At 70.5% G+C, this 55,649-nt stretch carries 52 protein-coding genes; 27 read left to right on the forward strand and 25 right to left on the reverse strand.

Features of this window, described 5'->3' with window-relative positions:
- The first annotated feature begins 447 nt into the window (after positions 1-447).
- Positions 448-2,145: a methyl-accepting chemotaxis protein gene (locus tag TSO352_RS01550; RefSeq protein ID WP_247871837.1), complete on the forward strand. Its 1,698-nt coding sequence runs from the start codon at positions 448-450 to the stop codon at positions 2,143-2,145.
- 2 nt (positions 2,146-2,147) lie between these two features.
- Here TSO352_RS01550 and TSO352_RS01555 read toward each other — a convergent pair whose 3' ends face one another.
- The 4 genes from TSO352_RS01555 to TSO352_RS01570 all read right to left on the reverse strand — a co-directional run bounded on the left by TSO352_RS01555 (position 2,148) and on the right by TSO352_RS01570 (position 8,183).
- Positions 2,148-3,344: a DNA polymerase IV gene (locus tag TSO352_RS01555; RefSeq protein WP_109105641.1), complete on the reverse strand. Its 1,197-nt coding sequence runs from the start codon at positions 3,342-3,344 to the stop codon at positions 2,148-2,150.
- A gap of 118 nt (positions 3,345-3,462) precedes the next feature.
- Positions 3,463-3,783: a hypothetical protein gene (locus TSO352_RS01560; protein ID WP_109105642.1), complete on the reverse strand. Its 321-nt coding sequence runs from the start codon at positions 3,781-3,783 to the stop codon at positions 3,463-3,465.
- Between the two features lie 46 nt (positions 3,784-3,829).
- Positions 3,830-4,495 carry a response regulator transcription factor gene (locus TSO352_RS01565; protein ID WP_109105643.1) on the reverse strand — a complete coding sequence of 222 codons (666 nt, stop codon included), beginning with the start codon at positions 4,493-4,495 and terminating at the stop codon, positions 3,830-3,832.
- 61 nt (positions 4,496-4,556) lie between these two features.
- The gene (locus TSO352_RS01570) at positions 4,557-8,183 is read right to left on the reverse strand and encodes a PAS domain-containing hybrid sensor histidine kinase/response regulator (protein WP_109105644.1); all 3,627 of its coding nucleotides are present in this window, start codon (positions 8,181-8,183) and stop codon (positions 4,557-4,559) included.
- A gap of 474 nt (positions 8,184-8,657) precedes the next feature.
- On the opposite strand from TSO352_RS01570, the gene TSO352_RS01575 reads away from it, so the two are divergent.
- Positions 8,658-8,906, forward strand: a complete 249-nt coding sequence (locus TSO352_RS01575; protein ID WP_109105645.1) for a hypothetical protein — start codon at positions 8,658-8,660, stop codon at positions 8,904-8,906.
- Positions 8,907-8,998: 92 nt separating this feature from the next.
- Here the strand turns inward: TSO352_RS01575 and TSO352_RS01580 are convergent, their stop codons facing one another.
- The 3 genes from TSO352_RS01580 to TSO352_RS33085 form a co-directional block, all read right to left on the reverse strand.
- Positions 8,999-9,289: a hypothetical protein gene (locus tag TSO352_RS01580; protein WP_109105646.1), complete on the reverse strand. Its 291-nt coding sequence runs from the start codon at positions 9,287-9,289 to the stop codon at positions 8,999-9,001.
- Positions 9,290-9,362: 73 nt separating this feature from the next.
- A complete protein-coding gene (locus TSO352_RS01585) occupies positions 9,363-9,611 on the reverse strand; it encodes a hypothetical protein (protein WP_109105647.1) in 249 nt (82 codons plus the stop codon).
- Between the two features lie 345 nt (positions 9,612-9,956).
- Complete coding sequence (locus TSO352_RS33085; RefSeq protein WP_211100383.1) at positions 9,957-10,529, reverse strand: hypothetical protein; 573 nt, start codon at positions 10,527-10,529, stop codon at positions 9,957-9,959.
- Positions 10,530-10,807: 278 nt separating this feature from the next.
- Here TSO352_RS33085 and TSO352_RS01595 point away from each other — a divergent pair, with 278 nt between their 5' ends.
- The 3 genes from TSO352_RS01595 (at position 10,808) to TSO352_RS01605 (ending at position 12,926) form a co-directional block, all read left to right on the forward strand.
- Positions 10,808-11,452, forward strand: coding sequence for a DUF47 family protein (locus TSO352_RS01595; RefSeq protein WP_109105648.1), 645 nt, complete (start codon positions 10,808-10,810; stop codon positions 11,450-11,452).
- Between the two features lie 10 nt (positions 11,453-11,462).
- Positions 11,463-12,476, forward strand: coding sequence for an inorganic phosphate transporter (locus TSO352_RS01600; RefSeq protein ID WP_109105649.1), 1,014 nt, complete (start codon positions 11,463-11,465; stop codon positions 12,474-12,476).
- Positions 12,477-12,587: 111 nt separating this feature from the next.
- Entirely contained in the window at positions 12,588-12,926 is a 339-nt protein-coding gene (locus TSO352_RS01605; RefSeq protein WP_109105650.1) for a hypothetical protein, read from the forward strand.
- Between the two features lie 45 nt (positions 12,927-12,971).
- Here TSO352_RS01605 and TSO352_RS01610 read toward each other — a convergent pair whose 3' ends face one another.
- Positions 12,972-15,701, reverse strand: a complete 2,730-nt coding sequence (locus TSO352_RS01610; RefSeq protein ID WP_247871838.1) for a response regulator — start codon at positions 15,699-15,701, stop codon at positions 12,972-12,974.
- Positions 15,702-15,918: 217 nt separating this feature from the next.
- Here TSO352_RS01610 and TSO352_RS01615 point away from each other — a divergent pair, with 217 nt between their 5' ends.
- Positions 15,919-16,773, forward strand: coding sequence for a DMT family transporter (locus TSO352_RS01615; RefSeq protein ID WP_109105651.1), 855 nt, complete (start codon positions 15,919-15,921; stop codon positions 16,771-16,773).
- Here the strand turns inward: TSO352_RS01615 and TSO352_RS01620 are convergent.
- A complete protein-coding gene (locus tag TSO352_RS01620; RefSeq protein ID WP_109106616.1) occupies positions 16,733-17,674 on the reverse strand; it encodes a LysR family transcriptional regulator in 942 nt (313 codons plus the stop codon). The two genes, TSO352_RS01615 and TSO352_RS01620, sit on opposite strands and share 41 nt — an antisense overlap.
- 134 nt (positions 17,675-17,808) lie before the next feature.
- Between TSO352_RS01620 and TSO352_RS01625 the strand changes: the two genes are divergently transcribed.
- Together TSO352_RS01625 and TSO352_RS01630 are read left to right on the forward strand one after the other, a co-directional pair.
- A complete protein-coding gene (locus TSO352_RS01625; RefSeq protein WP_109105652.1) occupies positions 17,809-18,822 on the forward strand; it encodes a LysR family transcriptional regulator in 1,014 nt (337 codons plus the stop codon).
- Positions 18,823-18,944: 122 nt separating this feature from the next.
- Positions 18,945-20,036: a Glu/Leu/Phe/Val dehydrogenase dimerization domain-containing protein gene (locus tag TSO352_RS01630; protein ID WP_109105653.1), complete on the forward strand. Its 1,092-nt coding sequence runs from the start codon at positions 18,945-18,947 to the stop codon at positions 20,034-20,036.
- Between the two features lie 15 nt (positions 20,037-20,051).
- Here TSO352_RS01630 and TSO352_RS01635 read toward each other — a convergent pair whose 3' ends face one another.
- The 4 genes from TSO352_RS01635 to argH all read right to left on the reverse strand — a co-directional run bounded on the left by TSO352_RS01635 (position 20,052) and on the right by argH (position 24,845).
- On the reverse strand, positions 20,052-21,809 hold the full coding sequence (locus TSO352_RS01635) for an ATP-binding protein (RefSeq protein ID WP_247871839.1): 1,758 nt from the start codon (positions 21,807-21,809) through the stop codon (positions 20,052-20,054).
- A 101-nt stretch (positions 21,810-21,910) separates the two neighbouring features.
- On the reverse strand, positions 21,911-23,170 hold the full coding sequence (gene lysA, locus TSO352_RS01640) for a diaminopimelate decarboxylase (protein ID WP_109105655.1): 1,260 nt from the start codon (positions 23,168-23,170) through the stop codon (positions 21,911-21,913).
- Between the two features lie 35 nt (positions 23,171-23,205).
- The gene (locus tag TSO352_RS01645) at positions 23,206-23,424 is read right to left on the reverse strand and encodes a hypothetical protein (RefSeq protein ID WP_247871840.1); all 219 of its coding nucleotides are present in this window, start codon (positions 23,422-23,424) and stop codon (positions 23,206-23,208) included.
- Positions 23,421-24,845: an argininosuccinate lyase gene (gene argH, locus TSO352_RS01650; RefSeq protein ID WP_109105656.1), complete on the reverse strand. Its 1,425-nt coding sequence runs from the start codon at positions 24,843-24,845 to the stop codon at positions 23,421-23,423. The genes TSO352_RS01645 and argH overlap by 4 nt, the downstream gene beginning before the upstream one ends.
- A gap of 84 nt (positions 24,846-24,929) precedes the next feature.
- On the opposite strand from argH, the gene TSO352_RS01655 reads away from it, so the two are divergent.
- Entirely contained in the window at positions 24,930-25,535 is a 606-nt protein-coding gene (locus TSO352_RS01655; RefSeq protein ID WP_247871841.1) for a TlpA disulfide reductase family protein, read from the forward strand.
- Between the two features lie 98 nt (positions 25,536-25,633).
- Complete coding sequence (locus TSO352_RS01660) at positions 25,634-26,392, forward strand: cyclic nucleotide-binding domain-containing protein (RefSeq protein WP_109105658.1); 759 nt, start codon at positions 25,634-25,636, stop codon at positions 26,390-26,392.
- 12 nt (positions 26,393-26,404) lie between these two features.
- On the opposite strand, the gene TSO352_RS01665 is transcribed toward TSO352_RS01660, so the two are convergent.
- From TSO352_RS01665 to hyi, 3 genes are all read right to left on the reverse strand, one after another.
- Positions 26,405-27,679, reverse strand: a complete 1,275-nt coding sequence (locus TSO352_RS01665) for a glycerate kinase (RefSeq protein WP_109105659.1) — start codon at positions 27,677-27,679, stop codon at positions 26,405-26,407.
- A 235-nt stretch (positions 27,680-27,914) separates the two neighbouring features.
- Positions 27,915-28,799, reverse strand: coding sequence for a 2-hydroxy-3-oxopropionate reductase (gene glxR, locus TSO352_RS01670; protein ID WP_109105660.1), 885 nt, complete (start codon positions 28,797-28,799; stop codon positions 27,915-27,917).
- A 35-nt stretch (positions 28,800-28,834) separates the two neighbouring features.
- Complete coding sequence (gene hyi, locus TSO352_RS01675; RefSeq protein ID WP_109105661.1) at positions 28,835-29,629, reverse strand: hydroxypyruvate isomerase; 795 nt, start codon at positions 29,627-29,629, stop codon at positions 28,835-28,837.
- Between the two features lie 288 nt (positions 29,630-29,917).
- Between hyi and TSO352_RS01680 the strand changes: the two genes are divergently transcribed.
- On the forward strand, positions 29,918-31,981 hold the full coding sequence (locus TSO352_RS01680) for an NADPH-dependent 2,4-dienoyl-CoA reductase (protein WP_109105662.1): 2,064 nt from the start codon (positions 29,918-29,920) through the stop codon (positions 31,979-31,981).
- A gap of 34 nt (positions 31,982-32,015) precedes the next feature.
- Here TSO352_RS01680 and TSO352_RS01685 read toward each other — a convergent pair whose 3' ends face one another.
- Complete coding sequence (locus TSO352_RS01685) at positions 32,016-32,441, reverse strand: Lrp/AsnC family transcriptional regulator (protein ID WP_109106618.1); 426 nt, start codon at positions 32,439-32,441, stop codon at positions 32,016-32,018.
- A gap of 95 nt (positions 32,442-32,536) precedes the next feature.
- Positions 32,537-33,745, reverse strand: coding sequence for a glycosyltransferase family 9 protein (locus TSO352_RS01690; protein ID WP_247871842.1), 1,209 nt, complete (start codon positions 33,743-33,745; stop codon positions 32,537-32,539).
- A gap of 210 nt (positions 33,746-33,955) precedes the next feature.
- Between TSO352_RS01690 and TSO352_RS01695 the strand changes: the two genes are divergently transcribed.
- The 6 genes from TSO352_RS01695 (at position 33,956) to TSO352_RS33090 (ending at position 38,774) form a co-directional block, all read left to right on the forward strand.
- A complete protein-coding gene (locus TSO352_RS01695; protein ID WP_109105663.1) occupies positions 33,956-35,758 on the forward strand; it encodes a DUF2491 family protein in 1,803 nt (600 codons plus the stop codon).
- 34 nt (positions 35,759-35,792) lie between these two features.
- Positions 35,793-36,218, forward strand: a complete 426-nt coding sequence (locus TSO352_RS01700) for a DUF350 domain-containing protein (RefSeq protein WP_109105664.1) — start codon at positions 35,793-35,795, stop codon at positions 36,216-36,218.
- Positions 36,219-36,356: 138 nt separating this feature from the next.
- On the forward strand, positions 36,357-37,127 hold the full coding sequence (locus TSO352_RS01705) for a hypothetical protein (RefSeq protein WP_109105665.1): 771 nt from the start codon (positions 36,357-36,359) through the stop codon (positions 37,125-37,127).
- Between the two features lie 220 nt (positions 37,128-37,347).
- A complete protein-coding gene (locus TSO352_RS01710) occupies positions 37,348-37,542 on the forward strand; it encodes a transposase domain-containing protein (protein WP_109105666.1) in 195 nt (64 codons plus the stop codon).
- A gap of 439 nt (positions 37,543-37,981) precedes the next feature.
- Complete coding sequence (locus TSO352_RS01715) at positions 37,982-38,470, forward strand: heme-binding protein (protein WP_109105667.1); 489 nt, start codon at positions 37,982-37,984, stop codon at positions 38,468-38,470.
- A gap of 166 nt (positions 38,471-38,636) precedes the next feature.
- On the forward strand, positions 38,637-38,774 hold the full coding sequence (locus TSO352_RS33090; protein ID WP_158284505.1) for a hypothetical protein: 138 nt from the start codon (positions 38,637-38,639) through the stop codon (positions 38,772-38,774).
- A 24-nt stretch (positions 38,775-38,798) separates the two neighbouring features.
- Here TSO352_RS33090 and TSO352_RS01720 read toward each other — a convergent pair whose 3' ends face one another.
- Together TSO352_RS01720 and TSO352_RS01725 are read right to left on the reverse strand one after the other, a co-directional pair.
- Positions 38,799-40,217 (reverse strand): replication initiation protein, encoded by a 1,419-nt coding sequence (locus TSO352_RS01720; protein WP_109105668.1) that lies wholly within the window; start codon positions 40,215-40,217, stop codon positions 38,799-38,801.
- A 672-nt stretch (positions 40,218-40,889) separates the two neighbouring features.
- The gene (locus TSO352_RS01725) at positions 40,890-41,642 is read right to left on the reverse strand and encodes a TSUP family transporter (RefSeq protein ID WP_109105669.1); all 753 of its coding nucleotides are present in this window, start codon (positions 41,640-41,642) and stop codon (positions 40,890-40,892) included.
- Positions 41,643-41,761: 119 nt separating this feature from the next.
- On the opposite strand from TSO352_RS01725, the gene TSO352_RS01730 reads away from it, so the two are divergent.
- From TSO352_RS01730 to TSO352_RS01740, 3 genes are all read left to right on the forward strand, one after another.
- Positions 41,762-42,637, forward strand: a complete 876-nt coding sequence (locus TSO352_RS01730; RefSeq protein ID WP_109105670.1) for a LysR substrate-binding domain-containing protein — start codon at positions 41,762-41,764, stop codon at positions 42,635-42,637.
- 140 nt (positions 42,638-42,777) lie between these two features.
- Positions 42,778-43,986, forward strand: coding sequence for an MFS transporter (locus TSO352_RS01735; RefSeq protein WP_109105671.1), 1,209 nt, complete (start codon positions 42,778-42,780; stop codon positions 43,984-43,986).
- A gap of 41 nt (positions 43,987-44,027) precedes the next feature.
- On the forward strand, positions 44,028-44,984 hold the full coding sequence (locus TSO352_RS01740) for an aldo/keto reductase (RefSeq protein ID WP_109105672.1): 957 nt from the start codon (positions 44,028-44,030) through the stop codon (positions 44,982-44,984).
- 63 nt (positions 44,985-45,047) lie between these two features.
- On the opposite strand, the gene TSO352_RS01745 is transcribed toward TSO352_RS01740, so the two are convergent.
- From TSO352_RS01745 to TSO352_RS01755, 3 genes are all read right to left on the reverse strand, one after another.
- Positions 45,048-46,367 (reverse strand): chloride channel protein, encoded by a 1,320-nt coding sequence (locus TSO352_RS01745; RefSeq protein ID WP_247871843.1) that lies wholly within the window; start codon positions 46,365-46,367, stop codon positions 45,048-45,050.
- Between the two features lie 259 nt (positions 46,368-46,626).
- On the reverse strand, positions 46,627-46,848 hold the full coding sequence (locus tag TSO352_RS33380) for a hypothetical protein (RefSeq protein WP_199231457.1): 222 nt from the start codon (positions 46,846-46,848) through the stop codon (positions 46,627-46,629).
- A 329-nt stretch (positions 46,849-47,177) separates the two neighbouring features.
- Positions 47,178-49,469 carry a carbohydrate-binding domain-containing protein gene (locus TSO352_RS01755; RefSeq protein WP_109105674.1) on the reverse strand — a complete coding sequence of 764 codons (2,292 nt, stop codon included), beginning with the start codon at positions 49,467-49,469 and terminating at the stop codon, positions 47,178-47,180.
- Positions 49,470-49,903: 434 nt separating this feature from the next.
- On the opposite strand from TSO352_RS01755, the gene TSO352_RS01760 reads away from it, so the two are divergent.
- A complete protein-coding gene (locus TSO352_RS01760) occupies positions 49,904-50,389 on the forward strand; it encodes a thioesterase family protein (protein ID WP_109105675.1) in 486 nt (161 codons plus the stop codon).
- Between the two features lie 117 nt (positions 50,390-50,506).
- A complete protein-coding gene (locus tag TSO352_RS01765) occupies positions 50,507-50,932 on the forward strand; it encodes a VOC family protein (protein ID WP_109105676.1) in 426 nt (141 codons plus the stop codon).
- A gap of 133 nt (positions 50,933-51,065) precedes the next feature.
- Here the strand turns inward: TSO352_RS01765 and TSO352_RS01770 are convergent, their stop codons facing one another.
- Positions 51,066-51,848: a lysophospholipid acyltransferase family protein gene (locus TSO352_RS01770; protein WP_109105677.1), complete on the reverse strand. Its 783-nt coding sequence runs from the start codon at positions 51,846-51,848 to the stop codon at positions 51,066-51,068.
- Between the two features lie 163 nt (positions 51,849-52,011).
- On the opposite strand from TSO352_RS01770, the gene ftsE reads away from it, so the two are divergent.
- The 4 genes from ftsE (at position 52,012) to TSO352_RS01790 (ending at position 54,529) form a co-directional block, all read left to right on the forward strand.
- Entirely contained in the window at positions 52,012-52,722 is a 711-nt protein-coding gene (gene ftsE / locus TSO352_RS01775) for a cell division ATP-binding protein FtsE (RefSeq protein ID WP_109105678.1), read from the forward strand.
- A 4-nt stretch (positions 52,723-52,726) separates the two neighbouring features.
- Positions 52,727-53,620, forward strand: a complete 894-nt coding sequence (locus TSO352_RS01780) for a hypothetical protein (protein WP_109105679.1) — start codon at positions 52,727-52,729, stop codon at positions 53,618-53,620.
- Entirely contained in the window at positions 53,617-54,264 is a 648-nt protein-coding gene (locus TSO352_RS01785; protein ID WP_348770533.1) for a YdcF family protein, read from the forward strand. Before TSO352_RS01780 ends, TSO352_RS01785 begins: the two co-directional genes overlap by 4 nt.
- 100 nt (positions 54,265-54,364) lie before the next feature.
- Positions 54,365-54,529 carry a hemin uptake protein HemP gene (locus TSO352_RS01790; RefSeq protein ID WP_109105680.1) on the forward strand — a complete coding sequence of 55 codons (165 nt, stop codon included), beginning with the start codon at positions 54,365-54,367 and terminating at the stop codon, positions 54,527-54,529.
- A gap of 108 nt (positions 54,530-54,637) precedes the next feature.
- Here TSO352_RS01790 and TSO352_RS01795 read toward each other — a convergent pair whose 3' ends face one another.
- Complete coding sequence (locus TSO352_RS01795) at positions 54,638-54,838, reverse strand: cation transporter (RefSeq protein WP_109105681.1); 201 nt, start codon at positions 54,836-54,838, stop codon at positions 54,638-54,640.
- A 374-nt stretch (positions 54,839-55,212) separates the two neighbouring features.
- Between TSO352_RS01795 and TSO352_RS01800 the strand changes: the two genes are divergently transcribed.
- A complete protein-coding gene (locus TSO352_RS01800; RefSeq protein WP_109105682.1) occupies positions 55,213-55,647 on the forward strand; it encodes an SRPBCC family protein in 435 nt (144 codons plus the stop codon).
- Positions 55,648-55,649: the final 2 nt, after the last annotated feature.

Genomic DNA, 55,649 nt, shown 5'->3' on the forward strand with positions numbered 1-55,649 from the left:
CGGCCGGTCCGCTCGGCTGGAAGGAGCGCAGCCCGGCCCGCGGCTGAGGTTGCAGAGGTGGGCCGGCGGCACGGAATCTTTGGGCATCCACCAAAAATTTACCATCTGCGTGAAAGACAAGATGAGGCCGCCAGCCCACAAGGCGGCGGCCTCGTCCGAACATCCCGGCTCGGCGCAAGGCCAAGCCGTTGGCCAATCGCCTGCGAATACTGTGCAGGACCTTTGGATCGGGCATAGAGGCGCCGCCTCTTCCGAAAGTCAGAGAAGAACAGCGTGGCGCTTCCGGCACCCGACTGTTACGATACATACATTCAATGCCCAACATATGACAAACGCAGCGAATACCGGTCGATTTCCGGCGACGCCCGATCACGCCTTGGCGCTCCGTCTGCCTTGGCGGCCGGCGCGTGCGCCCGGTCCGAACATCCGCGGGGAAAGGGCAAGAGCATGGCAGTGGGCGAAATGACGGCGGGCGACAAGACGGCCACCTCCCGGCCGCGCCGGTTCTGGAGCGTCGGGCGCAAGGTGACGGCGGCCTTCGTGGCGGCCATCGTCGGCGGCTTCATCGTCATCATGGGGCTGCAGGCCAAGATGCAGTACGACGACGCGGTGCGGCTGGCCACGCACGACGCCCGCGTCAAGACCGACATGCTGGCCAACGCCACCAAGACCAGCTTCATCGCCAGCGACGGCGCCTCCATCGAGACCGAGTTCATGCCGCTGGCCAACAGCCCCGAGGTCCAGCTCGCCTCCCTGCGGGCGGCGACCGCGGCCGACACCCTGGCCAACTTCTCCAACCCGCGTTTCGCTCCCTACGACCTGAAGGCCGACAAGGACCTGATCGAGGCGGTGCTGGCCGGCAAGGGGGCGCAGACCCGCTCGACCACCGGCCACATCGTGGTGACGGTGCCGGTGGTGACCGGCAAGAGCAACCGGCTGGTCGGCGCCCTCCAGGTCGCCTGGAGCCTCGACCAGCAGATCGACGCCATCGCCACCCAGATGCGCAACCAGATCGCCATCTGCCTGATCGCCCTGGTGGTGCAGATCGTCCTGCTGAACCTGATGCTGGGCCGCATCGTCATCCGGCCGCTGCGCGCCATGGCGGCGGCGATGGCGGCGCTGGCCGGCGGCAACACCGCGGTCGAGGTGCCCGGCACCGACCGCAGCGACGAGATCGGCGCGATGGCCGGCTCCGTCACCGTCTTCCGCGACCACGCCCGCGCCATCGAGCGCCTGCACGCCGCCCAGGCCGAGGCCGACGCCAAGGCGGAGCAGGCCAAACGCGCCGCGCTGCTGGAACTGGCCGACCGTTTCCAGGGCACGGTGATCCGGCTGGTCGAGGGGATCGCGGCGTCCGCCGCCGGCATGGCCGACAGCGCCGACCGCATGGCGGTGGTGGTGGGCGAGGCGTCGAGCCAGACCCGCAACGTCGCCCGCGAATCCGACGACATCCAGGCCAACGTCCGCTCCGCCGCGGCGGCGGCGACCGAACTCGCCGGCTCGATCGGCGGGATTTCGGAGCAGGTCGGCCACTCCGCCCGCATCGCCGGCGAGGCGGTGTCGCACACCGACCGCACCAACGCCACCGTGCAGGGCCTGATCGCCAACGCCGAACGGATCGGCCAGGTGGTCGGGCTGATCCACGCCATCGCCAAGCAGACCAACCTGCTGGCGCTGAACGCCACCATCGAGGCGGCGCGGGCCGGCGAGGCCGGCAAGGGCTTCGCCGTGGTGGCGACCGAGGTGAAGGGGCTGGCCGACCAGACCGCCAAGGCGACCGACGAAATCGCGGCGCAGGTCAACGCCATGCAGAGCGTGACGCGCGAGGCCGCCGACGCCATCGGCGCCATCGGCACGACGATCACCGAGATCGACGGCATCGCCGGCACCATCACCAACTCGGTGCAGGAGCAGAATTCGGCGACGCAGGAGATCGCGCGGGCGGTGGAGATGGCGGCGCTGGGCACCCAGGGCGTGTCGACCACCATCACCGCGCTGGCCCACACCGCGGAAAGCGCCGGCGCCACCGCGGTCGGCGTGCAGGACGCCGCCCGCGGCCTGTCGGCCCAGACCCGCAGTCTCGCCGCCGAGGTCGACCGCTTCCTGGCCGAGGTCCGCACCCAGGCGAACGGCATCGCCGCGTAACGTTACGGCGTCTTGCCGGGCAGGGGACCGAACAGGTCCAGTTCGGGGTCGGGCGCGGTTTCCGGGTGGGTCAGGTCGGTGCAGCCGATGCCGATCAGGCGGAAGGCGCGGCCGTCGACCTCGCGTTCCAGCAGCGCCATGCCGGCGGCCAGGATGGCGTCGGCCGAGCGGGTCGGCTCCACCCGGCGGGAGCGGGTGAGCTGCTGGAAATCCTTGGTCTTCAGCTTCAGCACCACGCTGCGGCCCAGCAGCCCTTCGCGCTCCAGCCGGCGGGCGACCTTGTCGGCCAGCGGTCGCAGCTCCTGCGCCAGGGCGGGCAGGGTGGTGACGTCCCAGTCGAAGGTCTCCTCCGACGAGATGCTCTTGCTGACCGATTCCGGCTGCACCCGGCGGCTGTCCTCGCCGCGGGCGTAGTTGAACAGCACCCGGCCCATGGCGCCGTAGCGCTTGACCAGCCAATGCTCGTCCTTGTCCTGGAGGTCGCCGACGCGGGTGATGCCGTCGGCGAACAGCTTGCGCTCCAGCGCCGGGCCGACGCCCCACAGGACGGTGACCCGCTTGGGCGCCAGGAAGGCCGTCGCATCCCGCCGCCCCAGCACCGAGAAGCCGCGCGGCTTGTCGAGGTCCGAGGCGATCTTCGCCAGCAGCTTGTTGTAGCTGAGCCCGATGGAGGCGGTGATCCGCAGCTCCCGCTCGAAGCGGCGGACGATCTCCACCAGCGCCTGGGCCGGGCTGATGCTGAGCCGGTCCTCCACGCCGGTGAGGTCGAGGTAGGCCTCGTCGATGCTGATCGGCTCGACCAGCGGGGTGAAGGCCTCCATGATCGCCCGGGCCTGGTGGCCGACCTCCTTATATTTGGCGATGTTGGGGCGGATGATGGTGGCATCGGGGCAGCGGTCCAGCGCCTCGCGGATCGTCATGGCGGAGCGCACCCCCGACATCCGCGCGACATAGCAGCAGGCCGCCACCACGCCGCGATGGTCGTCGCCGCCGACGATCACCGGCCGGCTCGCCAGCTCCGGCCGGTCGCGCTTCTCCACCGTGGCGTAGAAGCTGTCGCAGTCGATGTGCCCGATGGACAGCGCGTGCAGCTCCGCATGGCGGAACAGCCGCCGGCTGTCGCATTTCGGGCAGCGCGTCACCTCGCCCGGCAAGGCGGCGGCGCAGTCGCGGCAGACGCTGTCCAGGGGCGCGGTCATGATGGCCGCAGCTTAGCAAAGGCGCGGGTGAACCGCCAGCCTATGCGTACAAAGGAAGAACGGAGCTGGAGCGCCGGCGGGCGTGTTGCAAGGGTTCAGAGCCTTCCAACCGGTCCGGTCAGCGCGACGGCGACTTTGCCCGGTCGCTGGCGGCAATGCGCGAGGCGAGGGCCTGCAAACCGCCCAGCAGCAGCTTCACCATCGCCCAGTGGTAGAGCGCGGATCCGGCCAGGACCGCCAGCAGGGTGCTCCACCCGTCGATCCAGCCGGCGAGCAGTGCCACGATGACGGAGGCAGCGGCCGAGACCATCAGCGCCACCAGGATCACCAGCCCGTTGGCACCGTTGATTCGGCCGAGGATCGCCGCCCGCTCCATCGCCGCGGCACCGAGCAGGACGACCAGCGACAGGGTCAGGGACAGGCTGAGCAGCAGGACCATGGAGGCACTCGGGTTACGGTCAGGGTCAGTGACAAGGAGGCGGACATCACCGCAGCGCGTCGCCATCCACCGCCAGCCGGCCCGCCACCACGGCGGCCTGGGTGCGGCTGATCACGTTGAGTTTGCGCAGGATGCTGGAGACGTGGACCTTCACCGTCTGTTCGGACACGTTCAGGTCGCCGGCGATCTGCTTGTTCAGCTTGCCGTCGACGATCATGGTCAGGATGCGCAGCTGCTGCGGCGACAGCGAGGCGAAGCGGCGGGCGGCCTCCGCCTCCTCGGCCTCGACCGAGGCGGCCGACAGCGGCGGCGCCCAGGTCTCGCCGCACAGGATGGCGCGGATGGCGTCGGCCATCGCCGCCATCGACAGCGACTTCGGGATGTAGCCCGACGCGCCGTAGGCCAGCGCCCGGCGGATGGTGTCGGAATCCTGGAGCGCCGACAGGATGGCGACCGGCACGGTCGGGTGGTGGGCCAGCATCAGGAACAGGCCGGCGAAGCCGTGGGTGCCCGGCATGTTGAGGTCGAGCAGCACGAGGTCGACGTCGTCCGGCCGCTCCCCCACCGCGGTCATCACCGCGTCCAGATCGGGGCACTCGATGACGCGGACGCCCGGCATCGCCTTGCCCAGCGCGTCGCGCAGCGCCGCCTGCACCAGGGGATGGTCGTCCCCGATGACGATGGTCGTCCCTTCGGACCTGTCCTCTGCCATGGCTCCCCCGCGCCTCCCCCGCGCTTGGCGGCCGCCCGGCTTTTGTCCGGTTCCAGCCCCCTTACCGTTCGGCCACCGCCGCCGTCTGCAACGCCGCCCCGTTCAGGAAACGGCGCAGCGAGGCCGGCTTGACCGGCTTGTAGAGCACGCCGCAGCCGCAACGCTCCGCCTCGGCCCGCACCGCTTCGGAACGGTCGGCGGTCAGCAGCAGTCCCTTGACCGGACGGTCCCACAATTCCCGCAACCGCTCCAGAACCGCAAGCCCCGTCTGCCCGCCGCCGACGTGATAATCGACACAGACCACATCGGGAAGCGTCCCGTCGAAGGGGGCGAGCGCCTCCAGCGCCCCGGTCACGTCCGACGCCGTCGCCACCCGGCAGCCCCATTGGCCGAGCAGGGCGCGCAGCCCGGCCAGGATCGGTTCCTCGTTGTCGATGCACAGCACCAGCAACCCGGCGGCCAGCGCGCCGGCCGGTACCGGAGCGGGGCCGTCGGGCGGCAGGGCGCGGCGGTCGGACAGCGGCACCTCCACGGCGAAGCCGGTGCCGCGGCCGACGGTGGAACGCAGCGTGACCGGATGGCCGAGCAGCCGGGCGATGCGGTCGACGATGGCCAGCCCCAGCCCCAGCCCCTTGTCCTCCGCCCTGGCCGCCGCCCTGGCCGCCGCGTTGCCGGCGGCGCCGCTGGTTTCGGTCCCCAGCCGGCGGAACTCCTCGAACACCTCGTGGCGCTTGGCCTCGGGAATGCCGGGGCCGGTGTCCCACACCTCGATGCGCAGCCGGTCGCGCTGGCCGGGAGCGGTGGCCGGGGCGCGGCGGCAGCCCAGCAGCACCCGCCCCTGCGGCGTGTAGCGGATGGCGTTGGACAGGAAGTTCTGCAGCACGCGGCGCAGCAGTTGCGGATCCGACCGCACCACCGCGCCGCAGCCGACCACCTTCAGCGTCAGCCCGCGTTCCTGCGCCAGGGCGGAGAACTCCACCCCCAGCCCGCGCAGCAGCTCGTCGATGGCGAAGGCGCGGACCTGCACCCGCACATTGCCGGCGTCGAGCGAGGAGATGTCGAGCAGCCCGCCCAGCAGCATCTCGGTCGAGCGCAGCGAGGCGGCGGCGTTGTCGATCATCCCGCGTTCGGCCGCCCGCTGCTCGGCCGCCCGTTGCTCCGAGGCCGGCAGCGGCCCGTGCAGGCTTTCCTCCAGCGCCGAGACGAACAGGCGGGCGGCGTTCAGCGGTTGCAGCAGGTCGTGGCTGGCGGCGGCGAGGAAGCGGGTCTTGCTGGCGTTGGCCGTCTCGGCCTCGGCCTTGGCCTGTTGCAGGGCGTCGGTGCGGTCCTGCACCCGCTGCTCCAGGCTTTCGTTGGCCTCGCGCAGCGCCTCGGCGGCGCGGTAACGCTCGGTCACGTCGGTGTAGGTGGAGACGTAGCCGCCTTCCGGCAGCGGGTTGGCGACGATCTCCAGCACGGTGCCATCGGGCCGCCGCCGTTCGTAGCGGTAGGGCCATTGCAGGCTGGCGGTGTCGCGGTTGGTCAGCAGCGCCTTCATGTCGTGGACGCTGTACTCGCCGCGCTGGCTGTTGAAACGGATCAGGTCGGCGAAGGGCACGCCGACCCGCACCATGTCGGGCGGCAGGTCGAGCAGTTCCAGATAGCGGTGGTTCCAGGCGGCGATCCGGTGATCGGCGTCGATCACGCAGATGCCCTGGCCGATGTTCTCCAGCGTCGCCTGCAGCAGCTTGCGGTTGAAGCGCAGCGCCTCCGACGCCTCGTCCAGCATCGCCATGGCGTCGCCGCGCGACAGCGAACGGCCCTGCAGCGAGGCCGCCATCACCACCCGGGCGGACGCCGCGCCGATCGCCCCGGCGATCAGCGTCTCGGTGAAGCGCACGGCGTCGAGGTCGGCCGGTCCGGCCTCGCCCTTCCGACCCGCGGCGTGGCGATGAAAGCCGCCGCGGGCGGCGTAGGCGTCGAAGGCGGCGTTGCCGCGCTCGGCCCCGACGAAGCGGATGGCGAGTGTCCGCAGGTCGGCCAGCTTCGACGGCGCCAGGGGGGTGTCGTCCTCCTCCTCGTCGCCGGCGGCGCTGGTGTAGGCGATGGCCTGGGTCCGCTCCACCGCGCTCGGCCGGGCGAGCAGCGAGCCGGCGACGAAGGCGGCCAGATTGGCCAGCAGGCTCCACAGGCTGGCGTGGGAGATCGGGTCGAGCCCGCCGATCCCGAACAGCGCCTGAGGCCGCAGCCAGCCGATGCCCCAAGGGCCGGCGTCCAGGAACGCGGCGGACACCGGGATGATGCCGCTCATCGACGGCACCAGCAGCGTGTAGACCCACAGCAGGAACCCGGCGCCCAGCCCGGCCAGCGCCCCCACCCGGTTGGCGCGCGGCCAGTAGAGCGCGCCGAAGAAGGCCGGCCCGAACTGCGCCACCGCGACGAAGGACAGCAGGCCGATCACCGTCAGCGGATAGTCGCGGTCGACCAGCCGGTGCATGACGTAGGCCAGCAGCAGGACGCCCAGCACCGACAGCCGCCGCACCAGCAGCAGCGTGCCGACCATGTCGCGGCGGCCGACGCGGGCGGCGAAGCGTGGGCGGCTCAGCAGCAGCGGCATCACCACGTCGTTGCACAGCATGGTGCTGAGCGACACCGCCGCGACGATCACCATGCCGGTCGCCGCCGACAGGCCGCCGATGAAGGCCAGCAGGCTGAAGCCGCTCGCCCCCGCCGCGATCGGCAGGGTGATCATGAAGGTGTCGGGGTTGACGCTGCTCTCGCCGAAGGTGACCAGCCCGGCCACCGCGATCGGGATCATCAGCGCGCTGAGCGCCATCAGGTAGGCCGGGTACATCCAGGCGGCGGCGCGGACGTGGCGGGGGTTGTCGTTCTCCACCGTCACGACGTGGAACATCTGCGGCAGGCACAGGAAGGCGATGATGGCGATCGAGGTGTTCGACCACCAGGTGGGGTCGCGGAAGTCCGGCGTCAGCAGCGGCCCGGCCTGCGGGCGGGCGATCAGGTCGGCGTAGCCGTCGAACATGCCCCAGACGATGAAGGCGGCCACCGCCAGGAAGACGGTCAGCTTCACCAGGCTTTCGAAGGCGATGGCCAGCATCAGGCCGCGGTGATGCTCGCTGGCGTTGATGTGGCGGACGCCGAACAGGATGGTGAAGACCGCCATCGACAGCGCGACCGCGAAGGCGGTGTCGCCCCAGATCGGCGGCGGCACCGCGGCCGGACCCGCCGGCGACGCGGCGGTCAGCACGTCGAAGCTGGCGGCGACCGCCTTCAACTGCAAGGCGATGTAGGGCAGCACCCCGACCAGCGCGGTCAGCGTCACCAGCGCCGCCACCGCCTGGCTCTTGCCGTAGCGGGCGCCGATGAAGTCGGCGATGGAGGTGACGTTCTGCGCCTTGGTGATGGCGATGGCCTTGGCGAAGACCGGCCGGGCCGCCAGCAGCAGGATGATCGGCCCCAGATAGATCGGCAGGAAATCGAATCCGCTGGCCGACGCCCGCCCGACCGAGCCGTAGAAGCTCCAGCTCGTGTTGTAGATGCACAGGGTCAGCGCGTAGAGGATGCCGGCCGACCGCGAGGTCGCCGGCACCAGCGTCCCGCCCTCGGTGCGGCGGTCGCCCCACCAGGCGATGGCGAACAGCACCCCCAGATAGGCCGCCGACACGGCCAGCACCAGCCAACTCTGCACGACGGTCAGAACCTCAAGCGGCGGGGAGATGAAGCGGTAGGGACATGCCGGGCCGAGCCTAATCCATCGGCCGCGCCGGCAACAACGGCCGGCCTAGCGATTGCCCAATAATTGTTCAATCCGGAACCAAGGTAGGGGGCGCCCGTCCTCCGTTGCCGGGACTACCCTGCCGGGCACCGGGTCCGGCCGTCCCAGTCGCCGCTGTTGCGGCGGCCGGCACTCCGGGGATTGCCGAAGCGGCCGTTTCCGTCTCCTCCCTCGTACGGGGACGGCCGCCTTCGCGCCGGACGGGCCTCTCTTCCCAAGGCCCGACTCCGGTGCGGTGGGCGGGAACAAACGGGGGGCCTCCGTCGATTTTAATGGGAAAGCGTCGCGCACGGGCCAATCTGTGGCATGATGGTCCATCATGAGGAGTCCGGCCGTCGCTGCCGGGTCCAGTGCGTGGCCTGAAACGGAAGACGGACGCCCAAGAGAATGCTGATCGACGCGTATTTGGGGTTCCGGGTTGGGGACGTGGTCCTCGACCGCGCGGAACTTGCGGCCGGCACCGCCACCATCAAGGAAATCCACGTCGTTCCCTGCGACTGGGCGCACGGGCTGACCGGCATCGCCGTGATGGAAAACGGCGCCGAGCGGTTCATTGTCCAGTTGAAGAAAGTGCGCCCGACGGAAGAGGCCGAAACCGAAAGCAACGTCCGCCCGCTGCGTCACCGGGCCCGCTGAACCGGGCACCCGGAATCGATTGGGGTGTGCAACACGGCCCGCCGCTGGCGACAGCGGCGGGCCGTGTTCGATTTCTTGCGGAAAACGCCCGATCAGTGGCGGAGCGCGACGCGCCCGCCGTTCAGCCGCGCGTCGTCGACGCGGGCGATGGCCGGCAGCCCGCGCAGGAACGCGGCCCCGGTGTCGGTCGCCTCGAACAGGACATGACCCTGGCGGTCCTGGCCGCGGAAGCGGGCCTCGGTCGCCATGCCGGCGTTGCGGACGGCGGCCGACAGCTCGGACACGGCCTGCCAGACGCGGGCGCGGTGTTGGGCAGGGCAGGAGCAGCCGGTCGCATCCGCGACGGCCAGCGTTACGGTGAAGGAATGAAGCTCGATCGCCATGGCGGCACCACGGAACTTGGGATTGCGGGAGGAAGAAAGCCCCGGATCGCTCCGGCCCCTGGGATCGAGGAACTCAGTCGTATTTGGGAAGCTTCGACAGGACAATGTCGCTGATGAGACCGCGCAGCTGGCTGACCGGGAGATCTTCGACCGGGGTGCGGGTGGCGCGGGCGTAGGTCTCGCAGACGTGCCAGACATGGTCGGGTTCGACCAGGATGAGGCGGGCGAGATCGTGATCATCGGCGTTCGCCCGACCGGGGAGCGCCTTCTCGCAGGCCAGAGCGGTATTCACCATGTCGCTGGCCAGACTGTTCAGATTCATGGATGGCACCTTCCCATGTCCGGGAATTGGTTGGGAACACAAACAGATTAGACCTTGGGACCGGTCGCCGCAACGGCGCCTATGACGTTCGTCTGTGACAAAACGAACGCTATGGCAATTCCGCCGCACTCCGGCCTTTCAAACCCGCGGCGCCGTGGGTGCGGCGTGTCTCGGGTGGCCTCTTCCGGGATCAACATAGGAGCGGCCATTCTATTCCGCCTGTGACCGTTTCGCGGGGCAGACGCGGCAAATTTCGGACACCCCCCGCCCGCATCGCCTCTTGCGCCCGAACCGGTTTTGCCCATCGGCGTTCAGGGTCTGGCCCGCTTCAGGTCTTGGCCCGCTTCAGGTCTTGATCGTGCCGTCCGGGGCGGAGCCCGACGGCGCCGGGGCGGGGGTGCTTGGGGTTGGGGCCGGAGTCGGCATCAGGCGCCAGTCGTCCAGCGCGCGCTTCAGGGCGTCCAGCCCGGCGCCCGCGGTGCCGCGCGCGTTCTCCACCGCCGCGGTGATGGCGGCGCACAGCTCGGCCCGGCGCTCCGGCGAGTTGCGGCTGTCCTCCACCGCCTTGCCCAGATCGTCGGTGGTGCCGCCGGAACCGGCCTGGGGCTGCACCGCCTTCGGGTCGACCCCCAGCAGCGGCAGCAGATACTCCCGCCCCTTTTCACGGGCGAGCGCCACCGCACGGTCGCCGAACCGCTCGGCCGTCGCCATGCCGGCGTCCCAGGTGCTGAGCGCCGCCGACACCGTGGGGCTGCAGACCGGCGCCGGCGCGGCGGAGGGAGGGGGAGAGGAGGGAGGGGTGGCGGTCTGGGCCAGGGCGGCGGGCGGCACGGCTGTGGACAGGGCGGCGGCCAGCAGCAGGCCCAGGACGGTAGCGGTCGGCAAACGGCGGCGAGGGGCGGGGGATGGACACGTCATCGGGAGAACCTGCGGTCGGAAGGGAGCCTGCCGGTCATTTGGGGTGAGCGCAGACGCCTTTCCATTCTACCGCGGACGGCGGGTCGGACCGCTGCGAAAAATGCCGCCATCCGGCCGCCAACCCGGCCCCGCGTCCCGCACGTGTGGCGATTTTGTTACCGGATGACTGTTTTATGACCTTGGCACGACAAGCCATCGCTGCGCCGCGCCGCGAAGCGTGATAAGAGCAGCCCGGAATCACCCGGTCCTACCACCCAGTCCAGACGAGACCCCGCCCCATGCTGTTGCGCGCATTCCGTTCGCTGATGCCGAAGGAGGAACGCTTCGTCCACCAGTTCGTCGAGCAGGCCCGTCACATCGTGGCCGCCGCGGTGGCGCTGGAAGCGGTGATGGATTCCGGACCGGACGACCGGGCGCAGAAGATCGCCGCGCTGAAGCGGGTGGAGAAGGACGCCGACCGCGTCGCCAAGGACGCCGGGCGCGACCTTCACCGCGCCTTCATCACGCCCTTCGACCGCTCCGACATCCTGTCGCTGATCAACGCGCTGGACGACGCCATCGACCTGATGGACGAGGTGCCGCGCCACGCCGGCCTCTATGGCGTGGAGAGCTTCGACGAGCCGATGCGCCGCTTCGTCGTGCTGATCCGGCAGCAGGCCGACCTGCTGGTGGAGCTGATGCCGCTGCTGGGCGCCATCGCCCGCAACGCCGACCGCATCGAGCAGCTCTGCGGCCGCCTGTCCGACCTGGAGGACGAGGCCGACGACGTGCTGCGCAACGCGCTCCAGTCGCTGATCGCCGAGAAGCCGGACATGATCGCCTTCCTCGGCCGGCGCGAGCTGTACGAGATGCTGGAGGCGGTGACCGACCGTTGCGACGACGTCGGCGACCTGGTCGCGGGCATCACGCTCGACCAGGTCTGAGGCGGCGGCGATGGAGGCCCTGCAACTCGGCCTGCCGGCGATCATCCTGATCATCCTGGTGGCGCTCGCCTTCGACTTCATCAATGGCCTGCACGACGCGGCGAACTCCATCGCCACGGTGGTGTCGACCCGCGTGCTGTCGCCCAAGCTGGCGGTCCTGTGGGCGGCCTTCTTCAACTTCATCGCCTTCCTGTTCTTCGGCCTGCACGTGGCCACCACCATCGGCACCGGGCTGATCGACCCGGCGGTGATGGACCCGGCGGTGATCCTGGCGGCGCTGACCGGCGCCATCGGCTGGAACCTGATCACCTGGTGGCTGGGGCTGCCGTCGTCGTCGTCGCACGCGCTGGTCGGCGGCATCGCCGGGGCCGGCATCGCCAAGGCGGGCTTCGGCGCCATCGTCGGCAGCGGCTTCACCAAGACCGCCGTCGCCATCGTGCTGTCGCCCGGCATCGGCCTGCTGCTGGCGCTGTTGCTGATGCTGGTGCTGTCCTGGATCCTGCGCGGCGCCGCACCCTTCGCGGTCGACCGGCAGTTCCGCCACTGGCAGCTGTTCTCCGCCGCGCTCTACAGCCTGGGCCATGGCGGCAACGACGCGCAGAAGACGATGGGCATCATCGCCGTGCTGCTGTTCAGCCAGGGCATGATCGGCGAGACCTTCCACGTCCCGTTCTGGGTCATCATCGCCTGCCAGGTGGCGATGGGGCTGGGGACGATGATGGGCGGCTGGCGCATCGTCCGCACCATGGGCTCGCGCATCACCGACCTGAAGCCCTACCAGGGCTTCTGCGCCGAAACGGCCGGGGCGATGACGCTGTTCGGCGCGACGTGGCTGGGCATCCCGGTGTCGACCACCCACACCATCACCGGCGCCATCGTCGGAGTCGGCTCCGCCCGCCGCACCTCGGCGGTGCGCTGGGGGCTGGCGGGCCGAATCGTCTGGGCCTGGGTGCTGACGATTCCCGCCTCCGGCATCGTCGCCTGGCTGTCCTATCTGGTGGTCGCGGCCCTGCTCCGTCCCTGAGGGGGCCCTGGGAACACGACGCGAACGGATAAACCCTTCGGGCCGCAGCGTGGCCTTGACCCGGCGGGGCCGGAACGGCAGGATCGGTGCTGTGGAGACAGGACACCGGTCATGCCGCATATCGAACGCACCGATCAAGGCGAGCAGTATGTGATTCCCGGCACCGAACGCCGGACGGCTCCCGGCTTGCCCTACGCGGCGGAAGCCGACGGCCAGTTGACCCTGCATTTCTACGCTCCGCCCGACAAGACCGAACGCCGCAACCGCCCGACTCCGGTGCGCGCCCTGGCCAACGGGACCGTCCTGGCCGGCGGCACGACCGCGGCCGGCGCGGCCGCCCTCGACGGCGCCGCCACGGGCACGGCCGCTCCGGCGGCGGTGGAACCCTCCGGCCATGGCCTGTTCGGCCGCCGTCTCGCCCATTTCCCCCAGGTGTTCGACCAGCCCTGAGGTCGAACCGGCCCGACGCCGGCCAACGACCAACGCGCCATCCGGTCAGCCCGACGGCGACGACGCCCGGTTCAGGCTGGCGGCCAGGGCGCGCGCGACCTGCCGCAGCAGGACGTCGCGGTCATAGGGCTTGCCGATGTGCCCGTCCATGCCGGCGTCGCGGCACTGGCGCCGCTCGTGGTCGGACGAGCCGGCGGTCAGCGCCAGGATCGGGATGCCGCCGCGCGGCTCCGGCATCGACCGGATGATGCGGCTGGCCTCCAACCCGTCCATCCCCGGCATCTGGACGTCCATCAGCACGAGGTCGTAGTCGCCGGTCCGCACCGCCTCCACCGCCGCGGCCCCGTCGGCGACCAGATCGATGCGGTAACCGCTGTCGCGGAACACCGCCGCCAGCAGCTCGCGGTTGATCGCCAGATCCTCGGCGATCAGCAGCCGCGCCGCGCCGGTCACGGCCGGCGCGGCGGGCGGCGGAACGGGCGTCGCCGGGGCGGGGATGGCCGGAACCGCCGAAACCGGCGGAACGGCGGCGAGGCGGCCGGCGATGCGCGCCAACTGCGCCCGCAACTCGTCGATCGAGAAGGGCTTGGCGACCATCGTCACGTCGGAGCCGAAGGCGGCGGTGTCGGCGACGGCGTGGGCGGCGAAGCCCGACGCCAGCAGGACGGGAAGGCCGGGGCGCATGCGCGCGGCCTGCCGCGCCAGCTCGGTGCCGTCCATGCCCGGCGGCATCACCACGTCGCTCAGCAGCAGGTCCAGCGGCTCAGGACCGTCCAGCACCACCAGCGCCTCGTTGGCGTTGGCCGCCTCGGTGATGCGATGCCCCCAGCCGCGCAGCAGGTTGGCGACCATGTCGCGGACGGTCGGGTCGTCGTCCACCAGCAGGATGGACAGCGGGCCCGCCACCCCGTTGACCGGCGTGATCGCCGGCGCAGTGCCCGGTCCATGGCCCGGCCCGGGCGGCGGCACCGCGTCGATCCGCGCCGGCGGCGGGGTGGGGCCGGACAGCAGCCGTTCCCGCGGCAGGCGCACCGTCACCGTGGTGCCGACGCCCAGCGTGCTGCGCAGCGACAGGGTGCCGCCATGCAGCTCCACCAGCCGCTTGGTCAACGGCAACCCCAGGCCGGTGCCGTCCGCCTGCCGATGGGCGGCGATTTCGACGCGGGCGAAGGGCTCCAGCACCCGGTCGATGTCCTCGCTGGGGATGCCCAGCCCGGTGTCGGTGACGCGGATCGTCGGCACGCCCTCGTCGAGCGTGGCCGACAGGGTGACCGACCCGCCGGCCGGCGTGTATTTCACCCCGTTGGCGATCAGGTTCAGCAGGATCTGGCGCAGGCGCCGGTCGTCGCCGCGCAGGTGCCGCACCGCCGGCGCCACCGCCGCCGCCAGCGTCACGCCCGCCCGCTCCGCCCGCGGCGTCAGCATGCGCAGGGCGAAGTCGGCCGCCGTCTCCAGGTCGCAGCGCTCCTCCTCGATCCGCAGGGCGCCGGCGTCCGCCCGGGCGTGGTCGAGGATCTCGTTGATCAGTTCCAGCACATGCTGGCCGCTGTCGCGCACGTTGGCGGCGTATTGCCGGTAGGACGGGACGCCGACCGGCCCCTCCGCCTCGCGCGCGATCAGGTCGGCGAAGCCGATCACCGCGTTCAGCGGCGTGCGCAGCTCATGGCTCAGGCTGGCGAGGAACTCGCCCTTGGCACGGTTGGCGGTCTCGGCGGCCCGCTGGGCGGCTTCCGCCATGCCGCGGGCGTGGTCCAGCGCGGCGGCCATCCGGGCGCTTTCGTCGCGTTCGGCGCTGGTGCGCTCGACGGTGGTGCGCGCCTCGGCCAGCTCGACCTGCGCCTTGCGCTCGCGGTCGAGGTAGCGCCAGCCCCAGCCCAGCGCCGCCAGCACCGCCAGCAGCCCGGCCGCCGCCTCCAGCACGGTGTGGAGCGTGCGGGTGCGCCATGCCGCCATCGCCTCGTCCTGGCCGATGCCGGTCAGCACCACCAGCCCGTAATCGCGGACGGTCCGGTAGGCGGCGATCCGCGTCACCCCGTCCAGCAACGACGGCGACAGGTACTGCCCCTCCGGCGCCTCGCGCAGCTTGGTCTGGAACAGCACGCCGCCGCTGACCGAGCGGCCGACCGAGGCCTCGGTGGCGGGACGGCGGGCGATGACCTCGCCGTCGGGGCGGTAGACGCCGATCAGCGGGTCGAACTCGAACCCCAGCAGCTCGTAGAAGTTGGTCAGGTGGTCGAGCCGGATCGCCGCCGCCACCACGCCGACGAAGCGCCCCTCGTCGTCGTGCAGCGGGCGGGACACCGAGAACACCAGCGGCTGCAGGCCCGGCCGGCCGGCCAGCCCGCCGCCGATGTACATCCGCGCGCCGTTGTGCAGCGCCTGGAAGCTCTCGCGGTCGGCGATCCTCATCACACGGTTGGGAAAGCTGGCCGATTCCAGCACGCTGCGCCCGTCGGCGTCGAACACCCACAGCGCTTCGGCCCCCTCGACATGGGCAGCGTATTCGCGCAGGCGGGTCCAGTGCTTCAGGTCGCGCACCCGCGCGGTGCCGCCGGCCTCCGCCACCATCGACGCGGTCTGGTCGAGCGCCACGTCGGCGGCGTGGATGGTGCGGTGGACATGGTCGTCCACCAGCCGGGCCATGTCGCGAACCATGGCATAGTGCCGCTGCTCGCTGTCCTGACGGTCGTGATAGATCCGATGCGCGGCGTTCCCGGCCATCGCCGCCAGGACGACCACCACCACCAGAGCGCCCCGCACGAAGCGTCCCACCACTCCCCCACTCGCGAACGATGACCGACCCGGATGTCCCGATGCTTCACAGCCAAACTATCATGGAAGCCGCGACACCGGTGGGCGAATCCATCGCCATTCCTCTCAGGGTTTCACCGGATGGTGTCCGGCAGGAGAGGCATGCAATCCAACCGCTTGCCAGCCGGCGCCGGCCGGTGGACACAGTCGACCCGATGATGGACGGCGGAGACTGTGCGGCATGCCAACCGATGCCCTGATCGCCGTGCTGTTCGGCGCCGCGCTGCATGCGGGATGGAACACCGCGATCAAGACCGGGGCGGACACCCGGCTGGACATGGCCCTGGTGACGGGCGGCTCGGCCGCCATCGCCCTGGCGCTGCTGCCCGTCCTGCCGGCCCCCGACGCGGCCAGCGTGCCCTACCTGCTGCTGTCCTTCGCCTTGCAGAGCGTCTACTACCGCCTGCTGGCGGCGGCCTACCGCACCGGCGACCTGAGCCACGCCTATCCGCTGATGCGCGGCACCGCCCCGCTGCTGGTCGCGGCGGCCAGCGGCGTCCTGCTGGGGGAGGCGCTGTCGGCCACCGCCTGGACCGGCATCCTGCTGGTCTGCGGCGGGGTTCTGGCCATCACGCTCGGCCGCGGCAGGGCCACGCGGCGGGGCGCTAACGGCCTCGCGACCACCGGCTTTTCCTTGGCGAACGCCGCGGTGATCGCCTCCTACACGGTGGTGGACGGGCTGGGTGTCCGGCTGTCCGGCCAGCCGGCGGCCTACACGCTGTGGCTCTTCCTGCTGACCGGGCTGCCCCTGCTGGCGGCGGCGCTGTGGCGGCAGCCGCGCCGGCTGGCGGCCTACGCGCGGACGCGCTGGTGGGTGGTGCTGGGGGGCGGGGCCTGCTCGGTCGGCTCCTACGGGCTGGCGCTGTGGGCGATGACGCGGGCGCCGGTCGCCTCCGCCGCCGCGCTCCGCGAAACCTCGATCCTGTTCGCCCTGCTGCTGTCGCGCCTGGTCCTGAAGGAGCGGGTCGGCCCGCTGCGTCTGGCCGCCGGCAGCGTCATTGCGCTGGGCGCGGTGGCGATGCGGCTGCCGGGCTGACCCCGGCCCCACGCATTTCCGCCGCCAGCAGGTTCAGGAACAGGGCGACGATCGGCTCCTCCCGCGCTTCGGGGGCGGTCGCCGCCTGGAACAGCGCCTTCACCCCGAACAGGTCGGGGCGGATCGGCCGCAACCGGCCGGCGGCGGTGTCGGCCGCGGCGTAATGGTCGGGCAGGTAGCCCAGATAGGCGCCGGACAGGATCAGCCTCGCCGTCGATTCCATGTCGCTGACCACCGCGCGCGGGGCGGCGATGGCGAACAGCTTCATGTCGCGCATGCCCCAATAGCTGCGGGCGACGATGCGGTGTTCACGCGCCAGCTCCACCGTGATGTCGGCGTCGTCGGTGTCGAACAGCGGGTGCCGCCGGCCGCAATAGAGGTTCTGCCGCTCCGTGTGCAAATCGGTGTAGTCGAGGCCGAGCGCGATGCGCGGAAAGCTGCCGATGGCGATCTGCAACTGGCGGGACACCACGTCGCGCAGCAGCTCGCTGGGCGGCCGGGTGGTGATGGAGACGACCACCTCCGGCGCCTCCTGGGCGAAGCGGGCGAAGACCGCCTCCAGCGGCAGGTTGGGGTCGGTGATGGTGTTGTCGACCACCCCCAGCGTCAGCGTGCCCGACAACCGGTTGCGCAACGCCCGCGCCCGCTGCTCGAAACGGTCGAGCGCCTGGAACAGGTGGCGCGCCTCCTCGTAGACCGCGTTGCCCTCGGTCGTCAGGGCGAAGCCGCCGCGCCCACGCCGGCACAGCGTCAGCCCCAGCCGGCTTTCCAGCGTCGCCATATGACTGGAGATGGTCGGCAGCGACAGGTTCAATTCGCCCTGCGCCGCGGCGAAGCCGCCCGACTCGGCGATGGTCAGGAAGATGCGCAGCAGGCGCAGGTCGGTGGTGTCCACATGCATGGCCGCAGTGTGGGCCAGCGGCCGGAGCCGACGCAAGCGGACCGGCGCTTTTCCGCGCCCGCCTTTTCCACGCCCGCGCCCCGCCGTCCGCGCTATCCTGGCGTCCGATCAGGGTTGACGGGAGCGTGATCCCCATGGCGGACAGGACCGAAAAAGCCGCCCACGGCGGCCCCCCGGGCGGCTTCCACGGCCGCATCAGCGACATCGACCTGCGGCTGCTGCGCGTCTTCCGCGCGGTGGTGGCGAACGGCGGCTTCGCCGCGGCGCAGGTCGAGCTGAACATCGGCCGCTCGACCATCAGCAAGCACATGGCCGACCTGGAGGAGCGGCTGGGGCTGACGCTGTGCCGCCGCGGCCGCGCCGGGTTCGAGCTGACCGAGCATGGCGCCGCCCTCCACGCCCACGCCGAGCGGCTGCTGACCTCGCTGGACGAGTTCCGCACCCAGGTCAGCGCGCTCCACACCGATCTGGTGGGCGAACTGCGCATCGGCCTGATGGACCACATGGTCAGCGACCCGGCCAGCCCGGTGCAGCCGGCGCTGACCCGGCTGGCCACCCGCGCGCCCGGCGTGACGCTCAGCCTGTCGATCCTGGCGCCCGACGCGGTGGAGGCGGCGCTGCTCGACAACCGCCTGCAGGTCGGCGTCCTGCCGGAGCGCGAGCGGCGCCCGCCCGGCCTGGTCCATCGCCCGCTCTACCGCGAGGATTGCTGCCTCTATTGCGGCCCCGGCCACCCGCTGTTCGACCACGCCGCCGACACCCCGGTCCACACCCTGCTGGAGCACGACTACGCCTCGCTGAGCTGGTCGGAGAGCCAGCATCTGGCCGGCCTGTTCGGCACCGGCTGGGCGCCGGTGTCGGTCACCGCCACCGCCCGCCAGATCGAGGCGATCGCCTTCCTGCTGCTGACCGGCCGCTATCTCGGCTTCCTGCCCCGCCATGTCGGGCGGCCCTGGGAGCGCGACGGCCGGCTGCGCCCGGTGCGGCCCGACCGCACCACCATCTCCACCGGGATGCTGGTCGCCACCCACGCCACCCGGCCGGAGTCCGCGGTGCTGCGCGCCTTCCTCGACGAACTCGCCGCCGCCGCCCCGCCACCAGCCCGATCGCCGGATGCCTCGGGGAAAGTTGCATCCGCGTTCACCTGAATGCCGACAGACCAACGTTTTTCCGCGATCCCATTCACCATACCCTGATCTTGACCACAACAACCATCCGCCTCACGGATCACTTCCGGACAGGCGGCCAAGCGGGTACGGGAGCAGGGACGATGAGCATCTTCGGCGCGGTCGATTTCCGGGAGCACGAGCAGGTCGTCTTCGTGAACGAGCCCTCCGTCGGGCTGAAGGCGATCATCGCCATCCACAACACCAGCCGCGGTCCGGCCTTCGGCGGCTGCCGCATGTACCCCTACGCCAGCGAGGAGGACGCGGTGCGCGACGTGCTGCGCCTGTCGCGCGGCATGACCTACAAGGCGGCGATCACCCGTCTGCCCTACGGCGGCGGCAAGTCGGTCATCATCGGCGACCCCGCCCGCGACAAGACCGCCGACCTGCTGCGCGCCATGGGCCGCGCCGTCGCCACGCTGCAAGGCCGCTACATCATGGCCGACGACGTCGGCACCACCGTCCGCGACATGGAGGTGGTGCGCACCGTCACCCCCTACGCCGCCGGCCTGCCCGACGCTGCGGGCGAGCCCTGCCCCGCCACCGCCTACGGCGTGTTCCAGGGCATCCTGGCGGTCGCCGCGCACCGCTTCGGCCGCCAGACCGGCAACGAAGGTCCCGGCAGCACCGGTCTCGATGGCAACGATCTGGAGGGACTGACGGTGGCGGTGCAGGGGCTGGGCAGCGTCGGCATCCGGCTGTGCCGCTACCTGCACGCCGCCGGCGCCCGCCTGACCGTGGCCGACCTGAACGCCGCCCGCGTCGAGGAGGCCGCCGACCGCTTCGGCGCCCGCCCGGTCCCGGCCGACGAAATCCTGTTCGCCGACGTCGACGTCCTGTCGCCCAACGCGATGGGCGCCGTGTTCGACGACGCCAGCATCGCCGGTCTGCGCTGCCGCAGCGTCTGCGGCGCCGCCAACAACCAGCTCGCCACCGAGGCGCACGGCGTGGCCCTGCACCGCCGCGGCATCCTCTACGCCCCCGACTTCGTCGTCAGCGCCGGCGGCCTGATCGACATCGCCCACGAAGGCCCGGCCTACGACCCCGCCACCGTGCTGGCCGACTGCGGGCGCATCCGCGGCATCACCCTGGACATCCTCCAGCGCGCCGCCCGCGACGGCCAACCCACCAGCCAGACCGCGCTCCGCATCGCGGAAGAGAACTTCACCGTGGGCGGAATGCGCCGGGCGGCGTAAGGGCCGGCTTCCCCCTCACCCCGGCGCGTCCAGCACGCCGCGCACCGTCTCGGCCAGATGATCGATGCCGAAGGGCTTGGCCAGCAGGTTGGTGCCGGGGTCGAGCACGCCGTTGTGGATCACCGCGTCGCCGCTGTAGCCGGTGGTGTAGAGCACCTTCAGGTCCGGCAGCCGTTCCAGCGCGGCGTCGGCGAGTTGGCGGCCGGTCATGCCGGGCATCACGATGTCGGTCAGCAGCAGGGTGACGTCCTGCCGGCCCGCCGGCCCGTCGCCGACGAAAACCCCACCGTCGATGATGCGCAGCGCCTCGGCCCCGTCGGCGGCGTGGATGACGGTGTAGCCGAGTTCGCGCAGCGCCTCGACGGTGAAGGCGCGGACCCGGTCCTCGTCCTCCACCACCAGGACGATCTCCTGCGGACGGCCGGCCAGCGTGGCGGCGAGGGAGGGGGAGGGCGTCGCCGCCGGCTCCGCGTTGCCATGGAAGCGGGGCAGGCAGAGCCGGAAGGTCGAGCCGACACCGACCTCCGACGTCACCCGGATGTGGCCGCCGGACTGGCGGGCGAAGCCGAACGCCTGGCTCAGGCCCAGGCCGGTGCCCTTGCCGACCGACTTGGTGGTGAAGAAGGGCTCGAACGCCCTGGCCACCACCTCGGGCGGCATGCCGGTGCCGGTGTCGGTCACGGCGATCGTCACATAGGGACCGGGCGCCATCATCTCGTCGGCGCTGGCGGCGTCGACCTCCAGGTTCGCGGTTTCGATGGTCAGGCGGCCGCCGTCGGGCATCGCGTCGCGCGCGTTGACCGCCATGTTCAGCAGGACGTTTTCCAGCTGGTTGCGGTCGGCGTGGATCGTCCACAGGCCGTCGGCGGTGACGAAGTCGATGGCGATGGTTTCGCCCAGCGTGCGGGTCAGCAGGTCGGTCATGCCGCGCACCAGCCGGTTGGCGTCGATCACCTCCGGCGCCAGCGGCTGCTGGCGGGAGAAGGCGAGCAGCCGCTGGGTCAGCGTCGCGGCGCGCGTCGCCCCATCCATCGCCCCCTCGATGTAGACGCCGACGTTGGTGTCGCCGCGCGCCAGCCGCCGTTGCAGCAGGTTCAGGCCGCTGATGACCACGGCCAGCATGTTGTTGAAGTCGTGGGCGATGCCGCCGGCCAACTGGCCGATCGCCTCCATCTTCTGGCTCTGGCGCAGGGCCGCCTGCGCCGCCACCAGATCGCGGGTGCGGTGCGCCACCTCGGCTTCCAGATGGGCGTTCATCGCGGCGACGGCGTTGCGGGCGCGCACGCTCTCCGTCGTCTCGATCACGGTGTCGATCATGCCGACCACCGCCCCGGTCTCGTCGCGCACCGGGCTGTAGCAGAAGGTGAACCAGACCGGCTCCGGCATGCCGTGACGGTTGATGACCAGGGGAAAGTCTTCGATGAAGGTCGCCTCGCCGGCGAAGGCGCGCTCGGCGATCGGGCCGATGAGGTGCCAGACCTCGGCCCAGACCTCGCGGAAGGAGCGGCCGAGCGCTTCCGGCTTGCTGCCCAGGATCGGCCGGAAGGCGTCGTTGTAGATGGTGACGAGCGACGGCCCCCAGACCACCGCCGAGGGAATGCGCGAATTCATGACGATGCTGACCGTCGTCCGCAGCGACGGCGGCCAGTGGCGCGGATCGCCGAGCGGCGTGACGCTCCAGTCATGGGCGCGCAGGCGCTCGCCCATCTCGCCGCCGTCTTCCCAGAAGGCGGCGCCATCCTCGATCGGAGGCTGTGAACTCTGCGAAGACAAGGATCCATCCTGTTGTCGTCGTGCCGCGCCCAGCGCGGCGACCGGCACGACGACAACAGCCGGAATCGTCTCCCATTCCCTACGACGGACCGTTCACCGGTTCAAAGCCAGTCGGGAACCCGCTCGGCCGCCAGCATCTCCTCCACCGTCGGGCGCGGGCGGATCACGGCGAAGCGGTCGCCGTTGACCAGCACCTCCGGCACCAGCGGGCGGGTGTTGTAGGTCGAAGCCATCACCGCGCCATAGGCGCCGGCCGACAGGAAGGCCACCAGATCCTCGTCGGCCAGCGGCGGCAGCGGGCGTTGCACGGCGAAGGTGTCGCCGCTCTCGCACACCGGGCCGACGACGTCGTAGGGCTCCTGCGCGGCGTCGGCCGCCGGTTCGGCGACCGGGACGATGCCGTGGTAGGCGTCGTACAGCGACGGGCGGATCAGGTCGTTCATCGCCGCGTCGACGATGGCGAAGCGGCGGTGCAGCCCCTGCTTCACGTAGATGACGCGGCTGACCAGGATGCCGGCGTTGCCGACCAGCGACCGCCCCGGCTCCAGCGTGATGCGGCAGCCGAGGTTGCCGGTGATGGAGCGCACCATCGCGGCGTAGTCGGCCAGATCGGGCGGCGCCTCGTTCTTGTAGGTGATGCCCAACCCGCCGCCGAGGTCGAGGCGCTGGATGTCGTGCCCGTCCTCGCGCAGCTGGTGCAGCAGCACCGCCACCCGCTCGTACGCCGCCCGGAAGGGGGCGAGGTCGGTCAGCTGCGAGCCGATGTGGACGGCGATGGCGACCGGCTTGATGCCCGGCAGGGCGGCCGCGCGGCGGTAGATCTCGCGCGCGTGGTCGTAGTCGATGCCGAACTTGTTCTCTTTCTTGCCGGTGGCGATCTTGGCGTGGGTCTTGGCGTCGACGTCCGGGTTGACGCGGAAGGCGATCGGCGCCTCCACCCCCATGGCCGAGGCGATCTCGCTCAGCGCCTCCAGCTCCGGCACCGATTCGACGTTGATCTGGTGGATGCCGGCCTCCAGCGCGGCGCGCAGGTCGGCCCTGGTCTTGCCGACGCCGGAGAAGACGATGCGCTCCGGCGGGATGCCGCCGGCCAGCGCCCGCGTCATCTCGCCCACCGAGACCACGTCGCCGCCGGCGCCGAGGTTGGCCAGCGTGCGGATCACCGCGAGGTTGGAGTTGGCCTTCAGCGCGTAGCACACCCCGGCGTCCTGCCCGGCGAAGGCGCCGGCGTAGGCGTTGTAGTGCGATTCCAGCGCCGCGGTGGAATAGAGGTAGAAGGGCGTGCCGACCTCGCGCGCCACATCCTCCAGCGACACCGACTCGGCGTGCAGCACGCCGTTGTGGTAGGCGAAGACGCTCATCGGTGCGCCATTGGGGATCCCGGTGCGGGGGGTGGTCATGGGAACTGCACTCCGGAGCCGGTCTTGCCCGCCTTGTCAGCGTTGGGCTTCGGATCGAGGGTCGGGTTGGGGTAGGTCCGGGGGAAGGGATCGACCTGCCCCTCCGGAACCGGGCTGTCGACGAACTTCGGCTTCTTGCCGCAGCCGGTCAGCGCCAGGGCGCCGGCCAGGGCCAGGACCGTCAGCGCCGTCCTGCGGGTCGGGGTGTGGCTCACAGAAAACGCTCCCGGGCGGCCTTCACCGCCTCCTGCACGCGGACCGGGGCCGGTCCGCCGAAGCTGGTGCGGCTGTTCAGCGACGCCTCGATGCTCAGCGCCGGATAGACGGCCTCGGTGATGCGCGGCTCGATCGCCTGCAACTCCGCCAGCGTCAGGTCGGTCAGGCCGACGCGGCGGTCCTCCGCCGCCTTCACGGCGCGGCCGGTGACGTGGTGCGCCTCGCGGAACGGCATGTCCAGTTCCCGCACCAGCCAGTCGGCGAGGTCGGTGGCGTTCAGAAAGCCGCGGTCGGCCGCCTCGCGCATCGCCGCCACGTTGGGCTGCATGTCGCGGACCATGCCCTCGGTCGCGGCGATGCACAGCGCCAGCGTGTCGTCGGCCTCGAACACCGGTTCCTTGTCTTCCTGCATGTCCTTGGAATAGGCCAGCGGCAGGCCCTTCATCGCGATCAGCAGCCCGGTCAGCGAGCCGATGACCCGGCCCGCCTTGGCCCGCACCAGCTCCGCCGCGTCGGGGTTCTTCTTCTGCGGCATGATCGAGGAGCCGGTGGTGTAGGCGTCCGACAGCTTGATGAAGCGGAACTGGGCCGAGCACCAGATCACGATCTCCTCGGCGAAGCGCGACAGGTGCATGGCGCAGATCGACGCCGCCGACAGGTATTCCAGCGCGAAGTCGCGGTCGGACACCGCGTCCAGCGAGTTGGCGGTCGGCCGGTTGAAGCCCAGCGCCTCCGCCGTCATGAAGCGGTCGATCGGGTAGGGGGTGCCGGCCAGCGCCGCCGAGCCCAGCGGGCATTCGTTCAGCCGGCAGCGGGCGTCGCGGAAGCGGCCGCGGTCGCGCCCGAACATCTCGACATAGGCCAGCAGATGGTGGGCGAAGCTGATCGGCTGCGCCGCCTGCAGGTGGGTGAAGCCGGGCATCACCGTCGCGGTGTTCTGCTCCGCCAGGTCGATCAGCGCCGATTGCAGCGCGGTCAGCCCGGCGATGGTCCGGTCCAGCGCGTCGCGCACCCACAGCTTGAAGTCGGTCGCCACCTGGTCGTTGCGCGAGCGGCCGGTGTGCAGGCGCTTGGCCGGTTCGCCGATCAGATCGGCCAGCCGGGCCTCCACATTCATGTGGATGTCCTCCAACTCCACCTTGAAGGTGAAGGTGCCGGCGTCAATCTCTGCTTTCACGCGGTCCAGCCCATCGCGGATGGCGTCGGCGTCGGCCTGGGTTATGATGCCCTGCTTGGCCAGCATCGCGGCGTGGGCCTTGGACCCGGCGATGTCCTGGTCGGCGAGCCGCTTGTCGAAGCCGATGGAGGCGTTGATCTTCTCCATGATGGCGGCGGGACCGCGCGCAAAGCGTCCGCCCCACATCTGGCTGGCGGCGGGGGCGGCGGCGGGGCTGTCTTGCGGGGTCTGATCGGCGCTCATGATGCGGTATCGGGCAATCGGGTAGGGGAGCGAGGAAGCGTGAGTATGCGGACTTTGGCGGCCGTCGCAACGGTTTGTGTGTGCATGGCCGGGGCCGGCCTGTGGTGGAGCGCCGGCGCGGCGCCCACACCTCCGGACGTGGCCCGTCTCGGCACCGCGGAGTCCGCCACTCCGGCGGCCGGCGGTGCCGACAAGCTCGACAAGTTCAAGGGGGCGGAGCCCAAGCCGATGCCGGCGCTGTCCTTCGTCGACGGCGACGGGCGGCGGGTCGATCTGGCCGATTTCAAGGACCGCGTCGTGCTGCTGAACCTGTGGGCGACCTGGTGCGGGCCTTGCGTGAAGGAGATGCCGTCGCTCGACCGGCTCCAGGCCCAGATGGGCGGCGACGCCTTCCAGGTGGTGGCGCTGTCGCTCGACCGCGGCGGGCGGACGGCGGTGGAGCCCTTCTTCGCCAAGACCGGCGTCGGCCATCTCGGGCTGTACCTCGACCCCGCTTCGGAATCGATGAAGGTGCTGGGCCTGCGCGGCCTGCCCACCACCATCCTGGTCGATCCCGAGGGGCGGGAGCTGGGTCGCGTCGAAGGGGCGGTGGAGTGGGATTCGCCGGAGGTCGTCGCCTTCCTGCGCCAGCAGCTCGGCCGCGGCTCGGCCCCGGCGCGCGGGCATGGGATGATGAAGACCGGCGGCTGAGGGGCGGGTGACGGGCGCGGGGCGACGCGCTACTCTGTTGCGGTGGCGTTTCCGCCCGCCCCAAGCCTGCCCATCGAGTCCGCCCACCGAGTTCGCCCATGCCCCAGTCCGCCGCCTCCGGCCCCAAGCGCTACAGCATCGGCCCCGGCATCGTGATGATGCGCCAGGGCGAGCGCGCCGACCGGGCGTGGCTGATCGAATCCGGCGAGCTGGAGGTGCTGCTGACCGCGCCGGACGGCTCGACCCGCCGGCTGGGCGTCGTCGGCAAGGGCGCGGTGGTCGGCGAGATGGCGCTGATCGACGACGGCGAGCGCAGCGCCACCGTGCGTTCCCTGACCGAGGTCGCCTGCGTCGAGGTGACGCGGGAGGCGTTCCGCGGCCTGCTGAAGCGCAGCCCGCCGCTGGCCTCCTACCTGCTGCAGAGCCTGATCGCCGCCATCCGCCGCGACTATGGCCTGCCGCCGACCGAGCGGATCGGCAACGCGGTGGATTTCCGCTCCACCAACTCGTTCCAGAAGGTGGTCGACCGCCGCATGATCCGCGAGGGCCATGTCTTCTTCGGCCCCAACGAGCCGGTCAACGCCGCCTACCTGATCCAGTCCGGCCGCGTCGCCCTGCGGCCCGGACGCGGCACGCTGGGCGGCGACCTCGCGACGCTCGGTCCCGGCAGCCTGTTCGGCGAGATCTTCCTGCTGACCGGCCGGCCGCCCGACGTCACCGCGGTGGCGGTCGCCGGCGGCGTCTGCGAGGTGATCGACCGCCGCAGCTTCGACGACGCGGTGTCCGCCATGCCGCCGATCCTGAAATCGCTGACCCGGATCTACATCGCGCAGTTGACGGCGGGGAAGGCGGGATGAGGCGCCCGGCGGTCAGCCGCGGTCGATCACGATCACCCGGAAATCGTTGACGTTGGTCCGGGTCGGCCCGGTGACGACCAGATCGCCCAGCGCCTTGAAGAAGCTGTAGCCGTCGTTGTTGGCGAGGAAGGCCTTGGCGTCGAGGCCCATCGCCTCGGCCCGCGCCAGCGTGTCGGGGCGCAGGATGGCGCCGGCGTTGTCCTCCGTCCCATCGATGCCGTCGGTGTCGAAGGCGGCGGCCGAGATGCCGGGCTGGCCGTCCAGCGCCACCGCCAGCGCCAGCAGGAATTCGACGTTGCGGCCGCCGCGGCCCTGGCCGCGCACCGTCACCGTGGTTTCGCCGCCAGACAGGATCACCGCCGGGACCGCGGCCGGTTGGCCGTGGCGGGCGACCTGCCGGGCGATGCCGGCGTGGACCTTGGCAACCTCGCGCGATTCGCCTTCGATGGCGTCGCCCAGGATGACGGGGGTGTAGCCGCGGTCGCGGGCCAGCGCGGCGGCCGCCTCCAGCGCGTCCTGCGGGGTGGCGATGATGGTGGTGATGGCGCCGGCCAGCCGCGGGTCGCCCGGCTTCGGCGTCTCGTCCGCCGCCGCTTCGAGGAAGGCGGCCACGGCCGGCGGCGGGGTGATGCCGTATTTCACCAGGATGGCGCGGGCGTCGGCGAAGCTGGTGGGGTCCGGCACCGTCGGCCCGCTGGCGATGACCGACGGATCGTCGCCCGGCACGTCCGACACCAGCAGCGACACCACCCGCGCCGGATGGGCCAGCGCGGCGAGCCGGCCGCCCTTCACGGCGGACAGATGCTTGCGGACGCAGTTCATCTCGCCGATGTCGGCGCCGCTCTTCAGCAGGGCCTTGGCGACGGTGCGCTTGTCCTCCAGCGTGATGCCGGGGGCCGGCAGGGCCAGCAGCGCCGAGCCGCCGCCGGAAATCAGGCAGAGCACGAGGTCGTCGGCGGTCAGCCCCTGCACCAGATCGGCGATGCGCCGCGCCGCGTCCTGCCCGGCGGCGTCCGGCACCGGGTGCGACGCCTGCACCACCTCGATCCGCTCGGTCGGCAGGTCATGGTCGTAGCGGGTGACGACCAGCCCGGTCAGCGGCCCCGGCCAATGGTCCTCCACCGTCTTCGCCATGGCGGCGGCGGCCTTGCCGGCGCCGATGACGACCGTGCGGCCCTTCGGCGGCCGGGGCAGCGCCGCCGGCAGCCGGGTGTCGGCGGTCACCGCGGTCAGGGCGGCCCGGAACAGGTCGTGGAGCAGGGCGTCGGTGGTCGGGGCGGTGGTCATGGTCGCTCGGCGAGGTTGGAGACCGGGGCGGTTAGGATGCACTGGATTGGGGGGTGGGCCAATGGTTTGGGTGGGGTGGTGGCGCCGGTTGCCCCCTCCCTAACCCTCCCCCTCTCCCGCGGGAGAGGGGACTGCCGCCGCTATGCGAATCCACCCTCTCCCGCGAGAGCGGGGGAGGGAGGGACCCGCGGCAAAGCCGTGGGAGGGAGGGGGCAACCCGGCGCCGAACCTCACCTCACTTCGCCCCCACCTCATGCCCCGCCAGCAGCTCCAGCGCGCGGAGCATGCCGGAGTGGTCCCAGGCGGCGCCACCCTGGGCGACGCAGGCGTTGAACAGCTGCTGGCAGCTCGCGGTGTGCGGCAGCGACAGGTTCAGGGCCTTGGCGCCGTTCAGCGCCAGGTTCAGGTCCTTCTGGTGCAGCTCGATGCGGAAGCCGGGGTTGAAGTTGCGGTTGATCATCCGCTCGCCATGGACCTCCAGGATGCGCGACGAGGCGAAGCCGCCCATCAGCGCCTGACGGACCTTGGCCGGATCGGCGCCCGCCTTGGAGGCGAACAGCAGCGCCTCGGCCACCGCCTCGATGGTCAGCGCGACGATGATCTGGTTGGCGACCTTGGTGGTCTGGCCGTCGCCGTTGCCGCCGACCAGCGTGACGTTCTTGCCCATCTTGTCGAACAGCGGCTTGACCGTCGCGAAGGCGGTGTCGGGGCCGCCGACCATGATGGTCAGCGAGGCGGCCTTGGCGCCGACCTCGCCGCCCGACACCGGGGCGTCGAGGTAGTCGCAGCCCAACTCGTTGATGCGCTTGGCGAACTCCTTGGTCTCGATTGGCGAGATCGAGGACATGTCGACCACGATCTTGCCGGCCGACAGGCCGGACGCGACGCCGTTCTCGCCGAACAGGGCGGCGGCGACGTGCGGCGTGTCGGGCACCATGGTGATGATGACCTCGGCCGCCGCGGCGACCTCCGCCCCGCTGGGGCAGGGGATGGCGCCCTTGGCCGTCAGTTCCGCCGACACCGGCTTGATGTCGTGGACGTAGAGGGTGTGACCGGCGTCCAGCAGGTGCCCCGCCATCGGGGTGCCCATGATGCCGAGACCGATGAATCCGACCTTCATTGCCGTGGTCCTTATCTTGCGTGGAATTGGGGTGCTCAGGCGTGCGCCGGTTCGGTCTTGTAGGGGGCGAACCAGCCGAGCCCCGCGTCGGTCGTCGTCTTCGGCTTGTACTCGCAGCCGACCCAGCCGCTGTAGCCGATGGCGTCCAGATGCTGGAACAGGAAGGGATAATTGATCTCGCCGGTGCCGGGCTCGTTGCGGCCGGGGTTGTCGGCCAGCTGGACATGGGCGATGCGGGCGAGGTTGGCCTCGATGGTGCGGGCCAGATCGCCTTCCATGATCTGCATGTGGTAGATGTCGTATTGCACGTAGAGATTGTCGGAGCCGACCGTGTCGATCAGGTCGAGCGCTTGGCGGGTGCGGGTCAGGTAGAAGCCGGGGATGTCGCGGGTGTTGATCGGCTCGACCAGCAGCCTGATCCCGGCGCCGGCCAGCGCGTCGGCGGCGTAGGCGAGGTTGCCGACCAGCGTGCGCTCGGCGGTCGCGGCGTCGGCGCCGGCCGGCAGGATGCCGACGAGGCAGTTCACCTGTGTGCAGCCCAGCGTTCCGGCGTAGTCGATGGCGCGGGCGACGCCGTCGCGGAACTCCTGCACCCGGTCGGGCAGGATGGCGATGCCGCGCTCCCCGCCGCCCCAGTTGCCGGCCGGCAGATTGTGCAGGACCTGGGTCAGGCCGTGCCGGCGCAGCTTCTCGGCCAGCGCGTCGGCGGAGAAGTCGTAGGGGAACAGATACTCCACACCACGGAAGCCGGCATCGGCCGCCGCGGCGAATCGGTCGAGGAAAGCGTGCTCGTTGTAGAGCATCGTCAGGTTGGCGGCGAATTGCACCATGGCCGAACTCCGTGTTGCGCGATTGGCGTCGCGATGGCCGCCGCGGATGGAGGGGCGGCCCTTGGGTGCGGAGCTTGATCGCCGCGCAGGGCCTTGAGCCAGTTCGCCGAACGGCTTTTTCACCAAGCGGAAAGGGGGACGGACAGCGGGGCACCCCAACGACCGGGAAAGTGGCCGGGAGAGCCGCTGCGGAACCACATTGACGCTTACGTCAACCTGATCTAGGCTCCGCCTCACGGATCATCCGTATTCCCAGCGCCGCCCGCCATCGCCAGAGGACGTAGCCCCGTGACCCAGCCCTACCCGAACCTGCTCGCCCCCCTCGACCTCGGCTTCACGGTGCTGAAGAACCGGGTGCTGATGGGGTCGATGCACACCGGGCTGGAGGATCGCCGCCGCCATTTCCCGCGGCTGGCGGCCTATTTCGCCGAACGGGCGCGCGGCGGGGTCGGGCTGATGGTGACCGGCGGATTCGCGCCGAACGTCGAGGGTTGGCTGTCGCCTTTCGGCTCCACCCTGGCGCGGCACAGCTCGGCGCGGGCGCACCGGGTCATCACCGACGCGGTGCACGCCGAAGGCGGCCGGATCGCGCTGCAGATCCTGCACGCCGGCCGCTACGCCCACAGCCCGCTGTCGGTGGCGCCGTCGCGCATCAAGTCGCCGATCACCCCCTTCACCCCGCGGGCGCTGACGGCGCGCGGCATCGAACGGCAGATCCGCGCCTATGTCCGCTGCGCCGAGCTGGCGCGCGAGGCCGGCTACGACGGGGTCGAGGTGATGGGATCGGAAGGCTACCTGATCAACCAGTTCCTGGTGACCCACACCAACCAGCGCACCGACCAGTGGGGCGGCGCCTTCGAGAACCGCATGCGCTTCGCGGTGGAGATCGTGTCGCGGATGCGCGAGGCGGTCGGCCCCGACTTCATCATCATCTTCCGCCTGTCGATGCTCGACCTCATCCCCGACGGCAGCAGCTGGGAGGAGGTGGTGCAGCTCGCCACCGCCATCGAGGCGGCCGGCGCCACCATCATCAACACCGGCATCGGCTGGCACGAGGCGCGGGTCCCGACCATCGCCACCAGCGTGCCGCGCGCCAACTTCGCCTGGGTGACCGGCAAGCTGAGGGGGGCGGTGTCCATCCCGCTCTGCACCACCAACCGCATCAACACGCCCGAGGTGGCCGACCGCGTCATCGCCGACGGGCTGGCCGACATGGTGTCGATGGCCCGGCCCTTCCTGGCCGATCCCGACTTCGTGCGCAAGGCCGCCGCCGGAACGCCGGAGGCGATCAACAGCTGCATCGCCTGCAACCAGGCCTGCCTGGACCACATCTTCTCCGGCAAGACGGCGACCTGCCTGGTCAACCCGCGCGCCTGCCACGAAACCGAGCTGACCATCACCCCCGCCGCCGTCCGCAAGCGCGTCGCCGTGGTCGGCGCCGGCCCGGCCGGCCTCGCCTGCGCCACCACCGCGGCTGGGCGCGGCCACGAAGTCCACCTGTTCGACGCGGCGGACGAGATCGGCGGCCAGTTCACCATGGCGAAGACCATCCCCGGCAAGGAGGAGTTCGACGAGACGCTGCGCTACTTCCGCCACCGGCTGGCCGAGACCGGCGTGGCGCTGCATCTGGGCCAGCGGGTGACGGCGGCGGATTTGACGGCGACGTCGGCCGGTGGGGGCTTCGACGCCGTGGTGCTGGCGACCGGCGTCGTGCCGCGCGACCCGAAGATCCCCGGCCAGGACCACCCGAAGGTGCTGACCTACATCGACGTGCTGCGCCACGCCAAGCCGGTCGGCCGCCGTGTCGCCGTGGTCGGGGCCGGCGGCATCGGCTTCGACCTTTGCGAGTTCCTTGCTCACGATGGGGCTCAGGACGGGCCGTCGCCCAGCCTGGATCCGGCGCTGTGGCGTGCCGAATGGGGGGTGGCCGATCCGGCCGAGGCCCGCGGCGGCGTCGCCGGCGTCCGCCCGCATCCGGCTGCCCCGGCGCGGGAGATCGTCCTGCTCCAGCGCAAGGCGACCAAGCCCGGCGCCGGGCTGGGCAAGACCACCGGCTGGATCCACCGGGCGCAGTTGAAGATGAAGAACGTCCAGGCGCTGGCCGGCGTGAATTACGAGCGGATCGACGACGAGGGCCTGACCATCAGCTTCGGCGAGAAGCACGAACGCCCGCAGACCCTGGCGGTCGACAACATCGTGCTGTGCACCGGCCAGGAGCCGCTGCGCGACCTGCAGGCGCCGCTGGAGGCCGCCGGCATCACCGTCCACCTGATCGGCGGCGCCGACGTGGCGGCCGAACTGGACGCCAAACGCGCCATCGACCAGGGCACGCGGCTGGCGGCGGTGCTGTAGGGGCGGGGGGCGGGGGTTCGTGCGCCGAACGCCCCTACCGCTCCATCTTGGTCGACAGCACGATGGACGACATCGTCCGCTCCACCCCCGGCAGGCGGCCGATGGTGTCGAGCGCCGTGTCCATCGCGTCGTGCGTCTCGGTGCCGACGGTGGCGCACAGGTCGTACTGGCCGCTGATGCTGTGCAGGCGGATCACCTCCGGCATCTTGCGCAGCGCGTGGACGGCACGGTCGGCCAGCCTGGCGTTCACGCTGATCATCACCAGGGCCGACACGCCGCGCTTGGGCGCGCTGTCGCCCAGCCTCACCGTGTAGCCGGCGATCACCCCCTGGCGCTCCAGCCGGGCCAGCCGGTCCTGCACGGTGGAGCGCGACAGCCCCAGCGCGCGGCCGAGCGCCGCCGTGCTGGTCCGCGCGTTCAGCGTCAGCAGATCGATCAGCCGGCGGTCGAGATCGTCCATCGGGTCCAGGGCCAAGGGGGACGGTAAGGGGCGGAAACGCTCAGGCTTGTGATAGCCGGGGCCGGCTGCGGCGGCAAGGCCGGAACCCGCCGCCGCTACCCGGCCGTGCCGAAGCGGCTGGCGCGGAGAAACTCGGCGATGCGGTCGGCCGCCGCGCCAGGGTCGATGGCGGCGATGCAGTGCGGCTCCGACGACAGGCACTTGTCGGTGCAGGGCGCCACCGCGTGCGGCGGCTGGACCACCAGCACCGCATCGCCCCAGGGGCGGAAGCGTTCCGGCGCGTAGGGGCTTTGCGGATCGCCGCCGATGGGGTGGCAGAACAGCGTCGCGACCGGCGTGCCGACCGCCGCCGCCATGTGGGCCGGGCCGGTGTCCATCGCCAGCAGGGCGTCGGACGCGGCGACGATCGCCGCCAGCTCGCGCACGCCGGTCCGCCCGGTCAGGTCGAGCACGGGGCAAGGCATTCCGTCCGCCAGCATTCCGTCCGTCAGCCGCGAGGCCCGCTCCACCCCGTCGGCGGTGCCCAGCAGGACAAGGCCGCCGACCCCCGTCGCGCGGACGACACGGTCCAGCAGGGGGCGCAGCCGGTCGATCGGGTAGTTCTTGCGGGCGATGGCGGTGGTCGGCGCCACCGCCAGCAGGCGGCCGGGTCGACCGCCGGGAAAGGCGCCGAGCCGGCAGACGGCGGCTTCGCGCTCGGCGGCGGACAGCGGCAGGTCGAGGGTACCGTCGCCGGGATCGGCCGCCCCCAGCGCCGCCAGCAGGGCGAGGTTGCGCTCGACCTCGTGGCGCACCGGGCCGGCCGGCAGCACATGGGTGTAGGCGGCGTCGAAGCCGCGGTTGCCCGCCGCCTTCCAGGGGGTGACGGTTTCGGAATAGCCCAGCCGGACCGGGGCGCGGGTCGCCGCCGCCAGCGTGGCGGCACCACCCTTGTCGACGTCGAAGCGCAGGGTGACGACGAGGTCGAAGCCGGCGCGGAAGGCGGCGGCGAAGGCCTGGAGGTCGTCGGGGGTGCGGCCGCGGAAACTGAACTTCCCGCCGGCCACGTCGCCGACCGGCGTCACCACCGCGTCGGCCCAGGGGCAGGGACCGCCCGGTTCCCCCGCCAGTTCCAGCACCGGCGCGGTGACGGCCAGCGCGATGTGGGCCTGCGGCGCATAGACGCGCAGGCCGCGCAGAAAGGGCGTCGCCAGGATGAAGTCGCCCAACTCGTCCAGCTTGATGACGAGGATCCGCGCCGCGCGCGCCAGCGCGTCCGGCGGGACGGCCGGCTGCGCCGCGCCCGCGCCGCCCATGGTCCGCATCGGATTTTCCGTCGGCATCGTCGTCCCGCACCGTCCATCGCTTGATCGAGGCGGGCATGATCCACCAGGGCCGGGCGGAAAGGCAAGGCACAGCGCCTCCAGCCCCTTGACATCAAACAGGTTGAGAAGTGTCGCGTGCGCGCCTAGCTTCGGTCACGGATTGCCTGGGACCGGACGGTTCGCGGTACCGGGCGCAGCGTGAGGGAACGGATGACGCAGAACGCCGCAGCCCGGCGGCTCCAACGCCTACGCGCCGCCGCCGTCGCCGTGCTGATGGCGCTTCAGCCGTTGGCGGCCCCCATCGCCGTCCTGACGGCGCCGGTGCCGGCCGTGCCGCTGGTGACCGCCGCCACCGCCGCGGCCGTCATCACCCTGACCCCCGACGAGGCGTCGGCCCGCGCCGGTTCCAGCAGCCGGTCCTCGTCCGGCGGCTATTCGCGGCCGTCGTCGTCGCGCACGCCGTCCGTCGGCGGCAGCAGCGGCGGCTATTCCCGCCCCTCCACCTCGCGCACGCCATCGACCGGCGGCAGCGGCGGCGGCTGGTTCTCCGGCGGCTCCTCCTCATCCAGCGGCGGCTACGCCCGGCCGGGCGCCGCGGCCCCATCCGTCGCCGCTCCGCCGACCTCGGCCGGCGACCGCGCCATCAGCCAGCAGGGCTCGGCCGACGCGCTGAACCGCTACCGCACCCGCCAGGACGCCGACCGCAACCCGCCGCCGACGGCGCAACAGCCGACGCAGCCCTCCGGGACCGGTTCCAGCGGATCGGGCTGGAGCTGGGGCGGTGGCTCCAGCGGTTACGGCCGCACGCCGTCGACCCGGCCGGCCCCCGTCAACCCCTATGGCGGCTATGGCTGGAGCCCGCCGCCCTACGCCTACACCGCGCCGCGGCGCTTCGGGCTGTGGGACGGGCTGTTCCTGTGGTTCATGCTCGACACGCTGACCCGGCCCGGCCACGCCTCCTTCTTCCACGACAACGCCAACGACCCCGGCTATCGCGAGTGGCGGCAGGAGGCCGACCGGCAGGCGAAGGACAACGCCGAGCTGCGCGCCAAGCTGGACCAGCTCGACCAGTCAATGGCGGCGCAGGCCGACGCACCGCGCGAGCAGGGGCGGCTGCCGCCCGACGTGCCGGCGGATCTGGCCCGCGCCGATTCCGGCAGCTCGGCCGGCGCCACCGACGCGGCGCGGGCCGACGCCGCGAAAGCGGGGCGCGGCTCCGGCATGGGCGGGTTCTGGTGGTGGGGCATCCTGCTGCTGGGCGCCGCCGTGCTGTTCCTGCTGTGGCGGGCGCGGCGCCGGATGGACAACCCGCCCGCAAAGACTGCGGCACCGGTATCAAAGGGAGGATCGGACGTGCCCCTGTTCGGAACGCTCGGCAACTACGTGAACCAGAAGCTCGGCGGCCAGCGCTACAGCCCGTCGCTGTTCCGCGTCGGCATGACCGTCACCATCGACCCGGCGCCCTTCCTGCTGGCGGAGGGTGTCACCAAGGTCAAGGCGCCGGACACCGGCACCGACCGTCTGGTGTCGATCGAGGCGGTGGGCACCGTCACCTCCGGCCCGGCCACCGTCTACCGGCTGCACCTGCCGGGCAGCGGCTTCTTCCAAATCCATCTCGGCGCCGACGGCCAGCCGGACGAGTGCCGCTATTTCACCCCGCTGGACAGCGTCACCCCCGCCGACGAGGGCGAATGGGGCTTCTGGCTCGACGACGCCGAGGGGATGATCGGCTGGCCGGAGTTCCAGACCAAGGACGGCAAGGTCTATCCGCGCGTCTGGCAGCCGGGCACCAGCCGGATCCAGCCCTTCACCCTGAGCGAGGCGCGCCAGACCCTGCGCGGGACCGAGACGGTGGTCAGTCAGGCCATGCTCTACGGCGCCCCCACCGGGGCCGCCGCCCCGGCGCCGGAGCGCGAATACATCCTGGTCGAGGCGGTGGAGCGCGGCGGCTTGGCCTCGGTCGAGGTGTCGGCCGGCATCGACGTCAACCCCGCCTCCCTCTCGCTCGCCTGATCACACCCCACCCCAAGACAAGAGTGCCGGCCCCATGGAAAGCACCTTCGGTTCCATCCTGACCGCGCTCGGCACCGGGCTTCCGGTGCTGCTGGTCCAGCTCGCCGTCACGCTGGCGCTGCTGGCGGTCGGCGTCGCCGTCTACACCCGCATCACCCCCTTCAACGAGCGCCAGCTGGTGGCGGAGGGCAACCCCGCCGGCGGCCTGACCCTGGCCGGCTCCATCGTCGCGCTGGCCATCCCGCTGGCGGCGACGCTGGCGACCAGCAGCGTCGTGCTCGACATCCTGCTGTGGGGGGTGGTGGCGCTGATCCTGCAACTGGTCGCCTTCGCGGTGGCGACGCTGCTGATCCGCGACCTGCGCGGCCAGATCGAATCCGGCAACGTCGCCTCGGCCGCCGCCCTGGTCGGCGTGCAGCTGGGCGTCGCCCTGATCAACGCCGCGGCGCTGGCCGGCTGACCGCGGCGAAAAACTCCCCCAAGCGGTAAGGATGGGGGTCTGGTCAGCGCCATCGACCCACCCCATCTGTGCGACGACGCGCCGTTCGGGCTTTCGTCCGCGGCGCCTCCAACAACCCATTTCGACAGGAAATCCGCCATGCTCGCGTTCATCCGCAACCTTATGGGTGTCAAGACCGACCAGGCCGTGCAGGGCGCCATGGAGGCGCTGGTGCGCTGGGATCCCAAATCCGCGACGGAAGCGGAGCTGCGGACCATGGAACAGCATCTCGACGGTCTGGGCCGTCAGGTGGCGGAGGCCCGCGCCATCCACGACCGCGAGCAGCGTGAAGCCGACGCGATCAAGGCGCTGTCGGGCCAGCGCATGGCCGCCGCCGAGCATCTGCAGCGCCAGATCGACGCGGAAACCGACCCGTCGCGCAAGGCCGGCCTGGAAAAGAGCCTGGAGACCATCGTCGCCATGCTGGAAGAGATGGCCCCGGAGATCGACCGCGAGGTCCGCGACGCGGTGGAAGCGCGCGAGTTCCTGGAGATGCTGGAAAAGAACTACGCCGAGGCCGGCGCCAAGCTGAAGGCCGCCCGCGCCGAACTGACCCGCGCCCAGCGCGACATGGGCCGCGCCGACCAGCAGCGCGCCATGGCCGAGCGTCAGGCCGAAGCCGCCCGCCAGGCCGCCGGCCTCGCCGGGGCGACCAGCGGCCTGACGGTGGCGTTGAAGGCGATGCAGGACACCGCCGCCAAGGATCTGGCCGCCGCCGAGGCCGCCAACGCCAAGGCCAAGCTGCTGCGCCCGTCGGTCCCGGAAAAGGAAGACCCCAACATCGCCGCCGCGCTGGCTGCCGCCTCGGGCAAGCCGACCGCGAACAGCCTCTCCGACCGTCTGGCGGCGCTGAAGGCGAAGCAGGGCTGAGGGTGTGCGGGGATCGGCGGGGGCGGGGTGCCTCCGCCGATCCTTACGGCTTGGGGGAGGGGCAGCGGCGCGGGGGCGTTAATATCAATACCGTTCACTTGAGCACCGTTCACTTGAGCGGTTTTGCTCTGTTGAATCTGGCAGGTTTTCCTCAAGGGGAAGCGGCCATGGCCCGGCCGTTTGCACCCCTGGCGAAGGGGGGACACGGATCCGCGTTCTTGTGACGCCGAGTGTCCTGGGGACCATGATTCCACCACGCTTCATCGACGCTGTGCTGACCGAGACCGGCCACCACAGCGTCCGACGGCGTCCGTTACTGGCGTGGTTGGTGGTCTATTGCCTGTTGGCTTTGGCGCTTTATGCGCAAGCCTCTGACGGCGAGATGCTGCGGGATCTGCTGGAAGGGGGGCGCTGATTGCGCCTGCGGCTTCCCGAGGTGGGAGTGGCCGGCAAGTCAGTGCGCGTCATCGATTGTCGTCTGGGTGGGGCCTTGGAGGCCAAACCGCTGCACCGGCTGATCACCACGCTGATCGACCCGCTCAGCGCTCCGACCAAGGAGCTGGCTGCGCTTTGCCACGAACGCTGGGAAGCCAAGAGCACTTTGCCGAGTTGGAGGTGGCCTTGCCCGGCAAGCGGCCCCCCGGCATCACACATTTTTAAGTTGCTATACTGGCGCAAGGTTGCACGCACTCGACTGGGCCACCAGCCACCTCCATGCAACACGCCAGCCCAGGCTGCGTTTTCGTCGCATTGACAAAGAAATTTCGTAGGAACTTAAATATTCATCTGCCTGAAGTCTTGGCAGACATGAATGATACCAATTCTCAAGACAACCCGAATAGGATGCATATAGAATGCTGAAACACACGCTCGCAGCGTTTGCTGCGGCGACGCTGTTTGCCAGCGTCGCCGCAGCAGAGAGTCCGTCTAAACTTACCTTGTCCGGCGACATCACGATCGAACAGGCTCAGAAAGTGTTGAAGGCGGCTGAAGAGAAGGCTAGGCAGCAAGAAACACTAATGAACATTGCGGTGGTCGACGCCGGTGGTAATCTGAAGGCCTTCAGCCGGATGGACGGCGCTTTTCTTGGAAGCATCGACATCTCAATCCGCAAGGCCAAAACGGCACGGCTTTTCAACATGTCGTCCAAGGAGCTTGGTGATCTGGCCAAGCCCGGCCAGCCGCTCTACGGCATTGAAGTGACAAACGGTGGCCTCACCATCTTCGGCGGCGGCGAACTGATCCGGGACAAGACCGGCACCATTATCGGTGCGATCGGCGTCAGCGGCAGTTCTGTCGAGAATGACATGGCGGTGGCGGCGGCTGGGTCCAGCGGACTTTGAGAACTATACCAGGCTGCAGTGCCGCAACTGTGTCTGCTGGTTGATGACAACTATCCTTACCAGTGAAAGTCCGACTGAGCAGGCCAGCGGGAGGGGCCGAGCCCCCCCCCTGAGACCTGCCCAGTCAGACCGGCAGCCATTCAAGACTCTCGATTTTACTCCGGTCATGGTCCTGCGGCTCGGCAAGCTGTGCGGCAATGGGCCGGCGCTGTGGCTCACCCTTCGGGCCCAGCACGACCTCAATTGCCTGGGCCGCGAGATGGCCACCGACCTCGCCGCAATCCCCGCCCTAGACGCCGCCTGAAACCGGGTGGGGCCTCCCCAATCCTTACCCCTCGGGGGCAGCCGCCTTGGCCGCTTTCGTCCGCCGTGCCGCGACCTCGAAGGCGACGTCCTCGATCAGGCCGCCGGTCAGCGAGGACAGGGCGGATTTCAGGGTCGGCCAGTGGTTCATGCGGGCGGTGTCGGCGACCGCCGGGTTCTTGGCCTTCAGCACCAGGCGGCGGCCGCCCTGGGGGGCTTCCTCGACGCGGTCGGGCTCCAGTTCGGCCAGCAGCGGGGCGGGGACCTTGCCCTTCAGGGCGTGCAGGACAGCGGCCCACAGGGCGGTGACGTCGTCGGCGTCGGGCAGCGGGCCGAGGTCGGCGAGGCCGGCCTCCACCGGGTCGGCGGGGGCGACGGTGTCGACCTTGCCGATGCGGCGCGCGCGGCGGCCGGCGCTGTGGCGTTCGCGCTCCAGATAGGTTTCGGCCGCCTCCTCCTCGTCCTTGGCGAGGAAATCGAGGGTCACCGCCTCGATCTTGCGGCCTTTCCGCTTCATCTTCTCTTCCGGCATGCTGACGCGGAAGGGGGCGAGCTGGTTCACCTCGGCCATGGCGCGGTCGATGGTGCGGGTGCGCAGGATGCCGAAATCCTTGTAGGCGCCCTCCGGCACGTTCATCAGCTTGCGCAGGGTGTCGATATCCAGCTCCAGCGACGGATAGTCCATCTGGTAGCGCTGCATGCCGATCTCGTACAGCTTCAGCGCGTAGGTGCTGGTGACCTTGACCATCGCCGGCCCGGACAGCTTGGCCCAGAGCTGCGACGAGCGCTGAATTTCCAGGAAGGCGTCGGTGAACTGGAAATGGATGTCGGCGGCGTCGCTGTCCTCCTCCTCCTCCGGCCGGACATAGCTGGAAAGGATGCGCAGCTCGGCGCGCGACCGCCGGCCGCGGAACGGGCCGATCACCACCAGGCTGGAGTCGAAGATCTCCTTCAGGGCGTCGAAGATGCGCTCGTTGCCCTTGTGGTTGCCGCGCACCACCCGCTTGGGCAGGCGGTAGAGCTTGTTGGCGAAATTCTGGCTGCCGGCCAGATGGATCATGAAGTTCAGCATCTTCTGCGCTGGCAGCGACAGCCGCGTGCCGTTGGCCGGGTAGCTGTAGACCGCCTCCGCCGCCTTGATCAGGTGCTTGTAGCCGTCGCGCTCGAAGGTGGCGCTGGCGACCCGCGCGGTCAGGCCGGCCACCGGGGCGGCGGCGTCCGGCGCCACCGAGGGCAGGTTGGGCGGCAGGTTGGTCGCCGCCGTGCCGTCGCCGTCGATCACCGCACCACCGGCCAGATCCTCCGGCCCCAGCACGACGAGGCCGGATCCGGTCTTCTCCGCGCTGCCGGTCTTCTCCATGGTGACGGAGGGCGCAGCCGCGGTCGACGGGGCGGAATCCTCCGCCACCGCACCACGCGTCTTCCTGCGCCCCGTCGCCGCCATCGCCGTCCTCCACCGAAATCGACGGAGGCTAGATCAATCCTTACCGGAAAAACAAGTAAGGAAAGGGTCGCGGCGAAGAATCCTTGATATCCTTACACCCTGGGGGCGACAGCCTTACGCCCCGGGGGGTGTGCGACTCGCCCCCACCCAGTAAGGCACTTTCCCCCGCCCTGTAAGGAAGATTCGCTGCGACTCGCGGACTCCGCTGGCTTTCGTACCCGACGAATCCTTTTAAGAGGGAAAGGGAGTCGGAAACGCCGACAAAGCGCCGGATTCGGACCAGCCTCCATCGGACAGATCCGCCCATCCCGCCCCCTCCTCCATCCTTACACGACCCGAATCGGTGCGACTCGAGCCCCCCGGAGATGCGATTCAGGACCAGCGCCATCCTTACGCCTTGGGGGCTTGCGGCTGCTTTTGCTGTTCAGGGATGGATGGAGAGGTTTCATCCTTACGGCCTGGGGGCACCCAACGCCGGATTTGTGCCCCCAAGGAGTAAGGATCGCCTTCCGCAACGCACTCCTCCGAGTCGTAAGGATCGGCTGTTCAGGATTCCAAGGGCTTGGGCGCCCCCAGGATGTAAGGAAGGCCGCCCCCAAGCCGTAAGGATCGGAGAGCGGCCTTCCAATGGACTGGTGGCGCCGGATCCGGCCCCCAAGGCGTAAGGATCGACTAGTGCGCGCCCAGCAGCAGCAGGCCCTGGCCCAGATAGACGCTGGCGGTTCCCATCACCAGATAGCGGCTCCACAGGCGGAACTGGGCGTCGCTCATGCGGTCCAGCACCCGGCGCGACAGGTTGGTGCCCAGCAGCGCCATCCCGATCGACAGCAGGATCACCGTCGCCTCCACCGTCTCGCCGGGCGCGGCGGCGACCAGCGGGGCGAAATAGACGATCTTCACCACGTGGCCGAAGACCTGGATGGTCGCCTTGGTGGCGACGACGGTCTGCCGGCTCATCAGGGTGCGGACGAAGAAGACGTCGAGCAGCGGGCCGGAGATGCCGGCGACCAGCTGCACCCCCATGCACAGGAAGCCGCCCAGCAGCCCGTGCAGCGGCTTCTGCGCGTCGAGCGCCCAGCGGCCGGGCACGGCGAGCGCCAGGAAGGGCGTCAGCCCCAGGATCAGCAGCGACACCGCCTGGTCGGGCACGGCGCCCACCAGAGCGAAGATCGCGCCGGCCCCGGCGCTGCCGAGGGCGAAGCGCAGAACGATCGGCCAGGCGACATGGCGCCGCCACAGCCACGCCCGCCAGCCGTTGGAGGTGAACTGCGTCACCCCGTGCAGCAGCATCGCCGACGGCACCGGCAGCAGGACCAGCAGCAGCCCCATCAGCACCATGCCGCCGGCCATGCCGAACAGGCCCGACAGAAACGAGGTCACGAGCACGGTGAGGCCAAGCCCCACCATCAGCGGAAGCGTCAGCATGAATCGGTCCGATTGTCAGAGATCAGGCTGGAAAAATCGCACGGTGGCGGCTTGCGCCGCAAACGGCATTGTTCGATGCTCAGCCTCAGGAAAAGTTGGGGTCAAGTAAGGATAGCGCGATGCGGCGCCTGCCATCGCTGAACGGTCTGCGCGCCTTCGAGGCGGCGGCCCGCCACGGCAGCTTCACCGGGGCGGCGGCGGAGCTGCACGTCTCGCCGGCGGCGGTCAGCCGCATGGTCAGGCTGCTGGAGGAGCGGCTGGGCTTTCCGCTGTTCGACCGCCGGGCCAACGCGCTGGTGCTGACTGAACGCGGCCGGGCGTTGCAGCCGGCGCTGACCGAGGCGCTCGATTCGATCGCCCGGCGGGTGGAACAGGTGTCGGCGATGCGGGCCGGGCCGGTGCTGACGGTGGGGATGGGGGCGACGGTGGCGGTGCGCTGGCTGATCCCGCGCCTGTCCAGCTTCCACCTCAGCCATCCGGAGATCGAGGTGCGGATCGCCACCGGCGGAGCCGGTGCGCCGATGAACGACGACTGGACCTGCGCCGTCCTGCTGGGTGACGGCCAATGGCCGGGCTATGAAGCGGAGCGGCTGTTCTCCTCCACCATGCAGCCGGTCTGCGCCCCACGGCTGGCGGCCGAACTGCGGACACCGGCGGATCTGGCCGCCGCCACGCTGCTGCACGTCTCGCATTGGGGGGAGGACTGGCCGCGCTGGCTGGCCGCCGCCGGGATGGAGGGGCCGACGCCGAAAGGGCTGTCCTTCGGCAGCTACGCGATGACCTTGCAGGCGGCGACCGACGGCATCGGGGTGGCGCTGGCCCCGACGCTCTACATCCTGGACGACCTCGCCGTCGGGCGGCTGGCCATCCCCTTCCCGCTGGCGGTGCCGATGGTCCATTCCTGGTATCTGGTCTACCGCGCCTCCCGTCGCGAGGATGCCGGCTTTGCGCCGTTCCGGGACTGGCTCTACGCCCGTTGCGGCGAGGCGGCCTGAGCCGCCAGTGTCGGGCCGGGCATAACGGGGTGGCGCAAATTGCCGATGCGCCGGGCGCGCGTGCCGACGTACGGTGCCGGCTGTTCTTGCCTCTGGCCGCCCCACGGCCATGTCCCCTCCGGCCCCCACAGGACCGCGCGATGCCCTCGACCGCCGCCCCGCTTGCCGAAGACGCCGCCCATCCGGCCCTGTCCCGTTCGCTCATCCTGCTGATGGCGCTGGCCTGCGGCGTGGTGGTCGCCAACATCTACTACGCCCAGCCGCTGGTCGCGCTGATCGGCCCGGCGGTCGGGCTGTCGCCGGAGACCGCCAGCCTGGTCGTCACCCTGACCCAGATCGGCTACGGCGCCGGGCTGATCCTGCTGGTGCCGCTGGGCGACCTGCTGGAGAATCGGCGGCTGGTCGGCGTCACCCTGTGCAGCACCGTGGTGGCGCTGCTGGTGGCGGCCGTCGCGCCGTCGGCCGGGCTGTTCCTGGCGGCGTCTTTCCTGATCGGCGTGACCTCCGTCGCCGTGCAGATGCTGGTGCCGCTCGCCGCCCACATGGCGCCGGAGGCGTCGCGCGGGCGGGTGGTCGGCAGCGTGATGAGCGGGCTGCTGCTCGGCATCCTGCTGGCGCGGCCGGTGTCGAGCCTGATCGCCGACAGCTTCGGCTGGCGCGCGGTGTTCGGCCTGTCGGCCGTCGTGATGGTCGGCTTCGCCGTCCTGCTGACCCGCGTGCTGCCGCAGCGGCGGCCGACGAGCCGGTCGAGCTACGGGGCGCTGCTCGGCTCGCTCGGGCGGCTCCTGGTGCGCACGCCGGTGCTCCAGCGCCGCACCGCCTACCAGACCATGATGTTCGCGTCCTTCAGCCTCTATTGGACCGCCGTGCCGCTGCTGTTGGCCGGGGCGCCTTTCCACCTGACCCAGCGCGGCATCGCGCTGTTCGCGCTGTCGGGGGCGGCCGGCGCCCTGGTGGCGCCGATCGCCGGGCGGATCGCCGACCGCGGCTGGACCCGGCCGGCGACCGGCTTCGCGCTGGCGACGGCGGCGCTGTCCTTCTTCGTGGCGCGGGCCGGGGAGGGCTCCATCGCCCTGCTGGTGCTGGCCGGGCTGCTGCTCGACATGGGGGTGCAGATGAACATGGTGCTGGGGCAGCGCGCCATCTACTCGCTGGGGGCCGAGACTCGCAGCCGGATGAACGCCATCTATATGGCGATCTTCTTCGTCGGCGGTGCCGCCGGCTCGGCGCTGGCCGGCACGGCCTTCGCGCTCGGCGGCTGGGGGCCGGTGACCTGGATCGGCTTTGCCTTTCCGGCGCTGGGCCTGCTGTTCTACCTGACCGAATTCCGCAGGCGTCGCACCGCCTGAGGGCAAGACCCGACGCCACGACCAGCCAAGGAGAAAGACACATGGATCAACGTCCACTCGGCCGCAGCGGCCTGACGGTCGCCCCGCTCTGCTTCGGCGGCAACGTGTTCGGCTGGACCGCCGACGAGGCGACGTCCTTCCGGCTGCTCGACGGTTTCGTCGAGGCCGGCTTCAACCTCATCGACACCGCCGACGTCTATTCCGCCTGGGCGCCGGGCAACAAAGGCGGCGAGTCCGAAATGATCATCGGCCGTTGGATGAAGAGCCGCGGCAACCGCGACCGCGTCGTGCTGGCGACCAAGGTCGGGTCGGAGATGGGGCCGGGCAAGAAGGGCCTGTCCCCCGCCTGGATCCGGACGGCGGTGGAGGATTCGCTGCGCCGGCTCCAGACCGACCGCATCGACCTCTACCAGTCGCACTGGGACGACCCGGCGACGCCGTTCGAGGACACGCTGGGCGCCTACAAGGAGTTGATCGACCAGGGCAAGGTCCGGGCCATCGGCGCCTCCAACCTGACCGCGCCGCGCTTGGCGGAGGCGCTGGCGGTCAGCGCCCGCACCGGCCTGCCGCGCTATGAGACGCTGCAGCCGGAATACAACCTCTACAGCCGGCAGGGCTACGAGGCGGAGCTGGAGGGGCTGTGCCGTGACAATGGCCTGGGCGTCATCAGCTACTACGCGCTGGCCGCCGGCTTCCTGACCGGCAAATACCGCTCGGCCGCCGATGCCGGCAAGAGCGCCCGCGGGCAGGGGGCGGTGTCGAAATACCTGAACGACCGCGGCCGGGCGATCCTGGCGGCGCTGGACGCGGTGGCGCAGCGCCACGCCGCCACCCCGGCGCAGGTGGCGCTGGCGTGGCTGATCGCCCGCCCCGGTCTGACCGCCCCCATCGTGAGCGCGTCGAAGCCGGAGCAGATGGCCGACCTGATCGCCGCGGCGTCCCTGCGTCTCGACGCCGAGGACATCGCGCGGCTGGATGGGGCGAGCGCCTGGGCGTGAAATCCCGGCGAACGCTTGAAAGCTCCGTTCAAGCGTTCGCCGGTATCGGGCGTTCGCCGGCCGTCACGCCGACGGCAGCGTCGCCGCGGTCTTCCCGGTGGGTGTGGCCGGGGCCGGCTTGCCGGCCTCCTCCGCCTTCAGCAGCTCCAGGAAGCCTTCGGCCATCGCGTGGTAGACCGACTTCGGGCAGACCAGCCGCGACAGGCTGGTGGCGATCAGCGCGCTGACCATCAGCGGCAGCAGCATGTCGGGCGACGCGCTCATCTCGGTCACGATGATGACGGCGGTCAGCGGCGCCTGCACCACGCCGGCGAAATAGCCGACCATCGACAGCAGCACGACGCCACCCAGCGGGCTGTCCGGCAGCAGGCCGCCGATGACGGAGCCGATGCCGGCCCCCACCGACAGCGAGGGGGAGAAGATGCCGCCGGGGATGCCGCAGACCCCCGACAGCGCCGTCGCCAGCAGCTTGGCCGGGGCGTAGTACCAGGGCAGCACCGACGCCCCGTCCAGCGTGGCGCGGGCCTGTTCATAGCCGGTGCCGAAGGTCAGGCCGCCGGTGGCGACGCCGATGACCGCCAGGGCGACGCCGCAGCCCAGCGCCACCAGCACCGGGTGGCGGGCGAGTCGGCCGCCGAAACCGTGGCGGATCCGGCCCGACAGCCACAGCAGCAGCGTGCTGAACCCGCCGCCGGCCAGCCCGCCGACGACACCGGTCCCCAGCACCGCCTTCCAGTCCCCCCAACCCACCGAAGCGGCGGTGTGGCCGAAATAGGCGTAGTTGCCGAGCAGCCCGATGGCGACCAGGCCGGCCGCCACCACCGCGACCAGGACGAGGCTGCTGGTGCGCTTCTCGAAGCTGCGGGCCATCTCCTCGATGGCGAAGACGATGCCGGCCAGCGGCGTGTTGAAGGCGGCGGCGACGCCGGCGGCCCCGCCGGCCAGGATCAGGCCGGGCTCGCGCCCCAACCCGGCGAGCGAGCCGGCGATCAGCATCACCGAGGCGCCGATCTGCACCGTCGGCCCCTCGCGCCCGATGGAGGCGCCGCACAGCAGCCCGACCAGGGTCAGCAGGATCTTGCCGACGGCGATGCGCGGCGACAGCAGGCGGCGCTTGGCCGCCGGGTCCTGGATGTGGCGGGCGGCGATGGCCTGCGGGATGCCGCTGCCCTGCGATCCCGGCACAACGCGCAACGCCACCCAGGCCGACAGGGCGATGCCCAGCGGCGTCACCAGGAAAGGCAGCCAGGGCAGGGCGGCGACCGCGGTCTGGAACAGGTGCTGGGCGTGGTCGGCGGCGACGGCGAACAGGACGGCGATCAGCCCGACCGCGCCGGCCCCGCTCCAGAACAGCAGGCGCCGGCGCCAGCTTCTGGGGGACACCCAGACATGACGGGGGCGTCGCAGCCGGGGGGGCAGCGCGTGTTGCGGGCGGCTGGCAGGGGGCATCGATCGGGCCGGAAACGGGGGATGAGGCGGGTGAAGGCGCGGAAAGCCTCCAAACCTATGCCGATTTTTCGCCGCGGGTCCACCCCTGGCGGCCCCTTGCGGTGTGGATCACGGCCGTTTCGGCTTAATTCCCGTCCCTGCGACTCGATTTTGCCAGGAGTCCGGCCATTCAGCGGCGACCTTGGCGGTGAACTCAGCGGCGGGCGGCGCCGGAATGGGGGCGGCCCTGCGCACCGGCCGCGGAATGGGTGGTGGTGTGGGGGCGGGCGGCGCGCGATGCGATGGCGGCGCCCTGCAGGCTGCGCGGGTCGCGCCGCTGCTGCGCCATCTCGACCTCGCGGCGGAATTTCGGGCCGAGCGCCTCGTAGGCGGCCTTCAGCTCGGGATCCTTCATCCAGATGTCACGGCGGTCCATGGTTTCCTCTTGAATTGGCTGGCCGTCGGCGTGACGCCGACCAGGCCCACGGCGTGCCGGTCCCGTATCGGACAGGGCGTCCGATGTGTTTCGTGGGATCAGTCCCGCGTTCCTTTGACGAGCGCGGCGGCAGTGCCGGAATGACAGGTTGGGGTGGCGCGTCTTGTCTTCAAGATGCCCCCGGCGTTTGGCCGGGCGACGTTTCGAAAGCGATAACGTCTTGTCCACCCCAAGGTTCCAGCCGATCGTTGCGCCGACGACGAAGCGCCGGCGCATAACTCCGCCCCGGCCGCCGGTTCTATGACCGGCGTTCCGGGAACCGGGGGTTCTTACGCCCCGTGCAGCAGGCCCATCTGGTCGAACGCCAGGGCGTCGAAGCCGTGCTGGTAGACCGGCGAGTCCGACGCCAGCGTGTAGTTGCCCGCCGACGCGTTGGTGAAGTGGGCGTTCAGCCATTCCGACCCCTGGTCGTAACCGGCGGACTGCCAGTTCTGCAGGGTGCCGGCCGAGCCGCTGGACATCACCTGGGGCCAGGCGTGGAACAGCTGGGCGTTGGCGTTGGCGCCGGCATACTCGTTGTCGTGGAAGCTGCCGGAGGTCGACGGTCCGTAGATCTCGACGGCGTCGCCCTTCGAGGTGTCGATCACGTTGCCGGTGATCTGGTTGTTCGACATCACGTGGCCCTTCCAGCCGCTCCAGCCAACGTTCTGCTGCAGGCCGATGGCCTCGCCGGTGTTGCCGGCGATCAGGTTGTTGTCCACCGTGTTGTTCCAGCCGCCATGCAGGAAGATGCCGCCGATGTTGCCGTGGACGTAGTTGCCCTTCACCGTGACGCCGCTGGTCCAGTCGTCGAGGTAGATGCCCCGGCTCGCCACGTCGCCCGTGGGGTTGGTCGCCGTGGTGCCGGTCACCTCGTTGTTGAGGACGGTGTGGTTGGTCAGGTCCTGCTGGCGGTTGATCAGGTAGATGCCGCCGCCGTCGTTCGATTCCAGGTTGGCGTTGACCACCTTGTTGTTGGCGATGGTCACCCGGTAGGTCGCGTCGCTGCCATCCGTTTGAACCGAGCCGACGGCGATGCCTTTTTCCGGCGAGTTCTCGACCTGATTGTGCGTGACCTTGACGTCGGAGCTGCCGTTGATCCAGATCCCGGCATCGCCGCGGTTGGCCGCGTTCGAATGCTGGACGAGGTTGTTGGACACCACCGTGGCGTTGGAGTGGGCCTTCACGAAGATGGCCTCGGCGCCGGTGTGGTCGAACTGGTTGCCGACGACCTGGCTGTTGGCGCTGTTCTGCACCGTGATGCCATAGCCGCCACCCTTCACGACGTTGTTCGCGAAGGTCAGGCCGGCGGCGTTGTCGGCGAAGACGTAGTGCCCGCCCACGACGCCGTCGGCGAAGGTCAGGCCCTCGATGGTCACGTTCTTGGCACCGCCGAGGCCGAACGACACCGAAGCCTGCGAGCTGCCGTGGATCACCGCCTTCTCGTTGCCGTAGCCGTGGAAGGACACGCCGGAATCCTGGCCGTCCAGCCACAGCCCGTTCGCCGGGTGATAGTCGCCGCCGCGGACATAGGTGGTGTCGATGGTGGGATCGGCGCGCATCGCCGTCTGCGCCTTGGCCAGGCTGGCGAAGGGGCCGTCGGTGCCGTCGGCGTTCGGGGCGGCCAGCTTGCCCGACCAGCTGTCCTTGCCGTTGGTCGCGACATAGAAGGCCGGGCCGGTCGGCGTCCCCGCCGAGGGGGTGGTCGGCGTTGTCGGGGTCGTCGGCGTGGTGGGGGTGGTGGGGGTGGTCGGCGCCGTGGTGGTGCCGGCCGGGAAGTCGGAGGCCGGGGCGTGCAGCTCCAGCGTGCCGTCCCACCACAGGCCCTTCTGTCCGGCGACCACGTCCTTGCCGTCGAGCGCGCCCTTGTCATAGGTGACGGCGCTGCTGGTCGAGGCGTAGCTGTGGCCGTTGACGGCGATGCTGTTGACGGTCAGCCCACGGTCCTGGCCGTTGATGACGGCGTCGTTGTCGTACTGGACCTGAATCTTGTGCGCGGCGCCGTCGGTGGCGTCGGTGGTGAAGCTGTAGGCCTTGGCGGCGGTGCCCACCGTGGCCTCGCCGATCGTCTTGCCGTCGACCAGCAGCTTGAAATGGGCGTTCACGCCGGCCGCCTCGGTGCCGGAGGCGTTCACCACGATGGTGTCCTTGCCGCCGGCAGCGCCAGCGGTCGGGGCGGCGGTGGTGGAGGCGGGGAAATAGCTCTTGTCGGCGTTCACCACCAGCGTGCCGTCCCACCACATGTTGGACTGGCCGGCGACGACGTCCTTGCCGTCGAGCGCGAACTTGTCGTAGCTGACGATGCCGGCGGTCGGCGCGACCGACTTGCCGCCGATGCTGATGCCGTTGACCGTCAGGTTGCGGTCTTCGCCGCTGATGGTCGCGTCGTTGTCGTACTGGATCTGCACCTTGTGCGCGGTGTCGGCGCTCAGCGTCGGGGTGAAGGTGAAGTCCTTCGCCGTGGCGGCGGCGCTGCCTTCGCCGACCTTGGTGCCGTCGACCAGAAGGGTGAAGTGCGCGTTGGTGCCGGCGGCGGCCTTGCCCTGCGCGTTCACGACGATCTTGGTGGTGGTGCTGGCCATGGGTGCGGTGTCCTCGCCTGATTGCTGGCCCGGCCTGGGCCTGAATTCGGTTGGGCCTGAGAAATCCTTCGGGCCTGGAGTCGGTTGGGCCTGAACCCGGTTGCGCGGCGAGGATGGACAAGTCCGGCGGGATCTTTGTGTGATGTTTCGCCGCCGGGGCCCGGAATTTGGGACAAATTATGGTCAAGCCGACGTCGGCCCGATTCACCCCGACGTCTTGATTGCAGTGCAGCATTTCGGCAACAGGGATCCCTGTGAAAAATAGCGGAAAACCCCAATAGCTGCAGGAAGCCGTTGAACGAAAGGTGCTTTTCCCGGATTGTTTGGGATAGCCACAACTGATGGACCGCCGGCTTTGAATGGCGGCGCCCGCGCGGGTCCCGGCACCACCTGGTTGCCGACGGAATCAGCGCGGAACAAGGATTGACCGAGTGATGCACGAGTTCAGCGAGCGGCTGCGCCGTCCCGACGACCACCCCAGCCACCGGCCGTTGCCGCCGGGCTGTTTCCGGGTGCAGCGGCCCATTCGCTTTTCCCACAGCGACCCGGCCGGGATCGTCTATTTCCCGGTCTATTTCGACATGTTCAACGGCGCGGTGGAGGACTGGTTCACCCAGGGACTGGACATCGACTACGCCAGCATGATCCTGGAACGGCGCCTGGGCCTGCCGATCGTCCACGCCGAATGCGATTTCCTGGTGCCGAGCCGGATGGGCGACACGCTGACGCTGGGCGTCCTGATCGAACGTCTGGGCCGCAGCTCGCTGCAACTGCGCATCAACGGCGAGAACCAGGGGCAGGTGCGGCTGTCGGGCAGCCTGACGCTGGTCACCACCTCGCTGGACAGCTTCGCCGCGGTGCCGATTCCCGACGACATCCGCGACGCGATGGAGCGCTATCGGGCCGGCTGCGGGGTCTGAACGTCCGGTCTGAATTTTTTTCAGGGCCGCTGTCGGCGCTGGTCGCGCCCATCCGTCCTTGGGGCAAGCCCGCCGGAACAGGCGGGCATCACCACGATGCAGGAAGGATGTTCAGCGATGACCGACAGCGCCGCGACCCTTGCCACCCCCGCCCAGGCCGACCGTCCGGTCCTGACCGGCGTCATCCCCTATCTCGCCATCAGCGATGCCGCCGCCGCGGCCGCGTTCTACACGCGGGCCTTCGGGGCCGAAGAGGTCTTCCGCCTGCCGGCCGAGGACGGGCGCCGGTTGATGCATTGCCACCTGACCATCAACGGCGGCCCGCTGATGTTCTCTGATTTCTGCGCGGAGTCGGCGCAGGCCAAGCCGCAGGGTTACCTGCTCCACCTCCAGGTCGACGATGTCGAAGCGTGGTGGTCCCGCGCCGTCGCCGCCGGGGCCGAGGTTGTGATGCCGCTGACCGACATGTTCTGGGGCGACCGCTACGGCCAGCTCCGCGACCCCTTCGGCATCACCTGGGCACTCGCCGCGCCGATCGGGTGAGGCGTCTATCCGGACAGCAGCGTCTCTGCGCTGATGGCCGACCTCGACGACGATGATGACTGAGTGACGACCGCATGGCCGGGAGCGATGGGCGCTCCCGATGCGAACAGGGCGGGAGGAGCGGACCGCTCCCTCACGACACCGCCGTCGCCGTCCGTTTGTCGCGGGCGGGCGCGGCGTCGGTCGGGCGGATGGTCGGCGGGCCGCCGGCGGCGACGGACAGGCGGTCGCTGGCGGCCTCCAGCCGGTCTTCCAGGTCGCGCATCGCCTCGCCGCGCGGCCGGCCGGGGAGGATCGGCGGCAGGAACTCAACCACCACCGTGCCGGGGCGTTTCAGGAAGCTGTGGCGCGGCCAATAGAGGCCGGCGTTCAGCGCCATCGGCACGATCGGGATGCCCAGGCTGTCGTAGAGGACGCCGACGCCGACCCGGTAGGGCTTGTAGGTGCCGGGGGCGACGCGGGTGCCCTGCGGGAAGATCACGATGGGCCGGCCCTGGTCGCGGACCGGGCGGGAGTTGCGGATCAGCGACTTGATCGCCGCCCCGCCGGCACCGCGGTCGACCGGGATCATCTTCGCCTTGGCGGCGTACCAGCCCCAGATCGGGATCCACATCAGCTCGCGCTTCAGGATGATCGCCGGATCCTCGACCAGCAGGTGGAGCTTCATCGTCTCCCAGGCCGACTGGTGCTTGGCCGCCAGCAGGAAGGGGCCGTCGGGCAGATTCTCCCGCCCGCGCACCTCGTAGCGGATGCCGACGAGCGTGCGCTCCAGCCAGCCGACGCTGCGCAGGTACCACATCACGACCGCCACCATCTGCGGACGCGGCAGCAGCAGCATCCACAGCAGGGCGAAGCACAGCAGCGCGGTCCAGAGGTGGAACGCGATGTTGAAGGCAAGGGACCGGATCCAGATCATGGCCGGCAACTTGTCAGGTCTTCGTCCACTTCTCAAGTATTCCGCGTCCCCGCCGGGCGCCCTGCCGCGGCTGGAGGGGCGGCGAGGGGCGGCGGGGTGGACTCGGCCGGGGCGCGGGTGCATTGTCCCCGGCGCGGACGGTTGGCGAGGCTGTGGTGGGACCGTGATTCGTTTCGAGAATGTCGGCTTGCGTTACGGCAGCGAGGCGGAGGTGCTGCGCGATGTCAGCTTCACCCTTCCGCCGGCGTCCTTCCATTTCCTGACCGGGGCCAGTGGGGCGGGCAAATCGTCGCTGCTGAAGCTGATGTATCTGGCGCACCGTCCGTCGCGCGGCCTGATCACCCTGTTCGGCCGCGACATGGCGCTGGTCACCCGCGCCGAACTGCCGGAGCTGCGGCGGCGGATCGGCGTGGTGTTCCAGGACTTCGCGCTGCTCGACCATCTGTCGGCGCTGGACAATGTGGCGCTGCCGCTGCGGATGGCCGGGACGCCGGAGGCCGACATCGTCGCCCACTGCACCGAGATTCTGCGCTGGGTGGGCTTGGGCAACCATCTGCACGCCAAGCCTTCCACCCTGTCGGGCGGCCAGCAGCAGCGCGTCGCCATCGCCCGCTCGGTCATCAACCGGCCGCGCCTGCTGCTGGCCGACGAGCCGACCGGCAACGTCGACGACGGCATCGGCATGCGGCTGCTCTACCTGTTCGAGGAACTGCACAAGCTGGGGACCACCGTGGTGATCGCCACCCACAACGAGGCGCTGATCCGCCGTTTCGACCATCCGCGCCTGCATCTCGACAACGGCCGCCTGCTGGTGATGCCCGCCCGCGGGGCAAGGGCGCAGGATGGCCGCGTCCGCGATGGGGAGTGGGAGTAGCGGCATGGCGCTTCGTCCGGTGCGGCCCCGTTCCGACCTGCCGCTGGCGGTCGATCCCAGCTCGCGCTTCCTCGGCTGGATCACCGCGCTGATGGTGTTCCTGGCGGCGCTGGCGCTGGCCGGCGCCATGGTGGTGTCCGACATGGCGCGGCGTTGGGACAACGGGCTGGCCGGCGGGCTGACCGTGCAGGTCGCCCCGATGCCGGGCGCGCCGGTGCCGCCGCTGGACGAGCGGGTGGAAGCGGCGCTGACCGTGCTGCGCGCCTCGCCCGGCATCCGGTCGGCGACCGTGCTGTCCGGCGGCGAGATCGCCCGGCTGCTGGAGCCCTGGCTCGGCCCGGGGGCGGCGGACCCGCTGCTGCCGATGCCACGGCTGATCGACGTCACCACCGAAGGGCCGGTCGACGTCGCCGCGCTGACGCTGCGCCTGACCTCCGCCGCGCCGGGGGCGACGCTGGACGACCACGCGGTGTGGCTGGCCGACCTGCGCTCCTTCGCCGGGGCGGTGCGGCTGGCGGCGCTGGGGGTGGTCCTGCTGGTCGGGGCGGCGGCGGTGACGACCGTGGTGTTCGCGGTGCGCACCGGGCTGGCCATTCACCGGCCGGTGGTGGAGCTGCTGCACCTGATGGGCGCCACGGACCGCTATGTCTCGCGCCAGTTCGAACGGCATGTCGTCGGCTTGAGCCTGCGCGGCGGCGCGGTCGGGCTGCTGCTGGCCGGGGGCACGCTGTTCGGGCTGCACCGCGCCTCGCAGGGGCTGCGGGCCAGCCTGCTGCCGAGCCTGTCGCTGGAGCCCTGGCAATGGGCGGCGCTGCTGCTGGTGCCGGGGGCGGTGGCGCTGTTGGCGCTGGTGACCACGCGCTGGACCGTGCTGCGCACGCTGGAGTCGATGCCGTGATCCGGGCCGGCAGCCGGCGGCGGGGCGGGACGATGGCGCGGGCGGTCGGGCATCTGCTGACCGGCGCCGTGCTGCTGGCGGTCGCCTGGACCGCTGGGCTGGTCTGGTACGCCGCCGACGTGCCGCGCACCGCCCCCGACGCGCAGCGGACGACCGACGCCATCGTCGTGCTGACCGGCGGCAGCAACCGGCTGAGCACCGGGCTGGAGCTGCTGGCCGCCGGGCGGGCGCGCAAGCTGTTCGTCTCCGGCGTCTACGACGGCGTCGACGTGCAGGAGCTGTTGAAGCTGTCCCGCCGGTCGCCGACCGAGATGGAATGCTGCATCACGCTGGGCTATTCGGCCGACAGCACCATCGGCAACGCCTACGAGACGGCGGACTGGATGCGCGACCAGGGCTTCCGCTCGCTGCGGGTGGTGACGGCCAACTACCACATGCGGCGCAGCCTGCTGGAACTGGGGATGGCGATGCCCGACGTCGAGCTGGTCCCCCATCCGGTGGTCGCCCCCACCGTCCACCTCGACGACTGGTGGATGTGGCCGGGGACCGCCAACCTGCTGGTGAACGAGTACAACAAGCTGCTGGCCGCCACCCTGCGCACCCAGGTCCACCGGGCGGTCGGGCCTTACCCAAAAAGCGAATGAGAATGACTTGCAATTAGCCGGCGTCGCGGCTAACGTCGCTTCAGGGTTCAGGCCCAGGCAACGCAAGCCCGCATCGTCCGCTCAGCAGGAAAGACACGCCATGCACGACAGCGCCGTTTCCGCTCCCGCCTCCTTCGCCATCTCCCTTCCGGTGGTCGAATCGGCCCGCCTGATGTCGGGCAGCCGCGAGATCGTGATCCAGCACGCCGGGCAGAGCTACCGCCTGCGCGTGACCCGCGCCAACAAGCTGATCCTCACGAAGTAGGACCGGCTTCACAGAACCTTCCGGGACGACGTCACCGAGAATGGGCGCTGGCCGCACGGGCCGGGCGCCCATTTTCGTTTCCGGCGGGTTCTTGTCCGGCGGACGCCCTTACGCCTGGCCCGTCACCTCATAGCCGGCGTCCTCGATCGCCTGGCGGATGGCGGTCTCGTCGGCGCTGCCCTCGACCGCAACCTCGCCGGCCTTGAGGTCGACCAGCGCCCGCTCGACCTTGGGCAGGGCCTCCACCGCCTTGGTCACAGTCTGGGCGCAGTGGCCGCAGGTCATTCCGGAAACCTTCAACGTCAGCATGATCGTCTCCTGTGTGTGCGTGGGTCTCGTGGGATGGATGACAGCCTGAGGCTTCCAGCGATGGGAAGGTCAAGCCGGTTTCCGGGCAGGAAGTTGGTGCCTGCGGACCTCATCAAACCGCCCGCTCCGCCGGTTCGTTGCACGGGCTCCCCGATGTCTCGAATAAGAGACTTAGTCTCGTTTTAAAGACGCCATTTCCACGAACCGTCTCATTCCAGAGACGGACCCGATCGTCGGTTCCGACCGCGACAGCCGGTAAATCCAACACTTTCAACGGAATCTTTCCCGGTCTCCAATCATCCGCCTTCTGGCACGCGCCTTGCTGATACGGATGCATGCACCCCGTCCGGGGGCCGTCACCGAGAGAGCCCGCGATGCCGCTGGTCACCACCACCACCCTTCTGCCCGTCCCGGCGCGCCACCTGTGGCCGCTGGTGCGGTGGGATGGTGCGTTGGGCGACTGGTATCCCGGTGCGGCGTCGATGACGGTCGACACTGCGGAGACGGGGCGCGCGGAGAAGGGGGCCTTGCGGTGCCTGCGGCTCTATGACGGGTCGCGGGTGGTCCACCGGCTGGAGCATGTCAGCCGGGTCGACGACGCCTACACCTACGCGGTGATCGAGGGGCCCTATCCGGTGGCCGAGCTGCTGGCCCAGATCCGCCTGCGCCCGGAAGGCGACGCGCAGGCGGTGCTGATCTGGACCGCGACCTTTCACCCGCTCGACCGTTCGGAGGCGGACGCCGAACGCTTCGTCCGCGACCTCTACGACGCCGGCTTGGCCCGGCTGCGCGGGCTGCTGCGCCCGTAATC

Source organism: Azospirillum sp. TSO35-2, from assembly GCF_003116095.1.
Lineage (GTDB): Bacteria > Pseudomonadota > Alphaproteobacteria > Azospirillales > Azospirillaceae > Azospirillum.

Excerpts from the sequence above, each read along its gene's own strand:
- TSO352_RS01800 (WP_109105682.1), top strand. The coding sequence starts at position 55,213 with ATGCCGCTGGTCACCACCACCACCCTTCTGCCCGTCCCGGCGCGCCAC.
- TSO352_RS01630 (WP_109105653.1), top strand. The coding sequence starts at position 18,945 with ATGAGCATCTTCGGCGCGGTCGATTTCCGGGAGCACGAGCAGGTCGTC.
- TSO352_RS01595 (WP_109105648.1), top strand. The coding sequence starts at position 10,808 with ATGCTGTTGCGCGCATTCCGTTCGCTGATGCCGAAGGAGGAACGCTTC.
- TSO352_RS01760 (WP_109105675.1), top strand. The coding sequence starts at position 49,904 with ATGCACGAGTTCAGCGAGCGGCTGCGCCGTCCCGACGACCACCCCAGC.
- TSO352_RS33085 (WP_211100383.1), bottom strand. The coding sequence starts at position 10,529 with ATGACGTGTCCATCCCCCGCCCCTCGCCGCCGTTTGCCGACCGCTACC.
- TSO352_RS01600 (WP_109105649.1), top strand. The coding sequence starts at position 11,463 with ATGGAGGCCCTGCAACTCGGCCTGCCGGCGATCATCCTGATCATCCTG.
- hyi (WP_109105661.1), bottom strand. The coding sequence starts at position 29,629 with ATGGTGCAATTCGCCGCCAACCTGACGATGCTCTACAACGAGCACGCT.
- TSO352_RS01740 (WP_109105672.1), top strand. The coding sequence starts at position 44,028 with ATGGATCAACGTCCACTCGGCCGCAGCGGCCTGACGGTCGCCCCGCTC.
- TSO352_RS01700 (WP_109105664.1), top strand. The coding sequence starts at position 35,793 with ATGGAAAGCACCTTCGGTTCCATCCTGACCGCGCTCGGCACCGGGCTT.
- glxR (WP_109105660.1), bottom strand. The coding sequence starts at position 28,799 with ATGAAGGTCGGATTCATCGGTCTCGGCATCATGGGCACCCCGATGGCG.
- TSO352_RS01620 (WP_109106616.1), bottom strand. The coding sequence starts at position 17,674 with ATGCATGTGGACACCACCGACCTGCGCCTGCTGCGCATCTTCCTGACC.
- TSO352_RS01660 (WP_109105658.1), top strand. The coding sequence starts at position 25,634 with ATGCCCCAGTCCGCCGCCTCCGGCCCCAAGCGCTACAGCATCGGCCCC.
- TSO352_RS01550 (WP_247871837.1), top strand. The coding sequence starts at position 448 with ATGGCAGTGGGCGAAATGACGGCGGGCGACAAGACGGCCACCTCCCGG.
- TSO352_RS01565 (WP_109105643.1), bottom strand. The coding sequence starts at position 4,495 with ATGGCAGAGGACAGGTCCGAAGGGACGACCATCGTCATCGGGGACGAC.
- TSO352_RS01655 (WP_247871841.1), top strand. The coding sequence starts at position 24,930 with ATGGCCGGGGCCGGCCTGTGGTGGAGCGCCGGCGCGGCGCCCACACCT.
- TSO352_RS01690 (WP_247871842.1), bottom strand. The coding sequence starts at position 33,745 with ATGCGGACCATGGGCGGCGCGGGCGCGGCGCAGCCGGCCGTCCCGCCG.
- lysA (WP_109105655.1), bottom strand. The coding sequence starts at position 23,170 with ATGAGCGTCTTCGCCTACCACAACGGCGTGCTGCACGCCGAGTCGGTG.
- TSO352_RS01605 (WP_109105650.1), top strand. The coding sequence starts at position 12,588 with ATGCCGCATATCGAACGCACCGATCAAGGCGAGCAGTATGTGATTCCC.
- TSO352_RS01725 (WP_109105669.1), bottom strand. The coding sequence starts at position 41,642 with ATGCTGACGCTTCCGCTGATGGTGGGGCTTGGCCTCACCGTGCTCGTG.
- argH (WP_109105656.1), bottom strand. The coding sequence starts at position 24,845 with ATGAGCGCCGATCAGACCCCGCAAGACAGCCCCGCCGCCGCCCCCGCC.
- TSO352_RS01730 (WP_109105670.1), top strand. The coding sequence starts at position 41,762 with ATGCGGCGCCTGCCATCGCTGAACGGTCTGCGCGCCTTCGAGGCGGCG.
- TSO352_RS01555 (WP_109105641.1), bottom strand. The coding sequence starts at position 3,344 with ATGACCGCGCCCCTGGACAGCGTCTGCCGCGACTGCGCCGCCGCCTTG.
- TSO352_RS01765 (WP_109105676.1), top strand. The coding sequence starts at position 50,507 with ATGACCGACAGCGCCGCGACCCTTGCCACCCCCGCCCAGGCCGACCGT.
- TSO352_RS01780 (WP_109105679.1), top strand. The coding sequence starts at position 52,727 with ATGGCGCTTCGTCCGGTGCGGCCCCGTTCCGACCTGCCGCTGGCGGTC.
- TSO352_RS01735 (WP_109105671.1), top strand. The coding sequence starts at position 42,778 with ATGCCCTCGACCGCCGCCCCGCTTGCCGAAGACGCCGCCCATCCGGCC.
- TSO352_RS33380 (WP_199231457.1), bottom strand. The coding sequence starts at position 46,848 with ATGGACCGCCGTGACATCTGGATGAAGGATCCCGAGCTGAAGGCCGCC.
- TSO352_RS33090 (WP_158284505.1), top strand. The coding sequence starts at position 38,637 with ATGGTCCTGCGGCTCGGCAAGCTGTGCGGCAATGGGCCGGCGCTGTGG.
- TSO352_RS01560 (WP_109105642.1), bottom strand. The coding sequence starts at position 3,783 with ATGGTCCTGCTGCTCAGCCTGTCCCTGACCCTGTCGCTGGTCGTCCTG.
- TSO352_RS01715 (WP_109105667.1), top strand. The coding sequence starts at position 37,982 with ATGCTGAAACACACGCTCGCAGCGTTTGCTGCGGCGACGCTGTTTGCC.
- TSO352_RS01790 (WP_109105680.1), top strand. The coding sequence starts at position 54,365 with ATGCACGACAGCGCCGTTTCCGCTCCCGCCTCCTTCGCCATCTCCCTT.
- TSO352_RS01695 (WP_109105663.1), top strand. The coding sequence starts at position 33,956 with ATGACGCAGAACGCCGCAGCCCGGCGGCTCCAACGCCTACGCGCCGCC.
- TSO352_RS01615 (WP_109105651.1), top strand. The coding sequence starts at position 15,919 with ATGCCAACCGATGCCCTGATCGCCGTGCTGTTCGGCGCCGCGCTGCAT.
- TSO352_RS01665 (WP_109105659.1), bottom strand. The coding sequence starts at position 27,679 with ATGACCACCGCCCCGACCACCGACGCCCTGCTCCACGACCTGTTCCGG.
- TSO352_RS01575 (WP_109105645.1), top strand. The coding sequence starts at position 8,658 with ATGCTGATCGACGCGTATTTGGGGTTCCGGGTTGGGGACGTGGTCCTC.
- TSO352_RS01755 (WP_109105674.1), bottom strand. The coding sequence starts at position 49,469 with ATGGCCAGCACCACCACCAAGATCGTCGTGAACGCGCAGGGCAAGGCC.
- TSO352_RS01625 (WP_109105652.1), top strand. The coding sequence starts at position 17,809 with ATGGCGGACAGGACCGAAAAAGCCGCCCACGGCGGCCCCCCGGGCGGC.
- TSO352_RS01580 (WP_109105646.1), bottom strand. The coding sequence starts at position 9,289 with ATGGCGATCGAGCTTCATTCCTTCACCGTAACGCTGGCCGTCGCGGAT.
- TSO352_RS01685 (WP_109106618.1), bottom strand. The coding sequence starts at position 32,441 with ATGGACGATCTCGACCGCCGGCTGATCGATCTGCTGACGCTGAACGCG.
- TSO352_RS01770 (WP_109105677.1), bottom strand. The coding sequence starts at position 51,848 with ATGATCTGGATCCGGTCCCTTGCCTTCAACATCGCGTTCCACCTCTGG.
- TSO352_RS01720 (WP_109105668.1), bottom strand. The coding sequence starts at position 40,217 with ATGGCGGCGACGGGGCGCAGGAAGACGCGTGGTGCGGTGGCGGAGGAT.
- TSO352_RS01585 (WP_109105647.1), bottom strand. The coding sequence starts at position 9,611 with ATGAATCTGAACAGTCTGGCCAGCGACATGGTGAATACCGCTCTGGCC.
- TSO352_RS01795 (WP_109105681.1), bottom strand. The coding sequence starts at position 54,838 with ATGCTGACGTTGAAGGTTTCCGGAATGACCTGCGGCCACTGCGCCCAG.
- TSO352_RS01705 (WP_109105665.1), top strand. The coding sequence starts at position 36,357 with ATGCTCGCGTTCATCCGCAACCTTATGGGTGTCAAGACCGACCAGGCC.